A 57,671-nucleotide genomic window follows, 5' to 3' on the forward strand; every position below is an offset into this window, starting at 1 on the left:
ACATGGCACAGCACGTCGCGATGCGCGAGCCGCTCGCCAGGACGAATATCCGAAATCCAGTTATGCGGAAGATTCGAGCCGATCAAGGCCACATGGCCGGCTTCGAACGACATCAGGCCATCGCCCGCCATGAACTGGCCACTGCCTTCGCGAATGAGATGAATCTCGATCTGCGGATGATAATGCCACCTCGCCAGCGAATTGGGGTAGCCGTGGCTGGTCCAGCGGATGGCCTCTCCTCCATCGGGGACGATCACCTCAAGCGAGCCTGAGTCAGGTCGCCCGCCGACATTGCCTGGAAGCGAACTCATTATCGATTCTCCATCATCGCGCTCAACGCCGTAACACCTTGCCGCCACCACTGTATCGCGTATCGACGCGGCACAACAGACTCGCCGCGGCCAGCGAAACAGTCCGTAGCCCCCGTAGCCCAGCTCAGCAAAACGCCGGCTCGGCAAACGCCGCCACAACCCGCAACCACAGACGCCACAACCATAAACAGCGGGGATGCCCGCTCCCTAATATATTGAGAACGAGCATCCCCGCTGTAATGGCTAGGCAATACGCCGACTACCGGCTATCAGCAATCAGCAAAACAGCAATCAGCAAGCCGGCATTCGACCACCTGGCTGCAATCAGTCGCGGTCGACGGTGATCTGCAGCTTGATGTCACCCGGGCGTCCTTCGTCCATGCGGTCGAAGGCGGCCTTGGTGTCCTTCATCGCGAAGGTCTCGGTGATGAAGGGCTTGAGGTTGAGCTTGCCGCTGGCGACCAGATCGATGGCCTTCTGGTACACGTTGGCATAGCGGAAGATGTTTTCGATACGGACCTCGGTGGCCTGCAGCTCGGTGATGTCGATCTTGACCGGATCGACCGGGATGCCGACGAGCACAGCCGTGCCGCCAGGCGCGATGAGCTTCCAGAAGGTCTCGTAGGCCTTCGGAGCGCCGGAGCACTCGAACGCCACATCGGCGCCCCAGCCTGCGGTCTCTTCGCGCACGCGCTCGACCAGGTCCTCCTTCTTGAGATCCACCGGGATGATGCCGGGGATCTGGCCGATGATGCCAAGCTTGATGTCGGAGATGTCGGAGACGAACACCTTGGAGGCGCCGCCGGCGAGCGCGGCGGAGGCGGTGAGCATGCCCACAGTGCCAGAGCCGGTCACGACGCACACATCGCCGGGCTTGATGCCGGCCTTGGTCGCGGCCCACATGCCCACGGCGGTCGGCTCAAGCAGCGCGCCTTCGCCGAAGCTCACGGACTCGGGCAGGTGGTAGGTGAACGCGGCCGGGTGGATGACCTCGTCGCACAGGCAGCCGTCAACCGGCGGGGTGGCGAAGAAGCGCACGGCCGGATCGACGTTGTACATGCCCATGCGGCTGGCGCGCGACATCATATCGGGGATGCCAGGCTCCATCGCGATGCGGTCGCCGGGCTTGAAATCAGTGACGCCGGGGCCGACTTCGAGCACGGTGCCCGAGGCCTCATGGCCGATGATCATCGGCTGCTCGACCACATACTTGCCGACGCGACCGTGCGTGTAGTAATGCAGATCGGATCCGCACACGCCTACGGTATGCGGCGCGATGCGCAGCTCGCCGGGGCCGGGGGCCTTGACGTCCGGGACCTCGCGAATGTTGATGACACCCTGCTTTTCGAGAACAGCAGCCTTCATGATAACTCCTTTGTTTGGGTTGAAATTGATTGGTTTGGTTGGGTGCGGTTGTTACGCCGCAAGTTTTTTGCTTCTGCGCGACTTGCGCTCCGGCATGCCGGGCTGGTTGGGACGAATCCAGAAGGACATGATCGAGCCACCGATGTAGCAGATCGCGTACGCCCAGCACACACCGGCGAAACCGACGGTCTGCAGCAGAAGCGTAGCGATGAACGGACCGCAGAAGGTGGTCAGGCCGGAGGCGAGGTTGTTCGCGGAGACCGCAGCGCCCTTGTGCTCAGGTTCGAGCGCGGGGAACACGGCGCCCATCGGCACGAAGGCGGAGATGCCCATGCCGAGCACCACGGCGCACAGATACATCAGCGGCATGTTATGGCCGAAGTACAGCGGCACATAGTACATGGCGAGCGTGCCGATGGCGCACAGCCAGCAGCCCCACCAGCGCATCTGGCCCATCCAACCGAAGCGGTCGCCCGTGCGGCCCCAGAACACGTTGCCGAAGACGGTGACCAGGAACAGCAGACCCCAGATGGTGGACCACTCGGTGACCTTGAACAAGGCGAGACCGCCGTTGTTGTGCGTGGCGAGGTAGAGCGGCATGATGACCGGGAAGCCGTACAGCGTGAGGTTGCAGATGACGCGCAGGATGGCAGCAAGGGCGATCTGGTGGTTGTCCTTGAGAATCGTGACGCCGCGGGCGAGCTCGCGCATCTTGTCGGAGCTGCTCATCGTGTCGAGCTTGTCGTTATGGGTCTTCGGCACGAAGAACAGGCAGATAGCCGTGCCGATGGCCGAGAACACGAGCGAGAACCACAGCGTATGGTATTCGCCGATCAGAGGCACGATCCATGCCGGCAGGTAGGCGCCAAACACGCCGATGCCGAAGGAATAGGCGGTCCAGAACCAGCCTAGCGCCGAGGACAGCTTGGCTGGGTCAACGGTCTGGACGAGCAGCACCACGAAGGAGTAGATGAACAGCGGGTAGCCCATGCCTCGCAGCATGTACGAGACGAGCATGAGCCAGAAGATGTGGCTCGGAAGCGCGATGCCGACGAACACCAGATGCAGGATGATCCATGACGCGGCGCCGATGAGCATCATGCGCTTGGGGCCGAACAGCTCGGACAGCACGCCCGAAGACCAGCCCGCGAGAGCCGCCACCAGACCGTACATCGTGAACATCAATGACGCCTGCGACGAGCTGAATCCCTGATCCACGACGTATTTGGACAGGAAGGTCAGCTCGAACCCGTCTCCCGTCATGAATACCGCGACTGCTAGGAACCCCGGCAGCAGTTTGCGCACCAATCCTTGTGCCATTACCTTTTCCTTACGTTGTTCAGAACCTCGTTATTCCGTATCGCCCTTCATTGGAGCGGTGATACCAGTTTCCGCCCGGAAATGACGCTGCTTTGGCGTGCATGTCGCCAAGAATTAATACTTTTTTGCAATCGCTGTTTTGCGGTGTGAGCTCTTTCACATTTGATGAAGCACGCGAAACATGCCCTTTACACAACAGGCTAGCAGAAGTCGTCGCGCGCGGCTATATTGGAAGCCATCAGCCGGAAAGCCCGACTGAAGCGCCAAATGGCGCGGCAACGAAAGGAAATTCACTATGATGAACAAGAAGAGCTTCATGGCTGCCGTGATGCGTGGTTTCGAAGTCAGCGGTATGAGCGCCCTGTCTCAGGCCGGCTACAGCGAGTCCACTGTCAACGCCATCGAGACCATCGAAACGCGCTGAAAAGTATATAATCAATAATTGAACAAGAAGTAATGATGTATCAATAAAGTGCCGAAGTTGGGCACGTGATGCAGAAGCCGGACAACGGCGTCCCCTTCCATGTGTTTGTTTTATCTTTTCGTATTTTTCAGTTTCATATTTTCTTATGTATTCTTGCCGCTGTTGTGTCTACAGCGATATATCCAGCACTATCTCAGACCGTCACTATTCCCGCATGATTGCCGGGGCACTGCGGGTTTTGTGATATTTGGGACGCCTGAGACGTCACGACTCCCGCTGCGTATATGGAATAGTGCGGGAGTCGTGACGCCTCAGGCGGCTATCTGAGGATTGCTAGCCGATTACTTGGCTATTGGGCTACTTGACTACTTACTTGACGATCTGGCAAAACTCGATCGTCTCGCCGTTGGGGCCGTAGATGTTGAAGTAGCGGATGCCCTTCTCCCAGAACGTCGGAATCGACTGGATCTCGGTGTCCTTGAAGTTCAGTCCCAGCTCCTGCGCGTTCTTGAACGCCGCCTCGATGTCCGGGGTGTCGAATGCCCAGTGGTTGATGGCGCCGGTGGTCATCGGGGCCGGATCGCCCTCCCACGTCTCGATGGTCAGATGGCCGTAGCGCAAGAACGCGCAACGGTTCTCGCCATTGTGGAACAGCCCGGCCAGCTCGAAACCGAGCGTTTCGGTATAGAACTTGATCGTCTCGTCCAGATCCTTGGCAGGCATGCCGGAATGCTGGAAATCGGTCGTAAAACGAGTCATTGGTGAAGCCATGATGACACTCCTTCGTATCAGTATTGATTATGACCTGATACAGATAGGTTAAATAACTTCGGCTCAAGTCGAAACCTCAAAACGCCTCGCAGATTGTCAAACCGTGATACTTTATCGCGCATTGCGAGCCGAGTCGTCATGCGCAGCCGTACCCGTCGCGCCATAGACTGTAGTGAGGCTCGTGCTGCAATGATCCCTATGCTGTAATGATCCTAAGAATTTGGCGGAAGGAACGCTGATGGGCAAAGACGCACAGTTGAACGGCGGCAGGCGCAATAACAGCAACGACAGTGGCGGCAACAGTGCCAGCGATGACAATGGCAACACCAGTACCAGCGGCGGCAGTGCTTCCAGCAGGCAGGCGCATTTCGATGTTAATGAATTTCTGGCGGGTCTCGATGCCATCTTCGACGCGCACGACGCGGGCACCAAGGCTGAACCGTACTTGCAGCAGGCGCTGTCCGACGCTGAAAACGCCGCAGATGACGCCGGGATGCTCACGGTGCTTAACGAAACAATGGGATTCTACCGTTCCCAAGGTCGGCATGAGGACAATCAGCGAATCATCCAGCGCACGCTCGAGCTGGCTTCGCGCATGGATTTGCAAGGCAGCGAGGCATGGACCACGACGCTGATCAATGCGGCGACCGGAATGCGCGCCGCAGGTCAGTACGACAGGGCTGAGAACCTGTATCGTCAGGCGCTCGACAATGCCACGCGCACGCTCTCCCCCACCGACCGGCGCATGGCCGCATTGCACAACAATCTCTCGATGCTCTACAGCGAAACCGGGCAGCTGCCCCACGCGCAGCAGGAATTGGAAACCGCGCTGCATATCCTTGAAACCGCAAGCGTTGACGCCACGGCGGATATCGATGTGGCCTCCACCCATACAAATCTGGCGCTGGTGCTGCTGCAGGAGGCCGAGGCGGGCGCACAGACGAATAGTGCCGCCGTAGGTGATGCCGCACAGCGCGAGAAACTGCTCGCGAACTCATTGGGCCATGCGTCGCAGGCGCTGCACATCTACCATACGGGGCATCTCGAACACAGTGCGCATTATGCGTCGGCTTTGGCTGGCTATGCGCAGGTCTGCTTCGCGCTGGGCCGTTTCGCCGAGGCTGCTGACGTGTATCAGCACTCGCTTGCGGTGATCGCGGAATGCTATGGCACCGACACGGACTACTACCGCATCACCGAGGAGAATCTGAAGAGCGCGCAGGAGGCGGCTGGTTTGGCGCAGAATCAAGTCGCAGATGGTTCGGTCGCCAACCAGCGCACTGCAGCCCAGCAACCTCACACTGGCCAGCCGCGCGAGCGCATATCTGGATTGCGTTTGGCTCGCGCGTATTGGAACGAGTACGGCAAGGCGCTTATCTCCGAGCGATATCCCGAGTATCGCGGGCGCATCGCGGCCGGCTTGATCGGGCACGGCTCGGAATGCTACGGCTTCGATGACGAATTCTCGCAGGACCATGATTTCGGCCCCGGCTTCTGCCTGTGGCTCGCCGATGACGACTACGCGCGCATCGGCGAGCGTTTGCAGGCCGATTACGACGCGCTGCCGAGCGAGTTCATGGGATATGGACCCCGCGAGTCCACGGCGCGGGCGGGTGGGGCGAGCCGGCGGGTCGGCGTGTTCGCCATCGGCGATTTCTTCGAGCGCCTGACCGGATACCGCCAGGCACCTGCCGCCAGCACGTCGCACGAATGGCTGCTGCTGGACGAGGCCACGCTGGCGGCGGCGACCAACGGCGAAGTGTTCGCCGATCCGCTCGGCATGTTCCTCAAAACCCGCCAAGGCTTCAAGATGATGCCCGAAGACGTGCGGCTCGCCCTGGTTTCCCGCCGTTTGGGCATGATCGCGCAGGCTGGGCAATACAATCTGCCGCGCATGCTGGCCCGTGGCGACGGCGCGGCAGCCTGGCTGTCGATCAACGAATTCGTTAACGCGTGCTGCTCGCTGGTTTTTCTTATCAATCAGCCGGTAACCGTGGGCTACCTGCCGTACTATAAATGGCGGTTCGCGGCGATGCGCAGGCTCAGTAAGCGTATGGCGACGCGACTCGCCGACGTGTGCGAGCAGCTTGAAGCCATACTGCGGCTTTCATCGGCGGCATGCTTCGGCGGCGCGGGATTCGGCGAAGGTGGCAAGGGCTCAGGGCCGGCGCAAGACCAAATCCGCAGCATCGTTGATCATATCTGCGCCGAAATCGTCCACGAGCTTAACGCCGAGAGCTTAAGCAATTCGTCTGAGCCGTTCCTCGAATGGCAGCGGCCCTATGTCGAAGAGCATATCGAGTCGAGCGCGGCGGTATTGCACAGCTTGTGAGCAGCGGTATCGCATATATTTGCGCAGGGATATCTACCCAGAGATATGTACAGGGGCATTGTATACAGGGATAAAGGAGCGATTATGAACATCAGCGAAGGCAGCGTCAACAGCGACGGCAACGAACTTGCTGAAGCCATTGTGCGGCATGAATGGCAGCAGTTCCAGCGCACGGACAACGAGGGCGGACGTGCCGCATGCCAGGGCAACTGGCCGATGTTCCATCAGATGCGGCTGAGCCAGTTCCTCACATGGCCCGCGCCGCTGCTGAGCAGCTACGCCGACGACCTAGATGAGGCCGATTGCCTCGGCCGCAATCTGATAACCGAAAAATACGGCCGCATGATGGCCTCGACCGCGCCAGGCGAATACCGCAGGAGCATCGAGCCGTATATTCCCCAGCTGCCGGACGCACGCATCGCGCTGCAGGAGCAGGTCATCACCACGCAGGTTGGCTGGGCTCTGGAATTCCGTACGCGCTACCCCAAGCTTGGCAATGGCATGCGCGTGCTGCGCACCGCCGAGGACGCGCCGGACGCGACTTCGTTTGAAAGCTACTTGCGCGGCGAGCTCGGCACCTATTCGTCTAGCACCTTCGAGCTCTACCGCCGCTTCATCGACGAGTTGCAGTCGCAGGGCCGCAACCTGACCGAGGAGACCGTGCGCAACACCGTGCTGCTCGGCGGCTTCACAAGCCTTGAGGAGGCCGAGGCGCTACAGTAAGGCGCGTGCATGTTGTGAAAAGCGCTGTGAAGCGAATATCCTCGATTGCGGCCGCATCGGTCGTGTTGTTGGTGCTGTGCGCGCTGCTTGGCGCTGCGATGACGCCGAACTGGCAAGTCAGCCCGCTGACCGGCGACAATGCCGGCAACAGTGCTGGCAACAGCGGGAACAGCCTTGCCAACAATCGCGTTACCGTCGCCGCGCCCGACACCGCGATTGCCGCACGCGGGCAGCGCACGAACCAGGAGGGCACCTACCAAGTCAAGGAAACCACGCTGCGCATCCGGCTCGCCCCGTCAGTCACCGTCGACGCGGTGCTGCGCGAACCTGTAGGCGCGACAGGCAAACGTCCGGGCTGCCTGTTCATTCACGGCGCGGGAACCGGCAAGGCGCATACAGTTTACGGCGATATCGCCTCCGCAATGGCTTCGGCCGGCATCGTCACTTTGGTGCCGGACAAGCGCATGGACAACTATTCGACCTTCCAGCGCGACTACACCGCTATGGCCCGCGACTATGTCACGTCGCTGAACGTGCTCAAAAGCCGCGACAATGTTGACGCCTCGCGCGTCGGACTTTATGCAGAGTCCGAGGGCACCTGGATCGCCAGCGTCATGACGCACGACCACCCCGATCTCGCGTTCATGATTCTCACTTCCCCGCCCGTCGTCCCGGGGCGCAGGCAGATGGCGATGGCGGCGAGCAACTACATGACGTATATCGGCGCTCCGAAGCCGATGGTGCGCAATGTCGCCAAATTCATCAGCATGGACTTCTCAATGCTGGGGCTGCGCTACGCCGACTTCCCCGCCGAGCGCTACCTCGACGCACTCACTATGCCGCTGCTGGTGAACTACGGCACCGAGGACCTGTCGATGCCTATCGAGCAGGGCGCGACGATGCTGCGCGAGCATGCGCATCAGGTCGGCAATGACAATGTCACTATGCGTTATTACCCCGCCAATCATCAGATGCGCGTCGGCGCGCGTACCTCGCAGCCCGGCCTGCCGCTTGACAAGTCGTACACGCATGATCTCGAAAACTGGGTGAACGCGGTGGCTGCCGACGCATCCGCCAACGATTGGAGCACGCCGATGATCGCCGGCACACAGCCTCATCAGCGCCTCGCCGTGCCGAAGACGACTGCTCCCGGGCTGATTCGCTCGCTACCAGTGCTGCTGATACTGCTGGCGCTGGCGCCCTTGTGTCTGCTGGTTGGCGCGCTGGGCTCGCTGGTGCTTGTGCTGACCCATCGACGCCGCAGGCGCGGGACACAGGGCGACAGGCACGGCTCTTTCGGCGCAGGAATTGCCGGCTTGCTCGTGGCGAATGCCCTTGTCGTTGTGGCGAGCATGGCTGGTTTGCTGGCTTATTTAGCCAGAACCGTCTCAGCCGCGCTTGCGCTGCGCAATGATGCCTCGGCATTGTCTGCAGGATGGATGGCATTGCGGGCGCTTGCTTTGCTCAGCGTCGTGGCCTTCGCTTGGCTGCTCGTTCGTTTCGCCGAGAATCGCTTGGCGCGCGAACCCGAGCATCTGCACACGCAGGATTCCACGCCGGTCGTCGCTGCCGGGTTCGGCCACCGGATCGTGCTCGGCGCACTGACGCTCAGCGCAGTGTTCTCCTTGATCTCACTGGCGTTCTGGGGCCTGTTCACGCTCTGAGGCTTACGCTGGAAATCAGAGATATTCGATATGCTGTGGCGTGATAGTCTCGTTATCTCTTGAAGTGGAGTTCTATTCCATCGAGGGCGAGGGTGAGCTTTTGCTTGTACCAGTCGAAGGGCTCGATGAGGATGGCGTCTCGCATTGCCTCGCGCGCGGCCGCTTGGTTCGGCCGGTCGCCTGCTTTGGGGCCCCATTGCTCGGCCAAGCCTTCCGTGATTGGTTCATCGATGGCACCATGAATGTTTTCGACGCTGCGTCGATGGTCAGTAGTGAGATCCATGACGAAATCGACCGCAAGCAGTGCATCTTCGGGAACAAAGCCGCATCCACGAGAGTACCAGCTTTATGACATGCAAGGAATTTGCAAATGATAAATCAGCCTCACCTGATTTCATGTGCAAATTTTGTGCTTGAATTGTATCTTTTTATATGATACATTTCAAGCATGAAATCGAATCAAGCTCTGCGGACGCTCTCGGAAGTCACCGCTTCGCAGTGGGGCATGGTGACCACTGCGCAGGCTGGGGCTCTCGGCGTCACTCGTCTTACGCTCTCCCGCCTGGCCGATGCGGGACACTTGGAGCGGCTGGCCTACGGCGTGTACCGGGACGCCGGCGCACCGAACACCGAGTTCGAGGACCTTCGCGCGGCGTGGCTCAGCACCGAGCCGAAGCTGCGCGCCGAGGAGCGGCTGCACGACTTGGCCGACGGCGTTGTCGTCGCAAGCTCATCGGCCGCGGCCTTGCACGGCGTCGGGGACCTATGGGCAGACCGCCACGAGTTCGTGACGGCGAAGCGCCGCCAGACACAGCGCGCGGAGATCCGCTACCGGCAACGCCGTCTTGACAATCGTGACGTCACCCTGGCCGCTGGACTTCCGGTGATGACTCTGGAACGAACCCTCGCCGATCTTCTCGACGACGTGCGGGAGATGAGCCTCGTCGCCGACGCCTTGGGCATGGCAATAAAAAAGCAGCGGCTCGACTTCGACCGACTGCGCGAGCTGTTCTCCCCGCTGGCCGAACGCAACGGGTTCAGACGACACGACGGCGACGCAGTGCTTGAAAGGCTTTTGGAGATCGCCGGTCTTGGCCCCGACTCCATCGCAAGCAGAATCATGGCAAATCCGGCGATCAGCTCGCGGATCTTTGACAATCACAAAGCAGCCACGAAGATATCCGAGGAGCCCAATCGCAACAAACCTATTTTAGAAGCACAGGACACCACCGCTCTGGCGGACATTTCAGGGGCCCTCGTGGCGTTCTCAACCAATAAGCTCAAAGGCAAGATCGAAAACACGACAGGTCAGGAGGCGAAGCAGTGACCGAGAGCCCGGAACCATATCCAACAGCCCGCGGCGTGGAGGCGGCGATCAAGGCCGCTGCGAAGAAAGCCGCCCAAGCCGACCCGGCGCTGGATACAGGCAAACGCATCCAACTGGAATATTTCAATCGCTTTCTCAGCCGAACATTCTCCGAAGGCAACGAATCGGAATGGGTGCTGAAAGGCGGCACGGGCATGCTGGCCAGAATCCCATCCACTCGCTCCACCCATGATATTGACCTCTACCTTCAAGGCTTCACTCTCAATCAGGCCCTGGCAGATCTCAGGAGACTTGCTGCAATCGATCTCGGCGACCACTTTCGATTTGAGTACGCCGGGCATGAGCCATCCCTCGGCGATGACACGCAGCCTTACGCTGACGGATACCGAGTGTTCTTCAACGTATTCATCGGCGTCGCGAGCAAAGGCACCGTGCATATCGATCTTGTCGTCGGTGCAGGAATGACCGATGAAATTCAGATCATGTTTCCCAAGACGGCGCTCGATCTGCCGCGACTCGCCAGCAATCCATATCGACTCTATCCAGTTGTAGATCAGATTGCCGATAAAGTCTGCGCCACAATGACCAATTACGACGGCCGCCCGTCCAGTCGAGAGAAGGATCTCGTCGACATCGTGATACTCGCCGCCACACAGGACATCAGCGGCACCGCTCTCAGGCTTGCGATTGAAACCGAAAGACGGCGGAGGAATATGGAGTCATTCGAGCGATTCACTGTCCCGTCCACTTGGGGCAACGGCTACGCCAAGCAAAGCAAATCCATTCCGCACTGCGCCGATTTCCCCACAGTCGAGTCGGCATCAGCTCTCGCATCACGCCTCATCGACCCCGCAATCACGGGCGAAGCCCAGGGAAAAACATGGTCGGCACGCAACCGACAATGGCAATAAGCATCGGCAAGAAAACACAGCACTACCTCATCACGCGAGCACCTTGGCCTTGCTAAGAATCTCGATACACCGGGGCCGGCGGCGATTGCGTTCTGCGGTTTGCTGCACGAACTCACGGAACGTGCGCTCGGCATCGTCGCCCGCCTTCTTGGCTATCTTGCCCATCTCCTTGAGGAGTTTTGCCGCGCGACGGTAGTTGCGCACATCCGTTTCCAGCAGCGTGGACGTCACAAGCTGCTCGTAAACAGGAAGAACATCCAAGGGGTGAGTCGCTGCGCGCGCGACGCACAACGAGTGCCAGAGGTCGGCGTCGAGCGTGGATTCGGTGTCAAGATGCTCTAGAGCGAAGTCCCAGGCGGCGTCGGTATGGTCAGTCTGATCAGTCCGATCAACCCGGTCAGCTTGGCCTTTGCCGAGCAGATAGCGGACATACCCTCGCGGATCGTGTCGCTGCAGCAATTGCTCGGCTGCTTCCCGATGCTCATCCCAGACTTCGAGGGTCGCGGCGGTTTCGCGCAGCTTGTCGAATGAGCCGCTGCCTGGGAACCTTCGGAACCACTGCCAGCGGTATTCGATTGCGGCTGCGGCGTCCCCTCGCGAGATGGCATCGTCAACGAGATACATGTCGAGCTCGGTTCCGTAACTGCGGCTCGCCATATTGAAACCAAGCTGTGCATAGTGGCGGGCATCGTCAGTGAGGCCGGCTTCTGCGAGGCTCTTCACAAGATGCCCCGCCATGAGTTCGTTGCGCGGTTCGCCGCCGTGCGTTGCCACGATCTCGTCACGGTCGCGATCGAGCACCGCCAATCGCTCGAGTGGGTACTGGCCGTACTCTCCGAGGTCGATTTTGGAAATCGCCTTCCGATAGGACTCAATGCTCTTCGCTGAGAGCCCCGGAGCGTACGCCACGATGTCCAGATCGAAGGAATCCTGCTTTCCTCCATAGCGGTACTTCACCATCCATTTGATGAGCCGCGTCTGCTCTGGCTGGGACAGCGGTGGCCGCGCACCCGCCACCGCAGCCGAGTGCGCCTCAAGAAGCCGGTACACAAGATCGCCGATCGATCCGGAGGAGTCGTCAGCCTTCATCATCGTCCGCGTCGTCAGCGTGAGAGCACGTTCAAGAATCGGCACGAGATCGGCGGTGGGTTGCTGATGTGCGAAATGGCACAGCGTCACAACCGTGTCGTAGCCGCCGTTAGCGTAATCGATCGACTGATAGTAATCGTAAAAGCGTGCAGAGGGCTTGAGGATTTCGTCCACGAGCGCGGCGAGGCTGCCCATGTCACCGGTTTGCTGCACCGATCGGGCCTGGACCCACTCGTGCATGCCGGGAACATCCGCCACGGCGGCGGCAAGCAGCTCAGCCAAGTCCTCCTGAGGCTGACTGCGAATCCATGCGTCGAGATCGAGTTCATCGTTTGGCGTATGCGTCATGACACCCATCGTAGACGACAGAAAACGACGGGGCGCAGATAGGGAAAACAGCGGAGTGAAATCAAGGAAAAGTACGGAGTAGAATCGCGGAAAATGACGGAATGAATGGCGCTGCGCGATGAATCTGAGGCGGCAGAGGTACCGGATGGCGCGGAAGCCGGCCCCCATGATGCACAGGGAATCCGGCTTCCACTTCCATTCCTATTCCACATTTTCCCGAGGTGTCTCAGGTAAAAGCGAGCGCGAAAGTTATGTTGCATCAAAGATAGCCATACCCTACAATGGAATTGCTTTCTCTTGGGTTTGCCAAGGAAGGCTCCAAGCCGCCGGGGGTATTCCCCCGGCACCTCTTCTGTTCGCAAGGATTTCATATGCCCGAACTGAGCATCATGTGCGACGAGTCCGGCGAATGGGGCAAGCTTTCCGAATACTATCTGATCACCCTCGTGTTCCACGATCAGGTAGTAAGGAATATCTAAGAAGTTCTAGCTTTCAAAAGCGGCTATACCTAGCCAAATAAGCTTCTAAAAGGCCGGAACCGCATGCTTGTGCGGATCCTAAGCCTTTGGCCCAGACCGTCTACCGAACCGCGACGTCAGGCACTGGCGCTTGCTGCGGCCTGCGGCTGCCAACGAGGTAGAGCACGATGCCGACGATGAAGGTCATGATCTCAGTGGCCGTCATGGCCCAGATCACGCCGTTCATGCCGAATACCGCGTTGCCGATAAGCACGACGGGGATGAAGAGCACGCCTTGGAGCACGGACATGACCGTAGCCGCCTTCATCTGCTCGGTGGCTTGGAACACCGCGATGATGAGTCCGGTGAAACCGTTGAACAGGGTTGAGATAAGCATGGCGGTAAGAATCAGGACGCCGTCGCTGACGACAGCGGGATCGTGGCTGAATAAGGCGAAGAGCGGATTGCGGAACAGGAACATGAGTCCGGAGCATACGACGGTGACCCCGGCGATGGCAATGGCGACGTTTCTGACGGCGGTATGCAGTCGTGGCTGATTGCCAGCGCCGAAGCTGAAGGCAAATAGCGGCACGGCTCCCATGAACAACCCCATGCAGATCATCTCCGGGAATTGGGCGACGCGCTGGGCCACGCCGAAGGCAGCGAGCAGGGCATCCCCGTAGGCGATGGCGATCCAGTTGAGCACCAGACCGGTGACGATAAGGAACGAAGCCTGCAGAAACTCCGAGACGCCCACCCCGAAGACGGTGGCCAGCATGGTGCGATCGATGTGGAACCATTTCGGCGCGATGGATACCGCGGCAGCCCTCCTGCTCAGCCACCATCCGTAGTAAGCGACGGCGACGACGTTCGAGAGGCCCAGCGCGATGCCCGCGCCAAGCACGCCCCAGCCAAGGATCAGGATGAACAGCACGTCGAACACCAGATTGGCGATGGTGGAGGCGATCAGGCCAATCATCGAGGCGGTTGCGGCACCTTCCGAGCGCACGACCTGTTCCATCGCGAAGGCGCAGACCAGCGCGGGAGCGAACGCGAACATCGCGCCGATGTACTGTGAGGTCGGGAGCAGGTCGGTGCCGGAGGCACCGAGGGCCATGGATATCGGCGTGGCGAAGATGACGCCGAGGATGCCGACCACGACGCCTCCCAGAGCCGCGCCCCAAACAGTGAACGCGCCGACTTTGCGGATGCGGATTCCCGTGGAATCTTGCTCAGCGGCGTTTGCGCCGGGAGCTGACTGCGGTTCCTCGTGCTGGTCGGAGCCGAGCAGACGGGAGATGTAGGTGCCGCCGCCGACGCCGAAAACGTTGCCCACGGCCATGAGCAGCGAGAAGACGGGCAGTGAGAATGTCAGCGCGGCAAGCAACGGAGTCGATTCAGGCAGCGAACCGATGAAACCGGCGTTGACGATATTGTAGACGACGCCGATAAGCAGACCGGCGATCATGGGGATGCACAGATGGGCAAGTGCCTTCCATATCGGCGCTTTGGCAAGGATGTTCTGATTGTTTTCAGACATGGTAGACCCTCCATTTGGGGTGTTTTCGGGCAGGCTCCAGCGCATGCAGGGGTCTACGAATATACGAAAAAAATAATGGGATAAAGACGTGGCGCTTATTCGGGGCGCGCAGCCTCCGGGAAGGCGCGCGGCCGCTCGGGCATTTGCACCCCAGCCGTGACACGCCTGAGCAGCGTGAGCAGCTGCTCTTGTTCATCATCGCTGAGCACGGAGAGGCGCTGGGCCTGATCGGCCCACATCCGCTCTTCGTAACCGGCGACGAGCCGTGATCCCTCGGGGGTCACGGTCAGCAATTTGACCCGGGAATCTTCCGGGGATGGCCGTCTGACCACCAGTCCGCGCTCCTCCAGCCCTTTGAGCACACTGGCGACGGAGGCCGGCGTGGTCCGAGTGCTTTCAGCTAGATCGCGGGCGATCACTCCGCGATGTTGCCGTCCCTCGATGAAACCGAGGCTGAACGCCTGCTGCCTGGTGAGACCGCTGCCGCGCACCCAAGCGTCTGCGTCTTCTCGTTGGGCGAAGGCGAGCGTGCGGATGGCGGTGGTGATATCTGCGATGCGAGCGTTCATAGTTAGAATCTTAACTATTAGAATTCTAACTGTCAAGTCGAAATGTTTCACAGCTCTATGTACACATCGACGGTTCACCGGCACAGCCGTCAGAGCATGCCGCCATCGTCACACCAGTCAGTTACAGTGACGCCAATCGGGTTCGGCATGTCGGACCAGTGATGGACGAAACATTTCTGCACGAACCCGCTTACAGCGAGCTTGACGACAATCCGTAAAACTCACTTTGGAGAATAGCGGCACCTCGCGAGTGCTACGCACTCGCGACACCCCCGAGCGACTCCGTCAGATGTATCGTCACATCATCACGTTGCGGGTCGTGTCGTCGGGCGAGAATAGGGATATGACTTCTTCGCATTCCGCCCTGATCGTGATCGACATGCAGCGATCCTTCCCTGCTCTGCCCGAATGGGGCCAGGTCTCAAACCCGGATATCGTCACCGATGTGGCCCGTCTCGTAGCCACTGCGCGCGAAAAGGGCCATCAGGTTGTCTGGGTGCTTCACGCATCCCCGAACTCGAGCGATGAATTCGATCCGGCGCACGGGCTCGTCCGGCCACTTGACGGCCTCAATCCCGCCGAGGGCGAGCATATCGTCACGAAGACCTCGCGCAACGCGTTCACGACCACGAATCTCGCCCAGCACTTGACCCGTACTGGCGTGACTAATCTCGTAATCTGCGGCATCCAGACCGAGCAGTGCTGCGAAACCACGGCCCGGGTCGCCGCCGACCTCGGGTACCATGTCACCTTCGTCACCGAAGCCACCGCCACCTTCCCCATCCGCCGGCCTGACACCGGAGCGGTGCTCGGCACCGACGCAATCATCGAACGCACCGAATTCGCCCTCGCCGGACGCTTCGCCCGCATCAGCACCATCGACACCGCCTTCGAGATACCAGCCAAAGCATGACCGCGCGTCCCACCCGTCATAGCGGGCCGAACTAGCTAGTTTTCCAGCACCGGTGGCACGCAGGGGCACAAGGCTGCAATCGCACCGCAAACCGCATGATTCCACGCATTCTGACGATGCCTGGGGCTTCTATTTTGCTGCCTGCTCCGTATCGACGTCCTCTGCATCTAAACGCCGATTGCCTCGGCGCAGCCAGGAGACCAGCGCCCATATCAGCGCTACGACGATGAGGATGCCGCCTAGTATGGCGCATAGCGCGGCGATGGCTACGCGGAAACTCACGACCGGGTCGACGACAGTTGCCATCGGGAAGAACAACCCGAACGCGGCGATAACCGCCCCCAGTACCAGACCGAGTGTACCGAAGACAATTGTTGCGACGCTTGGCCCGGTTTTCACCATCAGCGGGGCGACGGGCTGCGGCTCACGCGGCACCTGCACGTACGACTGCTGGGAGTGCTGAGGATTCCAGGAAGACTGCGGGTTCGCGCCATGCTGCCGATTCGCGCCATGCTGCGGATCGCCATAGCCTCGTGGCGGTTCTGTTGCGTACAGCGGCACCGAGGTCGAGGCCGGCTGGTCGCCCTGCGCTGTGGCCGATGGGGACTCATCGGCGTCAGTTTGCGCGGCAGTATCGCCTTCCGTTTCGTTCGATTCAACAGCTCCATCTGGCTCGGCAGCTCTGTTCGATTCAGCGACCCCACTTGATTCGGCTGTCCCGTTCGATTCGGCGGCTCCGTCGAGTACCACTGTGGAAGCATCCGTAGCATCGGATGCCGATTCCGCGATGTATTCGGTTTCGGCATCAGAACCGGCTGCATTCGCGTCCGCTTCACTGGCATCAGGCTCGCGCTCGGCACCAGTTTCACGCAAGTCAATATTTTCAGAAGAATCGGCGCTTCCAGCCGAGTCAATGCTTTCAGACGAATCAATGACCGCAGTTGCTTCAACCGACACTGCTTGGTCAAGAGCGCTCGGCAACTGGACGGTTTCGGCCGTGTCAGAGCCTTCACTCTTCTCAATGATTTCCGTTGCGTCAAGGCTCTCGACGGCACTGGGACTTTCGAATGCGTCAGGAATTGCAGTCGCGCCAAGAACCTCAGTCACTTCAACGCCTGTGTCGGCATTGGCGTCCGCAGCTGGCGCCACATCGGCGTCATCCTTCGCATGCCCGTCGTAGATCGGCATTTGCGTGGTGTTCGTCGAGCATTCTGCCGGGAGTACGGCTTCGACATCATCACGATTGGTCTCCGGCGTCTCGTTGAACTCACTCATGGCCAAACTCCTTAGTCGATGCGGATTGCTGCGTGCCAATCACTCTCAATTGCGTGGCGGATTCTTTCGAGCCTTTCGTATCTTGCGTGCCATTCCCATCATTCACGCCGTTCTCGGCGATAAGAGTCACCGCAGGCACTTGCGATGATAAGGAGGACAAGGAAGCGGAAGAACCGTTCCAAATCACGCCATTCATGTCATCCCAGGCCATGTCGCTAGTGCTTGCAGCAGGTTCGGAAGCATAGCGCACCGAGACCCTGGCCTCGATCACATGCGTGGCGTTGATCCACAGCTCTGGCCCGTCGGCAGGCCGATCATCGCCATACAGCCATTGATAATTGCTGTCATTCTCATGGCCTGTATACTGCATGAATTCGAAGAGGCCAGCCGACGACGACCGGTTCACGGACGCATACCGTCCGCCGACCGACCGCACGGAACCATAATATTGCCAATTATCGATGCCGTTGCCAAACTCGTACGAGCATCCATCAGGCAGCGTAATCGACACCTGCGTGCGGTAGGCGGTGAGATTGATGACGCCGGTGGGGCATTGCGAGGGCACCGTCTTGCCGCTGTCAAGCTTCAGATCATGCGGCTTGTGTCCCTTTGCGTAGCCGCTCAAATCGATGCTGGCACGATTGCTGTCATAGTCGTTGCCTACGAAGGCGACACCGTTCTTCAGCGTCGTCATGTCTTGCTCGCTCGGCCCGAATGAACGCTCGCTCTGCCCTGAAACCGTCGCATACGAGGCGTTCGTCAGTCTCATATCGTTGAGATTGTACGTATAGAACGCGCCGACGACGGCGAAGCTGACCGCGACGAAACCCGCCAGCCAAGCCAGCGGAATCAGCCCGCCCGAACGCCGGCCCATCAGCCCGAGCACTACGATCACACCGCCGATAAGCAGGCACACGCCGGCGCTCCACAGCACCGCCATCTTCACGATATCGCCGAGATAGAGGCTGGCGTTCAGCTGCGTGCCGAACAGGACCGCCGCCGAGACGAATATCAGCCCGAGCACAGCCATGACCACGCCGAAGCCGGCCGGTTTGCGCCGCGCGTACCTCGGCACAGGCGAAGTCGCCGCAAAACTCTGGTCACGAATGTCGTGCGCAAGATGGCTCGCATAATGCGGGTCATGCGGCGGAACCGGCCTACGGTATGCTGACGCGGCCGACGCAGCAGGATTGGGGCCAGGAGCCCAGCCCGCAGAGCCGCCTGTGGGGCCATTCATGGGACCGGCAGAGCCTGCAGCGCTTGCGTTTGCCGTGGAATGGGCCGTTCCGTAGCCGCTTGCAGGAGGCATGCCATATGTTGGCGGTTCAGTACCTGCTGGCCTGGCTGGCCCGCCGGAATGTGAACCAGCCGGACTTGCTGGACCGGTGGAGCCAGTAGGACCGGTAGAACCAGCCGGCCTAGGCGCAGGTCCGCCCATAGGCCCGCCGAACCGCGGGCTCCACCCTTCAGGATTCGGCTGCGGCCCAGATGGGTTGCCCTGCGGGCCGGTGTACCCGGCTCCCCTGCCAGCGATATGCTCGCGATGCGAGAGATTGTTGACCACGACCAAAAGCGCCGCGAGCGCAAGCGCGTCCACGAACAGCCCACGGCCGGGGAATACGAAAACAGCCACGAACATGGCCAGCGGCCCCAGCATCACCCAGCGCCAGACCCCATTGACGAGATCCTGCGCCATGATGCGGCCGTCATAGTCGTCGGGCAGCAGGAACCAGGCGAGGGCGTAGAACGCCAGGCCGAAGCCGAATACTACGGTGGAGGCGACCATCAGCGCGCGCACGAGCACCGGGCTCCACCCGATGCGCTCGGCCAGCCCGGCGCACACGCCGCCAACCCAGCGATCCTCGCTGCGGCTGATGCGGCCGCTCCGTATCCATGCGAAGAAGCGTCGCGCATGGGTCGAGAACATGGTGTCGTACGGATCCTGCGGATGTGGTTCTTGCGGCGGTGCCGCGTCATATGGATTGCTCATGCCTCTATTACAGCAAACGCACGCGCAGCATCGTATCAGGGAACACCCTGATTATCCCCTGAACTCTGGCGCTCCGCCTACCCTTGGGCGCATCAGGAAGGCACAATAGAGGGTATGACGCAGACCACCACCATGCGACCGCCGCAGCACAACGGTGCTCCCGGTATGGCTCCCGGCCGGATGCACGGCATGACGCCCAGCCCTTTGGCACCGCCAGTCCGTCCTGCCGTGCTGCCGCTGATGCGCCCGGAGCACGGCCGCATGCTGTGCGGGGTGTGTCTGGGGATTGCCAAACACCTGGGCATCAAGGTCTGGCCGGTGCGGCTGGCGTTTCTGGCTTCGACCTTCCTGTTCGGGTCCGGCCTCATCGCCTATCTGTTCCTGTGGATTTTCGTTCCTTCCGGCGACCCGGTTCGCGCCGCCGCGGCGCTCGCGCGTGACGTTCCGGTGGCCGATTCGCCGCTGTCGCATGGCAATAGGCCTTACGCCGCAGCACAGGGCAGGGCCACGCAGAGCAATGCCGCGAAGCCGCCAGCCGATGGTACCGACACGGGCAGCGCCACCGCCCACGAATCCGCCTCCAACGATGCCATGCATGACGCTGCAGACGATATACGTGGTTCTGCGGAAAGTCTGCTGGCAGCGCTGCGTCGCGCTCCAAAGTCGTCGTTGTTCGCACTCGCTGGATTACTGATCCTTGCGATTGGCGTGCTGCTGGCCGCCACAGGCCTCGCCGTAGGCATTCTCGCCGCCACGCTGATCTCGCTCGCGGGTATCGGCATCTCATGGCTGCGCTATAACGCCGAAAACGGGCAACTGCGCTCGATGATCATCGGCATCGCCATGCAGTTCCTTGCCTTTACGACGTATATCGTCTCTTCGGCGCATATGAATTCATCGCCTGCGAACGCCGGCAATCCGGATATCCGCATGGTGCTTCTCGCCGGTCTGGCAATGCTCGTGGGCACTGGCATCGCGATTGTGCCGTGGATGCATTCCTTGATCCGCGATGTCGGCACCGAGCGGGCGCTCAAGGAGCGCGAGGAAGAGCGCGCCGATATGACAGCCCATCTACACGACGGCGTGCTGCAGACGCTGGCGTTGATTCAATTGCACAGCGAGGAGCCGACCACGGTGTTCACGCTGGCCCGCCAGCAGGAGCGCGAGCTGCGCGACTGGCTCTATCAGGAACGCACGCCGCCCGAGCGCTCCGTGAGCCGGGGCCTGAGCGATATTGCCGCGCAGGTCGAGGATGAGCATGGCAAGCCGATCGAGGTGGTGACCGTAGGCGACGCGCTGCCCAGCGCGCAGACCGATGCGCTGCTCGACGCCTCGCGGCAGGCGCTGGTCAACGCGGCCACGCATGGCGGCGAGCCGATTTCGGTGTACTGCGAGGCGGGCAAGGGCACGGTCGAAGTGTATGTGCGCGACCACGGCAGCGGTTTCGACGCGGACACCGTGCCCGCCAATCGGCTCGGCATCCGCGAATCGATCGTCGGGCGCATCACGCGGCGCGGCGGTACAGTGGAGATTGTGTCGAAGCCGAATTGGGGAACCGAAGTGCGCATGCATATGCCGGTCACCTGCGTAGGCGACGGAGACGGCAAGGCCGATGAGACCGCTGAAAATGCTCATGACAGTGCAGATGGCGGCGCAGCTGCCGATAAGCCACACAGCAACGACGCGGGCGGCGGCAAACCGCACAGCACCAGTGACGACGCGAATAACAAGGAGCAACGATGAACGGCACCGATACCTTCGACAATAAACCCGCTACAAACGTCGAATTTTCGGGCGATGATGCTCAACACACCGACCCCTCCCCCAGCCACAGCAACGAAGATCTCAAACATATCCGCATCGCCGTCGTCGATGACCATGAGATGTTCCGTGCGGGCGTCATCGCCACGCTGCAGCCGTATTTCCAGATTGTCGGGCAGGCAGCTGACGTCGAAGGCTCCATCGCGATGATCAGCCAGACCGCGCCCGATGTGGTGCTGCTCGATGTGCATGTGCCCGGCGGCGAGGGCGGAGGCGGCGCGGAAATTCTCGCCAAATCGCAGCCGCTCTCCCCCGATTCGGCATTTCTGGCACTCTCCGTCTCAGATTCGCCCAAGGATGTCGGCTCCGTAATCCGCGCCGGGGCGCGCGGCTACGTGACCAAGACCATCACCGGGCAAGATCTGATGAATTCGATTATCCAGGTGCATGAGGGCTACGCGGTGTTCTCGCCCAAGCTCGCCGGATTCGTGCTCTCCACCTTCCAAGACGTCGCCCCCGCCGCGCATGACGACGAGCTCGACCGTCTTTCGGCGCGCGAGCAGGAGGTCATGCGCCTCATCGCCCGCGGATACACCTACAAGGAGGTGGCCGCCGAGCTGTTCATCTCCATCAAAACCGTCGAAACCCATGTCAGCTCAGTGCTGCGCAAGCTCCAGCTCTCGAACCGCACCGAACTGACCCGCTGGGCCGCCGACCGGCGGATCGTATGAGTCAACGTACGTTTTCCGCTACGCTTCACAGTCTCGTATTGGAAAACGTACACTGAGCATCATTCATCGTACGTTTTCCAATACGGACTTCGACACGGTGAGGGAAAACGTACGCTGAGTCTGCGCTCATTTAGTCGCTCAGTCGCTCGCGTACAGCTGCGTGACGGTACCGATCAGGTCATTCAAGCCGGCGGGCTGCTCGTCGTGCCACCAGACGAGCCGCACGGGTATGCGTGGGCCGTCGGTTATCGGTCGGTAGCTGATGCCGGGCCGGGGATGATGGTGCGCAGTGGCTTCGGCCGTGGTCCCGACCCCTTGCCCCGCCGCTATCGCGTCGAGCCAGCTATCGACGTCATTGGACTCGATGACCTTCGGGGTATGCTCCAAACCGCTCCATAGCTGGATGTTTGTGGTCCCGGTACGCGGGTCGATGATAACCGTGCGCTCGGCGATCTCGCCCATGGTGACCCGTTCGCGCTGGGACCAGAGCGGATCGTCCGAGGCGAACGCGACCAGCCGCCGCTCCAAGCCGACCACCACGGAGTCGAATCGTTTGTCATTCACGGAAATGCGCACGATAGCCGCATCGCACAGCCCTTCCGCAAGCCCCGACGTGGGCGAATTGTATCTGATCAGTTCCAACGCAATATCTTGGTACCTCTTCGCCCATTCCCGCTGCAATGGCACCGTGTGGGAGCCAAGCGCCGACCATGCGTACCCCAGCCGAAGTGTGCTGTGCTGCGAAGCCAGCACTTCACGCAGCCGCTCGGCCTCGGCCAGCACCCGACGGGCATGCGGCAGAATCTGCTGGCCGATGCCGGTGAGTTCGCACCCGCGCGGCAATCGTCGTAATAGTTTGCTCCCAGCAACCTTTTCCAAGTTTGCAATGGTGCGCGAAACCGCGGCTTGCGACACATGAAGCTGCAGTGCTGCATCGGTAAATGATCCCGTTTCAGCGGCGGCGACGAAAAACCGAATCTCCCGAAGACTCAAATCCATAACCTAAACGTATGCCTATGTTATGACTTGCAATAGGATTATTACTGATTATGACTTACTGTGGCAGCATGGAACATCACAGCATCAGTCATTCTTCTGTGTCACCAGCTGCGGCATCGGCCGCGGTACCTGCCACAACGCCGTCTGCAACTTCAGGCGCAGCATCTGACGCAACACCTGGCACAGCACCAGCGAGCGGCAAGCAACGCAAGCAACTGTCTGCGCAAACGGCGACTGCGGCGCAGCGCGCAACCGGCATCGGCATGATGCTGACCAGTTCCGTTTCCAATCAAGTAGGCGCTGCCCTTGGTGCCCAAGCGTTCCCGATAATCGGCCCGGTCGGCGTCGTCGCCATCCGTCAGTTCGTCACTGCCATCGTGCTCGCCCCCATCGCGCACCCCACGCTTCGCGGGCTGCGCAAGGACCAGTGGCGGCCGATCATCGGACTGGTGGTCGTGTACAGTGTGATGAATCTCAGCCTGTACACGGCGGTCAGCCGCATAGGGCTGGCTATGGCCGTCACGCTGGAATTCCTCGGACCGCTGACCGTGTCCATAGCCAGCTCACGGCGCATCACCGACGTCGCGTGCGCCATACTTGCCGCCGTAGGAGTAATCGTGCTGACCGATCCCGGCCCGACGACGGATGTCATCGGCATCGCCTGCGCTTTGCTCGCCGCAACAGCTTGGGGCGTCTACATTCTGCTCAACCGCTCGCTCGGCCAGCGCCTCCCCGGTCTGCAGGGAACCGCCACTGCCAGCCTCCTCACCGCCATGGTATGGATACCCATCGCAATCGCATGGTTCGCCGTTCACACTCCGACCGTGATGTCGATCATTCTCGCCGTGGCCTGCGGCCTGATGGCCTCAGCCATCCCCTATGCCGCCGATATGCTCGCCCTGAGGCGAGTGCCAGCCCAGATGTTCGGCACCTTCACCAGCCTCAACCCCGTGTGGGCCGCGCTGGCCGGCTGGCTCCTGCTGCATCAGGCACTCCGACCCAACGAATGGGCCGGCATCACGCTCATCATTCTCAGCAACGTCCTCGTATCCGCCCGGGAATTCAGGGCTGCCAAGAAGTCGATCGCGAAATAACTAGGTCTGCCATGTATATGGGCGATATGGACATCCCGCCCTTGGCGGCTGCCGACCCTCTTGGCGACGGCAAGCCGTATCTCATTGGCGCGAAAGGGCCGCTGACGAGTGCTGAGCGGTCGTTTCGTGCCAGTAGCCGAGCCTATGGGGCGAAAGGGCCACTGACCAGCAGTCAGCGGTCGTTTCGCCCCAGTTAGCCCCTCGCTAGCGCTACAAAACGGACGCTAATCTAGCGCCAGCTCGCGTTGAAGCAGGTCTGCATCCTGAAATACCACGCCACGCCAGCCGACTTGCCGTGCGACTTCGACGCTGCGCGTATCGCAGTCAACGTACAGGGTACGCTGCGGCTCAAAACCGAGCTGCCTGAACCGCTCCTCGGCGCGGTGCATCAGCGCGAGGTCAGGCATGCGCAGCTCTTCGCGCGCAGAGACGATGCCGCCAGACAAAGCACCAAGTTCAGGGAATCGCTCAAGCGCCATGTCGTAGTCGGCCGCCGCAGCATTCGCCAACGCCCACATCCGAATCCCCCGCGAGCGCAAGTCGCGCATCACCGCGCCCATCCCGGGCATCACGGCATGCAACGCCAGACGCCGACGCTCGAGATACACGCGCAACACCCATGCCACCGCAGGCCCGTGATGACGCTCGTAATCCGCGAGCACCCGCTCCTCGCTCCACCCGCATTCGAGCATCGCGTCGTAATAGTCAAAGCCCCAGATATCGTCCTGGTCAAGCACCATGTCAATGACGCCCGGCGGATACTGCCCTTCCAATGCAAGCCGAGGCAGGCGCTCCACCAGTACCCCATACCAGCCGAACACCACGTCGGTGATGTCGGCGGGCGAATCGCCTACGGAACCCGAACCAGTAGAAGCCCCTTCAAAAACCGTTGCATCTGTCGGCGCACTGTTTGCCATGCTCATATGCTTCACCTTATCCGACATCAAGCCGAAATATAGAAAAAGCTAGCCGTACCCTGTGCCGGTGCCCAGCAGCATCAAGTCAGGAAATCGCAATCAAACCAAGCAGGCCAGTCAGACCGTTTGCAGCAGCTTGCACATTACTCCAAACAATTCGTGCACTCCTTTGAGCTGCGCATCCTGATCGGTAGATTCCCGAGGCGAGTGGGCGTACCCACCGTTGCTCGGGGCGAACAGCATAATCGTTGGGCATATTGCGTTTATCGCCACCGAATCATGTCCGGATATGGTTTTCATCTGCATGCAGGAAAGGCCTTCCTCCCGCGCCACCTGCTGTGCGATGTCGAGGCCCGGCTCCCAGTAGCGCATGCTATCACGGCGCTCGACATGAGTCGCAGCAATGGATACATTGCCGCGATGGGACAGTTCTTCGCATCGATTCATAAAACTGTTTTCCGCTTCTCGCGCGGTTTCATAATATTCAGAACGTATTTCGACATGAAAAGTGCACAAAGATGTCACGATATTCGGTGAGTGCGGGAAAGTTCGCATCTTGGTCACTGAAGTATGCACCGCGTCATCCGGATACGAGTCGGCGAGTTCCCTTGCTTCGCACACGACCAAGGACGCGCCATATAAGGCATCTTTCCTTCTCGACATTTCAGTCGCGCCGGTGTGCGACTGCTCGCCTTCAACTTTCATGTCAATTTTGACGGCCGCCCAATTACCGGTGACGATGCCGATATCGCAGCTGGCTTCCTTGAGATGTAAGCCTTGTTCGACATGAATCTCGACATATGACTGCACTTGCGGGCGCCAATCCCCACTCCCTTTCCATCCGCGAGCCTCTATCTCATCGCCAAAACGCACGCCATGTTCGTCGACTGAATCCGCGATGTCGTCGTAGGAAAGAGCTCCGGTAAATACTCGGCTTCCCATGATGCTCGGCTCGAAACGCGCGCCCTCCTCATTGGTCCAAGCCACAATGGCGAGGTTGAAATGAGGGTGCACCGCACCCGCGCGGACACTGCGTTGTATCTGTGCAGCCGCTGCAAGAGCTGCGATAACTCCATATGCGCCATCAAAAAGACCCCCGTTCTCTTGACTGTCAAGGTGAGACCCGGCGATGACATACACATTGTCGTTATTCCATTCGAATAGCCCGAAAATATTGCCGACCTGATCGACCACAATTCGTGCACCACTCGCTTGCAACCGCCCAATAAACCAACGACGCTGCTCATCATCATCCCCGGTCAGCGCCATCCTGTTAGTTCCCCCGTTAGAGAGTCGCCCTATGTTGCTTTCAGCCGCAAATAGTTGCTGGTATTCCTTATCCATCTCATCACAAGTCATATGAAATCCGATTCTTTTCAGTGGGTTGTAACAATGCATAAATCCTTGCGTCGGGCTGCCACACTCCGTGTAGGAGAATGACGCGCCTGATGCAAGGACTTATGCGTTATGAAACTGACAGTCGAATCGCAGCGTCCACTACTCGGCCTCAGCAACTTGCTGCTGCGCTATAGGCTGCGCCAGCGGTTTCGGAGAGGCAATGGCCTGCTTCGCGGCTGCGACATCGAACAGCTCATCCACATGCGCCTTCTCAGCGTCGCTCACCTTGTTCCTCGTCAGTAAAGACACCGCAATGTACATAATCAAATTGAGAACCAGACCGACTATGCCGCTGGTCAGACTCCACAAAGCAGGAATGTCATCAGGATAGATGATTGTGAGAATCGCAGCCACACTGAATCCGGATATCATGCCGGCCAAGGCGCCATACTTGTTGCCAAACTTGAAGAAGATTCCAAGGAACAGGGGCACCGCAAGCTGAACGATGCCTTGATATGACAATTGCGCCAGCAGCTGCAACCGCGGCATGCCGTTGGTGAAGTAGGCGAGCACTGCGGAAACGATGACGAAAATCACCATGCATATCTTGGATACGATCGTTTTCTGCTTATCATCCAACTTGATCCTATTGCCGATGATGTCGTTTGCGATCTGTGTTCCGGCGGCCTGAACGCTGCCATCAATATGCCCGATAGAGCCTGCGAAAATCATGACCAAACCCAAGCCAAGCAGCCATACACCGCCATAATCGCTCAGCAGCGTTGTCCACCCGCCCTGAGGATTCTTCGCAATATTCGGAATATGCGCGGCTGCGATCATGACAAGCGTGAGCAAAGCATAGAAAACGCCGGATAGCAGAATCGCGTAGTTCGACGACTTCTTCACGGAGCGGATATTGCTCGCGGTATAGATGCGTACGAAGCTCATAGGCCAGCACAAGGCACCCACCACACCAGTGAACACTGATGAGAACATGTACATAGCCCCATAGGATCCGCCATCACCTGGCAAGTGGATGAGCTTGTCGGACAGATGAGCAAGCTGGCCCCAATTCGCTGGAGAATTCGATGCGACAAGCAGATAGACACAGACAATCGCTGCCACCACATATGCGAATATTCCCTGATACATATCCGTGTATATCAGCCCGCGCATGCCCATTTGCACGGTCCATATCTGGCGAATAAGGATGACAAGCAGTCCAATGACCAGGCATACCGTAAGCGCCCATTTCCCGTCGGAGGCGATATGGAATACAGTAGCCAGAGCCTGCATGCCAAGCACTGTCCACGGCAGAATCGCAATTGCACCAATTATCGAGGACACCACGCCGACTGGTTTCGACGAGTAACGCAAGCGCATCAAATCCGGCTGTGTGACCAAATTATAATGCTTGCCCCAGCGCCATGCTCGTGTAGCGATGAAGTACATGAATGAAAGCCCTAGCGTCGAATAAGCTAGGCCATACAGCCCGAACACGCCTGACGCGACGCTCAGGCCCGCGAAAGAAATGAAAACCGTCCCCGGCCACCATGAATTGACATAGCACATCGCGACAAACCATGGGCCAAATGAACGACCTGCCACAGCATAATCATCGAACGAGCGGGTTCTTTTCAGCGTCACGTACAAAATAACGATGACTCCGATGAAGAACACAGCGATCATTGTGAGCATAATTGCCATGATTAGTTCCTTTCCTTGCCTGCGGCAAAGTCTTCTTCAGGATCGACCTCGCCTCGCACGCTCTCCACCCAGTAGAAGAAGAACATGATGGCAACGAGGAAGAGGAAATCAAACAGCCAATACCAAATAGACAAAGGTGCTCCCAAAAACAGAGCTGCCTGCCCACTCCCCCACAGATACAGCGGAGGGAAGATAGCGAATGCAAGCGGAATACAGTAGAGAATTACGAATATCGTGTTTTTTACGGTTGGTGACATCGTTTGAATTGCCTTTTTCACTCTTTGCTTCCTTTCATATATTGCTTTTGACCTGATGCCAATCAAGTCGGTTTTTATAGGTGCAAGCACGCATGAGTTTCCAGATGCCGTACTTCCAGTAGTCGAATTGGGCGTTTCGAACCACCGAGTTGATGACTCCCCATAATCCCCATTTGATGTCGCCTATGACCCTTGACGCCTGTACTCTGCTCAGACTTTGAGCAGTCACAGTGCCAAGATATTCTTCGAGCAAAGGCATTGCGTCTTCATCGTCGTAGAACATCTCGGTAAGGAATAATCCCAGCTCGCAGCTTGATTCGTTATTCCCGCAGAATTCAAAATCAATGACTTTCATGTCTTTGTCTTTGACCATGAAATTTCCGGGCATCGGATCGTTATGGCACGGAACTATCTGCAAGCCGGACGCCATGAATCGCTCTTTGACGTCCTTGTATTCCTCTACTAAATCAATCACCCAAATTGGCAGATCGATGTTATGCTCCTGAACCTGACATAAATGCTGATCAATCTGATCAAATAAGGTGTTGGTGTGCTCAAACAGCTCGCCACCATGCAGAGTCCGATAAATCGACATGACCTGCAGCCCAAGCTCCGAAGTGCGCAATGATGTCGTCGTGCATGTGTCATATCCATCAAGGAACTGCGTTATTTCGACACCAGATTTGGGATTAAACTCATAGACTTTCGCCCCTATTCCCAAATCCGCGGCACGTTGCGCCCCTATATCTCCTGCAGAGCGGTCGATGAAGCCTGTGCCTACTCCAGGAACTTTAAGGAAGTATGGAGTATTTTGTTCATCTCGAACCAGCCAGTTTTCGTTATTCAAGCCGCCAGCGAGAGGTTTTGTGAAGACAGCGCCACCTTGCCAGATCGCTGCCTCTTCTATGGCTGTTTTCACTTCTTTCGGCACAACCACCGAAGCATCATGACTGATTCGACCTTCAGCTATCGTCTGTTTCATCGCACTATCTCCTTTTCGGTGCTCACAACTGCTTCAGCCATGCCAAAGGCCCAGTTGGCGAAGCTAATTGATTGCGGGCCTTAGTGAGTCGCCACAAACCGTATTTCGCATAATCCACTGTCGTGTCCTTGCTCGTTGCACTGCGCAGCAGGCCAATCAAGCACCACAGCAAGTCATCAAAAATCCCGAACACCTGCGCCACGGGTAGAGCCTCAGGCGGCAAGCCCAATCCGCTCATAATCAAGTTCCCTGGCATGCCACAGTATGGTTCGATTTCGGCAAGTATCGATCCCGCCTCCTCAAGCGGATCCATGAGTCCACTCACGATCCAACCTGTAAGCAGTGGCTTGTCAGCTTCAGCGGAATCCGGCTGCGTGCAAAACAGCACATTAGATGCAGCACCATCGCCGTGGCAAGGCACCGCTTGCTCATGGAAAGAATCGACGACCGATGCAAACGGCTCAAGCTGGTGCAGTATGCGATCCACATCTCTCGGCACACAGCCCACTACAGTCAAGTAGTGGTCATGCACTGTGTTTACGGTTTCCAGCAATTCGCGTTTATGTACACTCACCAGCTCACTGGCTGGTATGGTATGCACCCGACGATGTTGTTCCAGCACAGAACCTAACAAGAGCGGGTCCCGCAGCTCATCAAGTTTCACGTTTCGCCACGATTGCGGCATGCTGTCCATGATTATCGAGTTTTCGCCTATTTGCAGTATTGGAGGCGCTATCTGGCGTCTGCTTGCCGCCTGCATCAGGCTTATTACGGCATCAACAGGTGAAGCATATACTGCGCTTTCATCCGTGAAAATTCGTTTCAGTACTGGGCCGCCTTGTGCATCTGTGCCATGCGTGAATATGCCATCTCCACCAATCCAACTTGGTGTGATGTCAGTTTCCTGGGTCGCTCCCCATTCGTATTGTTCGCCGATTTCAGATTTCATATTCAGGTACTCCCTCGTATGCAGGAAATGTATCAACCTGCGATCGTGTGTTTTCCAGCATTTGCGCAAGAGCCAGCACCCCGGCATCGTCAAAGCGCCTTCCGACGATTTGCACGCCAATTGGCAGATGTGACGAAGAGTTAACCGTTTCGCGATACACTGCCGCAGGCTGGCACGTCTGGTTGAACCATGCCGTGTACTGTGTGTGATGCAGCAGTTCGCCCTCATCGTCCGGCCCAGGGCTGTCCGCAGGGAAGCCAATCACTGGAATTACCGGACAGACCAAGTAGTCATATGCTGATGTGCGTTCATAAATCGCATGAACCGTTCCTAGCAAACCGTTCATTGCATCTTCATAATCCGCCATGAAAAGCTTCTCGTCGTCACTCACCCAATCCGCAACCGATTCAAGTACGGCATCGGGATGGCGCGAGGCACGAATCTCTGCGATTGCATGTGCCTTGAATACGCGGTCGGCATTGTCGAAATCAGCATCATTGAGATGCAAACCCACCGTTTCCACATAGCAGCCGGCAGATTCAAGTCGAGAGGCAGCTTGCCTAACCGCCTGTTCAACTGCAGGGTCCAACGCAGTCCCGTATCCCATGTCCAGTACGAGTCCGACCTTCACAACGCCGTCAAGAATCTGCTCCACCGGTCGAGGCTCAAAAGCACCCGGTAAACACCACGGGTCAGACTCGGATTGACAGCCAACCACTTTGAGGCCTTCAATAACATCAGAGACGCTGCGTGCGAGGACTCCTGCCGAGCGCATCACGCTGGCTGGAGAATACGCGATTCTGCCCTGCGTTGGTTTTATACCAGCCAAACCACACTGCCCTGCCGGCAGTCGCACAGAACCCGCAATATCAGTTCCCAACCCGAGGGCGGCCAAACCGCACGATAATGAAGCACCGGTCCCCGAGCTTGAACCTCCAGGGCTGCAATTCGTGTTCCAAGGGTTGCGAACAATGCCGAACTGCGAACTGATACCGCTGCCCAACATGCCCATATCCGGCATAGTGGTTTTGGCGATGATGATTGCGCCGGCTTCTTCAAGTCGCTGAACTGGCTCCGATGAAAACGAAGAAACCGGGTCTCCATCATGTATCGCGCTGCCATGCCATCGAGGAAGTCCTTTTACGTGGTAACTGTCCTTGACAACCACCGGCACTCCGTCGAGCGGTCCTATCCGCTTGCCTTTCTTATAGCGAGTCTCACTCAATTCAGCCTGTTTCATCGCAAATGGATTTACGACACTGATAGCGTTCACTTCCTCGGATACCGCTTTGGCGTATTGCATATGGTCCGCAATCACCTGGGTCGGCTCTAATGCGCCATTGCTGTAGGCGTTGACGTATTGGGATATGTCAAACATAGAGGTCTCCTTAATGTCGGATAAACGATAAAATGTCGAATTATCGATGCATTATTGCGATGAATTTCATCTGATACACGCAATTATCGGTGACAGGAAGGTGACGAATCTCTCAGTACTGTTACAAAACTGTTAGTTATCGACACTGAATATTAATGGTCTATTTCCTGCTGATGCGTGCCCGGTGCGGTGCAAGGATCTGCAGCGTAGCATCCTGCAGACGATTTGAATCTTCGTATGCCACCCACCATGCGAAGCGGTTGCCAGCATTATTCTGATAAAATTTTCTGTCCTGCCGACTATGCGAACTTCTCAAAAACCGCAGCAGCAAAGCTTTATATCAGACTGCCCCGTTGCAATCTGACTTCATCACAAAATATACAATAACTATCCTCATTAGTACTTTTTCAACCGCATTCTTTAGAACAGTGTGAATTTATATCAATGAGTATGCCTATTGCGAATCCGCAACCATCTGAAATTTGGTGACTCTTAGAGGATAAAAGAGGTTAATGGCTGATTACCAGTTTCCCGCGTCACTCCTCATCCCCGAGCATCAGTTCCGCGTCCTTCACGCCGTCGACGCGGGCGAGCGCACTTACCATGTCCGGGGTAACCCTGCCCTGCACGCGAATTTCCACGGCTACCATGCTGTGCGAATTGGCTTCGACGTTGCGTGAGGAGATCACCTGGGTTTCGAAGCCTTCCCGTTCGAGTTCGAGCAGGGAAGAGCGCAGGGAGCCTTTGCCATTAAGATAGGTCAGCCGAATTGTCGCATGGCGGCGGCGCTGGGTCAGGTAGTGCACGAGCGGCGCAAGGCCGAGCACCGCAAGGAAGTACAGCAGCGCCGTCAGCACACTCAGCGAGAACAGGCCGCATGCCAAGGCCATGCCGATGGCTGCGGAAACCCAGATGCCCGCGGCAGTGGTCAGCCCGCGCACATTGTCGCGGTGGACGAAGATCACGCCGGCGCCGATGAACCCGATGCCGGAAACCACTTGAGCCGCCACGCGCAGCGGATCCCAGCTACCAGTAGGACCGCCCATCGCCCGGTACCCGTAGAACGAGATCATGGTGAACAGCCAGCTGCCGATACCGACGAGCACATGCGTGCGGATGCCCGCCGCCTTGCCGTGGTACTCGCGTTCGAAGCCGATAAGGCCGCACAGCAGCATCGTCAGCACGGCGGACACCAACTGGCTCCACGTGGGAAGCGCGAAAAGCTGGGTCATATCCCGCCCTCCTTCATCGACGTTGCTCCCACGCTCCCGCGAGGGAGCGACATGACGGCATCGACACGGCAACACCTAACCCAACCTTCAGGGCAGAAAATCACGGAACAGTTCGTTCAACGCTCGCGCAGGCTGGTTTCAGACTCGTTGGGTTCCCTTGTCTCCTTCGTCTCCTTCGCCGTGGCGGAAAGCCTGACATAGCCGGAATGATGCATGGTGAAACGCACTCGCGAGGCGATGTATACATCGGTGGCCCGCTCGAACGGCTTCCCGTCCACGTCACGCGCGATGCGCCGAATCCTGACGACAGGGGTGCCCTCGGGGACTTGCAAAAGACGGGATTCCTTGGCATTGCACAGCATCGGCTCCACGGTTTCGTCGACGATGCAGGGGCGCACGTCATAATCGCGTTCGAAAATCGTATAAAAGGACTCGGTGAGGTCGCGAGTGAGCAGCATGGGGAAAGTCTGCGCCGGAAGATGGCTGATTTCCAACGACAACGGCGTTTCATCGATGAATCGCAGTCGTACGATGTCGTAGATCGAAGCCGGTGTCTCTTTGAGTTCCAAACGTCGCATATCGGAGCTTGACGCCGTGGCAATCGATGCGGAAAGCACCTGCGAGGAGACGAGGAAGCCTTGGCGGCGGGCGATAATCGGCAGCGATTCGACGGTGTTGATATTGCGTTCCAACCGACTGTCGGAGACCAGAATGCCGCCGCCCCTGCCGATGGTGCGGCGTATCTCATGCGTCGTTTCGAGGCTTGCCAAGGCGAGGCGCAAGTCGGCGCGGCTGATGTCCAATTGTGCGGCCAGCGCACGCTCCGATCCGAGCCGCTCGCCGATCTCGTATTCGCCTGAACCGATTATCGCGCGCAGCCGGCGTATGGTCTCGCTGTGGGCATACCGGCGGCGAACGCTACCGGCACGCCCCTGCCCGTCATGCACGTATACTCTCCTTCCTGACATGCCACTGATGACAAGTGCCTATGCATATCATCCGGCTATGTTGTAGCCCATCGTAACGTTGAACGGTTTCAGGGAAGGTAGGGGCCGTTATACATGCAACTGTGAGTATGTGTAACGGCCCGCCGTTTCACCGGTTGCTCAGCCGCTTGCGCAATAGGGCACGCGGCCTTGACTAGCCTTGCCCGGCCTCAGGCTCAGGAATCTCAGGCCTTAAGCTCGCTCAGGGTCTTCTCGAAGGCGTCAGCGAACCAGTCGATGTCGCTGTCGCTGAAAACCAGCGGCGGGCGCAGCTTGAGGATGTTGCCGTAGCGCCCGCACACCGAAGTCAGCACGCGATGCTCGCGCAGGGACTCGAGAATATTGAGCGCCATGGGCTGATCGGCATCCTTCGTGCCTGGCTTCACGATTTCGCACGCGATATACAGCCCGGCTCCGCGCACATCGCCGATGCACGCATGATGCTGCTGCATTTCGGTGAGCACGGCCTTGAAGCGCGCGCCGACCGTACGCGCATTGCCCATGGTGTCTTCGTCGCGCATGACGTTGAGCACCGCCTGCGCCGCCGCCATGCATACAGGGTTGCCGCCGAAGGTGTTGAAATAAGGAATCGAGCCGGCGAAGGGTTCCAGCACCTCATGCCGCACGGCCATCATGGAGGTCGGCAACCCGTTGGCCATCGGCTTGCCCGAGGTAACAATGTCAGGCACAATGCCTTGACGCGCGAAGCCCCAGAAGGCGTCACCGGTGCGCGTGAAGCCTGGCTGCACTTCGTCCGCAATCCATACGCCGCCCAGCTCGTGCACGGTGTCGATCACCGGCTTCAAGTAGCCGACCGGATCGGGGTACACGCCATCGGAGGAGAAAATCGAATCGGCCAGCAGCCCGGCGAAGGCGATGCCGTGGCGCTGCATATCGGCAACGGCCTTGCGTACCTCTCCGGCCATCCACGCACCAAAGGCCTCGGGCTTGCATTGCGAAGCCGGAACGCCGTCAATCTCAAGCCGATACGTGTCAGGAGTAGGAATCATACGCATGGTCAGCCCCAATGTCTGGGCCGTGCCCAAAGCCGGAGAAAGTCCGGAAGTCAGCGCGCTATTGCCGTGGTAGGCCTCGGCAGTGACAATGATGCCCTGCCCGCCCGTATACGTTCGTGCCACGCGCACCGCAAGATCATTGGCCTCCGAGCCAGTGCACTGGAACATCACGCGGTCGAGTTCATCCGGCATGGTAGAAAGAATGTCATCGGCGTAATTGAGGACATTCTCGTGCAGATAGCGCGTATGCGTGTTGAGCAGCGAGGCCTGGTTCGCGATGGCTTCGACCACGCGCGGATGGCAGTGCCCGACCGACGCGACATTGTTGTACACGTCCAGATACTCGACGCCGTCGGCGTCCCACAAATGCGAGCCGACGCCTTTGACCAGATGCACGGGCTTGCGGTAGAACAGCCGGTACGCCGGCCCCAGCACTTCGCGCTCTTCCGTCAGCTTGCGCGTCTCAGGGTCCAGCTCGTTTGCCATTTCAGGCCGGAAGCTGTTGGTGTCCATGATCGTTGAACGGGTTGCCATTATTTCTTTTCCTTCTAGTGTGTTGTTGAGTTCTTATTGTCTGTTGCATTCCGCACCGTATTCACATATGAGTAACGATGATCGACGATCATTGCGGCGGTGAACGTCGGCCGACAAGCGCGAAAATCGCCTGTGCGGCTACTAGGCACATGCCGATGAAGATCTTCGGATGGCGCAGCAAATCGCGCACGGATGACGGGCCGGATATCATGTATTCCCCGGCCAGCAGCCGCAACGGATGACGCACACGCCGCGAAACCAAGTCGCCATAAGTCAGCAGTCGTGTTTCATATTGCTCGGGTTTGTCCTCGTGAAATACAAAGAGGCGCAGCGCGCGATCAACGGCTTTCGGCCCATACGAGCGAAATCCGCATGTCGGCGCATAGCCCAGATCCACGCCGTCGATATGCCCGATGAAATTGTTTTTATGATCATGCCCGCAGAACAGGGCGAAATAGCCACCTGCTGAACGGATGCGTTCAATCTCGCCGACGGCCCGCTCCGAGCAGCATGGGCCTTCTCCCAACGTGGATCCCGGCCGGCAGATCTCAGGGTTGATGACGTAGCAGGAGTCCGAGAATGCCCGATAGCCTTCGACGGCATGGGGCGTGAACGGCGACACTTTTTTCAGGCACTGGTAAAAATCCTGCGGCGGGATGTGCTGGAAAACGATAGAGGGTACGCGCGGGCCGGTGCCACTGACGGCGTCTTCAGCGCTGGCAAGCCATTCAATCGCGGCATCGCTAGGGGAACCGTAGCCGCCGCCAGGTTCAAAATCGCCGGAATTGACCATCATGATGCTCATGGCGGTGCGCTTGCCGTCATGCGAGGCAATCGGCAAGGCAAAGGTTCCAGGCTCGCAAGCCAGAGGACCTGCATCTGCAGACGATGCAGCGCCATCTTCGACTTTGGGATTGAGACACTTGGGATTCAAGCACCCCGCGAATTCGCGGTACATGTCGTCCTGCTCGTCGGGAAGAATTCCGCATTGAAAATCGTGGTTCCCATAAGTCGCCGCGAAAGGAATCCCCCGCGAGACGATAGGCCCTAGGAATTGCGAGAACGAATGGCGGATTTTGACGCGCGTGCTTTCCAAGCTTTCACCGCCATCGACCGAAGAATCATCGATTGGGCTAGCGGACCCGTTGCGCTCGGCAAGCAGCTGTTCAACGCGCATGGCCAGCGGAAGCTGGATGCCGGGCTCATCGCCGCGTCTCGCCACGAACGTGGATGCATAGGCCGCATCATAGCCGCGCACCTGATCGCCAGTGAGCACCACGAGATCCGGATCGGCCGCGATAACCGCCCGCTCGATGAGCGCCACGGCGTCGGGATCCACATCAGGGCCGTCCTGAACGTCTGCCAGCTGGAGCACGCGCAACGTTCCGTTCTCGCGGAAATGCAAAGCATAATCGCCCTTCTGCCGAGAACTATGCAGACGGATTGATCGATCACGGTCATCCCCAAGTCCTCGTGAGGTCCTGGATGCCGCCTCAATCGGTTGTGCTGATTCAGCCATTTCAGCCATCTCAGTCTCCTCAGATGGTGTCATCATGCCTCCCTTTCCGCCGTGCTGTCTTTGGCCCATCGCAGCTCTATCGGCTCAGCGACCACGGCTTCGGGTCTGATCGTCACGCGGACGCGCTCATGCGAGTGATACTGCTCGCTCGGTGCATGCTGCGAGGTCAGCAGCATGGATCCGGCACCCACCGTCGTGCGTTCGATGGAGCCGAGATAACTCTCGCTCAGAACCTCAAAATCGCCCTGCGGGTCGGCTTGAAGTATGACGTTCTCCGGCCTGACGAATATTTTCACCAAAGCGCTTTCCGGTTGCGGGTGCGACAGCGGGATGGCATAGCCGCACACATCCACCGTGCCATCATGGCCAACCTTGGTTTCAATCTTGTTCGTCTGCCCCACGAAATCAGCCACGAACGGGGTTTCGGGATGCAGATAAAGTTCTTTGGGCGTACCAATCTGCTCGATATTGCCGTCATGCATAACAGCGATGCGGTCGGAAACGACCAGTGCCTCCTCCTGATCATGTGTGACGAAGATGGCGGTGATGCCCAGCCGCAATTGCAACGCACGAATCTCATCGCGAAGTTGCACGCGGATCTTGGCATCAAGCGCAGAAAGCGGCTCGTCGAGCAGTAGCACCTTCGGATTGACGACGATAGCCCTAGCCAACGCCACACGCTGCTGCTGGCCACCCGAAAGACGTGCGGGGTACGCTTCTGCAAAGTCCTTGAGCCCGACCATGTCAAGGATGCTACGAGCCGACGCGATACGTTCGTCCTTGCCGACCTTGCGTACTTTCAAACCGAAGGCCACATTATCGAGCACATTCATATTGGGAAACAGCGAATACTGCTGGAACACCATGCCGATGCCGCGCTTCTGCGGAGGAACGGGGGCCACGGACTTGTCACCGATGAGAATCTCGCCTCGGGTGATGCTTTCGAAACCGGACAGGCACCGCAGCGCTGTGGATTTGCCACATCCCGAGGGCCCGAGCAGACTCACCATTTCACCTGCCTTGATATCGAGATTGAAGGAATGCAACACCTCCTTGCCGCCATATGATTTCGTGACATTACGGAACGTCACCGATTCGCCTACTACCGTCTGGGAATCATCGCTCATGATATTGTTCTCCTCTTGAAATGCTTGGCTGTACGGATTCCTGTGGATTCAGCTCTTGCGCCGCTTGCTTCCCAAACCGCTGACCGCGAAAAGCGCCAGGAAGGTCACCGCAAGCACGATCAACGTGATGATCACCGAGAAATACACGTCGCTTTGCGACACGACAATCAAATCCGTCTGCAAGGTCTCGCGGTTGAGCAGCGACGCGATTGTGAATTCGCCCAAGACGATGGCTGCTGTGATCAGCGTCGATGAAATAATGCTCTTTCGCAAGCAGGGAATTAAGATGGACAGCAGCACCCGCCACCACCCCGCACCCAGCGACTCTGCCGCTTGGGTCAGCGTAGCCGCGTTCATGCCGACCAGATCCGATTCAATGGTCGTGTACACGAATGGCAACGCGATGATGCCGTACGCCAGCGAAAGCGTCCATGTGCCCGCCTCGAACACGGTGGACAGGAAGGAGAAGATCGGCGCGAAGCCAACGACCAGAATGATCGCGGGAATCGCGATAGGCAGCAGCATGATGATCCGCATCGCCCGGTCGAGACGCGGGAAGCGCACGTTGATGAGCACCAGCGCAGGTATGACGATGACGTATTCAATCGCGATAGTGACGATGACTAGCACGATCGAGTTCATCAGCCCGTCCTGCATGGAGGTCAACGATGATGCCTCTCCCGATACCAAATCAGCCCAGTGGCTGAGCGTGAAGCCGCCAGCCGAAGATCGGAAGGTGAAGTAGATCATGCCGACGACGGGGAATGCAAGGAACAGCAGGAACAGGGTCAGCACGACGGTCTTCATCGCCTTCGAGGGGCGATCATATCGTTTCCAAATCACGGCATCGGGGGTAGGCTGGCTGTCCGCCGCCTGCTTATTCGAGTCAGGTTCCGTAGCTAGCTGAGCCATTTTGCAGCCTTCCTTTCCACTGCGGCGTACACCACCATCACAACCAGCATGATCACCAACATGCCGACAGCTAGAGCTCCCGCAACACCCTCACTGCCAAGTCCGGTTTCGCTGATGAGCGCAGCCCGCACTTGCAGCGGTGCAATCTGCGACCCTTGGCTGATCAGCGCGGCCGCGGTTGCATAGGCAGAGAACGCGTTGGCGAACAGCAGCAAGAAGCCGCTCATGAACGAGGGGAAGAGAATCGGCATACCGACGTTCTTCCAAAACATCCACTTACTGCCGCCCAGCCCGGCCACCACTTCGGCCAGATTCTCCGGCAACCGCGCGATCGACTGGTAGAAAGTGATGATCATGAGCGGAACTTGGAAGAACAAGTACGGCAGGATGAGGCCCTGCGTCGAGTACAGCCACATGCTGTTCTTGTAGATGTTGACATGCAGCAGATTGCGGATGAGCAGCGTCACCATGCCTTGGTTGCCCATCACGGCGATGAAGGCGAAAGCCAGCATGACGCCGCCGAATTGCGAAAGGGTGCTCGAAGCGGAATCGACCAGCCGTCGTATGACGCCACCTTCCTTGCATGCAAGCAGTGCGAAGCACACCACAGCTCCAAACGCCGCTCCCACGAAGGCGACCAAGGCCGAGAGCCAGCACGAATTCCAGAATGAAACGGCGATACCCGGCCGCGAGAAGATGCTGAAATTCGCGAGCGTCCAGGACCCACCGTTCTGGAACGCACTGGTGACGACCAGCACGGCCGGCAGCGCGAACATCAGCAGAACGTAGACGGTGAACGGCAGCAGTCTCAACGTGTTCGTAACTTTTGCCACAGCCATGCCCCTTTCGATAGAGAACGATTAATCGCGATAGATTCTCAGGATGCCGCTATTGACGACCACTTATCGGCGAGCAAGGTGTTGGCCTTAGCGACCTGATCGCTGGACGCGGTGTTGATTTCCTTGGGCAGGCCACCTGCAACTGCGAGCGCCTTGGCGTCAATCGTGCCCTTCGATTTCATATTCTTGGCCAGGACTGGCAGTGCGCCAGACTGTAGGAAGAGGTTTTGCGCCTCGTCGCCGAAGAGGAATTCCTCCCAGAGGCGGGCTGCAGCCGGGTGTGGCGCGTCCTTGTTGATTGCCTGGTTGTAATACGAGCCGTATGCATTGTTCGGGAGTACGACCGTCTTGTAATTCGGATTCTGCTTGGCGGCAGCAACATTCAGATAATTCCAGTCGATGACCACCGGAGTCTCCCCGGAAGCGACGGTAGCTGATGTGGCGCTCACCGACAGGAAGTTTCCGGCTTTGGCCAGCTTGCTGAAGAAGTCGATGCCGGTCGAGAAATCATCCAGCGTACCGCCTTGCTGCAACGTTGCCCAGCTGACTGCAGCGAATGCAGCGCTCGCCTGGGTCGGATTGCCATTAATCGCGACCTTGCCTTTATATGCCGGCTTGAGCAGGTCATCGAGCGATTTGGGCTCGGGAACTTTCGAGGAATCGTAGCCGATCGAGATGACGCCGGTGTAGTCGTTGACGTACAGGCCGGTGGATTCCTTGTTTTCGGCCGGAATCGTATCCCAATTCTTGACCTTGTATGGTGCGAAGTAGGATGTACTGGTGGTGGCAACGGCCGGGCCCAAGTCGAAGACATCAGGCGCGTTCTTCTGGCCCTTGAGATCCTTCGCGGCCTTGATTTCCTCGGCACTGGAGGCGTCGGGATTGGTCGAATTGATCTTGATGCCGTACTTCGACTGGAACTGCTTGATGATGCTGCCCCAATTCGCCCAGTCATCCGGGCAAGCGATCAGCGTGAGAGAGCCCTCGGCCTTAGCTTTGGAGACCAGCCCATCCATGCCGCCCAAATCTGCTGCGCTGGTGGCCGTGGATGATTTTGCATCGGCTTTGCCGCCGGACGACGAGCCGCAGGCTGCGGATGTCACGGCTATGGACAGGCCGGCGAGAACCGCCAGCGATTTCTTGACGAATGATGCTTTCATTGCTGCTCCATACATATTGCTTGAATAAATGTGTTTACTGTTTATTGAGGTTGGTTGAGGGTTGGTTGGATACTGCAAAATCAGAATCTATTCGGACCCGTTTCGGCTGTTTGTTTGCTTGAGCAGCCACAGCGAATCTTCGAGATACCGTCGCGCGCATTCGACGCTGCCCGGTGCCTGGGCTGCTGCCAGCCCGTCAGGCAGCGCATCCTCGCGGTGATTGGTGGTCCAGCCGAGCATCTGCAGGCGGCGAATCATCGACAGCGCCGACATGGTTTCGAGCTCGTCGGCACTGAACCGACCAGCTTGGCGCTCGTATCCCCGCACCCACGCCTGGGCGAGTTCGGGAGCGTATGACTCGTGCTCGATGAAGCTCAGCGACGACGCGTAATCGTAGAGGTACCAGCTGTATCCGGCGTCATCGAAGTCGATGATGGTCAGCTCGCCATCCTCGGCTCTGATCACATTCGAAGGGCGCAGATCGGCGTGGATCAAGCCCCAGGTCTCGTTGGTGCGCGGCACTTTCATGACCACGTCCATCGCCTTCCACAACGCCTTTTCGCACGTCTCGCGCCCGGCATCATTCAGATTCGCGCTTTCCCACCGGCCCCAACGCGGGGATGGGCCGACCATGTTCGACAGATCCCAATTGAACCGCTGGAAGCCATACGGCGGTTTCCAATGGCGCGACTGCTCGTGGAACAGCGCCGCCCACGAACCGATGGTCTCGTAGTACGGTGCCGGATTATCGAGATCTTCGAGCACCTCGCCGCTGACGAATTTGGTGGAGACCACCGTCCAGCCGATGCCGCTGGTGTCATGGATCGTGGTCACGAAGGTGCCACGGACCGTGGGCACGGGATTGATGAGCCTGACGCCATCAATGTCGTGCAGTGCGTTGAGCCATAGGATCTCAGAAGCCACCGCCTGCGGCCCGCCTACGTATCCAGGCTGTGAGACGCGCACGACGCCTTCCTCCTTGCCGTCGAGCTTGAGCACGAAGGTCGCGTTCTCCGAGACGGTGATGAGTTTGATTTCGGCTCGGCTTTTCTCGATGCCCCAGGCCGCGCACACTCCTTGGAACAACCAGAACGGGGCCGACGAGCCTTTGGTCAGCCCGCTGAACGCGTCAAGGCTTGCCGGCTGGTCATCGGAGCCGAGAATCGTGGAAATCTGTAACATCGAAACCTCTTTTGTATAGCGGATTCGTGATTGGTGACTTCCATTCTCGCCAACATCGCCCGCGCAATCGCGGTGGAGCTGTTACAGACCAGTTACAAAACCGCGACTTGTATTAATGGCTGGTTACCGATGCCTGAGTGCGTGGGGGTTTGGAACTATCGGTTATGATGGAGACGCTGGACACGGCACTTCCGCACGTTCCCTACACTCTCGGCAGGCGCTAAGAACTTTCAGGGAACGTTGCCAAATCCGGTGGGATGGCTTCTGTGCCCATCCCCAAACAAAGCGAAGGGTCTCCGGCGTAGCGATACGTCGGAGACCCTTCGCTGTTCAACTGTTCGGGGTACCCATCCGGAGTTATGGGCCAAAAGGCCTATAACCCCCAATCCGCGACGCGGCGGAACGAGTTACACGCGCAGCCATGCTGTAGAATCAGGTTCTCGTACATGTAAACGAACGATGAAGAACGTTTATCAAGGAGGATGAGGGATGGCATACGACTGGACCGCGAGCGCCCGGCGCTTGCTCAAGGGCGTGGGCGGTGAGCAGAACGTCATTAATATGACCCACTGCGCCACGCGAATACGTCTGCAGCTCAAGGACGAATCAAAGGTCGACGAGGCAGCGCTCCGCGCCGATCCGAAGGTGATTACCACAGTGAGCGCCGGTGGTCAATACCAGATCGTCGTAGGCAATGATGTGCCGCTGCTGTACGATGCGATCATCGGCATCTCGAACATCGGCTCCGCCGAGGCTACAGGTAGCGCAGACTCAGCCGATGCCTCCGATGGCAACGAGCCGGCAGGCAAGCAGCAGAATCTGGCGATGCGGTTCATCGCCATGATCTCCTCGATCTTCCTGCCCATCATCTGGGTGCTGTCGGGCACCGGCTTGGTCTCGGCTCTGCTCCTGATACTCGTCAAACTGAACGTATTGGGCACCACCAGCCAGACGTACATCATCCTGCATGCCATCGGTGACAGCGTGCTGTACTTCCTTCCCGTGTTCCTCGCCGCTACGAGCGCCAAGCGCTTCAAGTCGAACCAGTTCGTCGCCATGGCGATTGCCTGCGCATTGATATACCCGTCAATAATCACGCTCGCGAGCGCCAAATCCGTGCATTTCATCGGCATTCCCGTGGCGATTGTGAATTACACCTACACGGTGATCCCGATCATCATCACGATCTGGGCCGCCAGCAAGCTCGAGCATGTCCTCAACAAATATCTGCCGAGCAATCTGCGTAACTTCCTCTCCCCCATGCTCGTCGTGCTCATCACGGTTCCGCTGGTGCTGCTGACCATCGGACCGCTGTCGAGCTGGTGCGCAGAGGGGCTTGCCAACGGGCTCGAATGGCTCTGGGGCAAGGCGCCTATCGTCGGCGGCCTGATCTTGGGCGCTGCCTGGCAGCCGCTTGTGGTGTTCGGCATCCACTGGGGCGTATGGCCGGTCATCATCAACGACATCGCGCTCAACGGCTTCAGCCATCTCTCCGCTCCCCTGCTGCCCGCCGTGTTCGGCATGTGCGGTGCCGTGTTCGGAGTGTTCCTGAAAACCAAGAACAAGCATCTCAGGGAGCTTGCCGGACCGGCGACCATAACCGGCGTGTTTGCAGGCATCACTGAACCGGCCATCTACGGCGTGACGCTGCCGCTGCGCCGGCCCTTCATCTACGCGGTTATCGGCGGCGGCGTCGGAGGTGCGATCGCTGCTGCGGGCGGTGGCGGAACGACTGCGTTTGCCCTGCCTGGTGGCCTGACCATACCGGTCTATATCGGCGTGGGCAATTTCTCCTTGGAGATGATCGGCACTGGGGTCGCGGCTGTGATTGCCTTCGTCCTCACGCTCACGGTTGGTTTCAAAGACATACCTGAGGATTCGGCGGCTTCGGTGGCGGCTGAAGCTGGGATTGACGCTGATAGTGTCGGCGACGCTCAGGCGGATGCTTCGCTCGCCGCAACTCCGGCTGTCGCGAGCGCGACCGCCGCCCCCGTGACTGCGATTCAGACTGCAACTCAGACCGCCACGGAAACCAAGGTCATCGCAGTCGGCGCGCCCGCCACTGGCACAGTGGTTGCCCTGCAGAATATCGCGGATCAGATATTCGCGAGCGGAGCGCTGGGCAAAGGAGCCGGAGTGAATCCCTCCGACGGCCGCATAGTCACACCGGTGAGCGGGACTGTCATCACGGCGATGCCGCACGCCTTTGGCATACAGACCGATGACGGCGTGGAAGTGCTGGTGCATATCGGCATCGATACCGTCAAGCTCAACGGAGAAGGCTTCCAATCCGCCGCCACGCAAGGACAGCGCGTGGAAGCTGGCGATCTGCTCAGCACTGTTGACTTGGCTCACATCGCCCAGGCCGGCTTCGACACAACGGTCATCACCGTGGTCACAAATTCGCAGCAGTTCGTCGATGTAGTTCCCACCGATGCCGCCACCGTGAACGCCGGGGAGCCGCTGCTCAGCGTCGTCGCCTGACGATTCACCCGATAGCTCATTCGGCACTCGTTGCCATTAACGCGTTGCCCCGCAATCTCGCTCGGCCGAGATTGCGGGGCAACGTTATATACAGACTCTGAATGTAATCGCGCTCTCTGTGTCCCGCCCGCGCAGCCCTTAACGAAACACCGCGCAGCCGCTACTATGGAGGCAGAGCAGATTTCATTATGTGCAAATCTAGACGGCTTCGCCTCGCAGACTCGGTTTGCCAGCTAATCCAGTTGACTTCGATTGCAGCACGGCCTCGCTGCATCTATGTGAGATATATCCAACATTTCACTTTTGTTGGGTATATCTCACAGCCACTTGTTTCGGCGGGCTATGCTGATGGCCTCCAGGCGGTTTCGGGCGGCGAGCTTGCTGAAAATCGCTGAAAGGTAGTTGCGCACAGTGCCTTCCGACAGGAAGGTATGCGCGGCGATGTCCTTGGTGCTCGAACCGTTCTGCGCGGCCTTGAGCACATCCATTTCTCTCGGCGTCAGCGGATTCTCATCCCCTTCGAACATGTTGCGCACCAGTTCGGGCGAATAAATCGTCTCGCCGCCCTGTATGCGCCGTATGTCTGCCATAAGCGTGTCGCTGGGCATGTCTTTGAGCAGGTAGCCGTTCACCTGCGCCCTCACCGCCCGCTCGAAGTAGGCTTTCTGGGCGAAGGTCGTGAGGATCACCGCCTTCGTCGCCAGCGCTGATTGGCTGATCAGATCGGCGACGTCAAGTCCCGAAGCGTGCGGCATTTCGATATCGAGTATCGCGATATCCGGTTCAAGCCGCGCGATATCCAGCCATGCCTGCTTGCCATCGCGTGCGCTGCCGATCACATGGAAATCATCTTCCAGATCAAGCAGCTGCGAAAGCGCGGAATTGAGCAGACTCTGGTCTTCCGCGATGGTGATGGTAATCGTCGAATCGCTTGTCTTCAAACCGTCTGTCATGCAGTCTCCTCGTGCGGTTCCTCGTGCGGTCTTTCGTATGGGATGCACGCCGTCACCAGCGTGCCTATGTCATTATTCCTGATGGCGAAACGCCCGCCCTGCCCGGCGATTCGCTCGCGCATCCCGGCTATGCCATTCGACCCATCCCTATCGTAGGGCGGCTTGCCGTTTCCATCATCCTGAATGCTGACCGTGTACATGCCGTCGACCTCGGCGAAAGCGAAAGCGATGACCACACTATGCGCATGGGCGTGGCGAATCACGTTCGTGCATGCCTCCTGCACGACGGCGCCGAAGCCCGTCTGCACAGGCGTAGGCCATGCACTGGCAGTCTGCTCCCCCTGCGTCGCAACATCGATTCCGGCCTCATGAAGATTCTTCTCCTCCTCGACCAGCACGTCCGCAATGCCCTTTTGCCGCATATTCCCCACGATATCCCGCACCAATTGAAGATTGCGCCGACTTGCGGCAGCGATGTCTTCCAGCTCACCGGCCACCTGCTCGGGCTGCTTGGTCACAAGCCGCTGCGCAAGCTCGGCCTTGATGGTGATCATGGAAAACGATTGCCCCAGCGTGTCATGCAAATCGCGCGCTATCCGTTCGCGCTCGGCCCGGATGATGGATTCAAGCCGCTGGTTCGACTGTTCAAGCTGCGCGCGCTGGATGCCAGCCAAAGTCAGCGTGCGCGATAACAGCGGTGCCATAGCAGCCAGGAACAGCGACATGTAGTTCCCGGCGTTGCACGCATCTGCTGCGCCAAAATCGGGAATGCTCATGACGAATGCGATGATGCCGCCGACGAGAAACGCATAATATCCGACGCAGAAAATGATGAAACGCTGACGCGGACGCCGAGCAAGCATCGCCGATATCTGCCACCCGGGAAACAGGAGCATATAGGCGTTGGACTGGAAGAGGATGAACGCGCCTGCGGTCGCCAGCTCCACCGGCATCGACCATTTCCACATGCTGCTGCGCTCCGTGGATGCTATATAACTCGCAAGGAATATGGCACTGATGCCAATCCACAGCCAATCCGTCTGGCTCTTGGGCGGGACGTAAGGAACGAGATTGAACGGCAGATAGATCAGCCAGATGTACGAAACCAGCCTCGTCGCGCTCATGCCGCGCTGCGCGATTCCGAACGACTCATCTGGCTTCCTGTGCATGGTGTCCCTCACCTATCATGGTTGCGCCGCGAGCGCCCGGCATGTCGGCCTTTCAGCGCAACAATCGCGAATACCGCAACGGTTGCCGCTACCCATCCCGCAAGATTCACCATAGCATCGCTTTCCAGCGGCCTGTCCTGAATCCAATCGCCCATCAACTCATTCATCGCCCACATCGGACTCGCTGTGCCGATGCGCTGCAGCCATGCCGGAAACATCTGCAGCGGCCACCACAAGCCGCTGATGATGGCGAGCGGAAAGACGGTCAGATTGCTGACGATGCTGAGCAATTGCGGCGAGGAGATACGCGAGTAGAGGATGCTTAAGGCCAGCACTGGGATGCTGCCGATAATCAGCAGCCCCATCATGCCCAGCACGTTCAGCACTGTCAGATCTGTCCTGTTGACGACTATCGACACAAGCGACAAGGCGATGACGGACGCCATATTCAGCAGCGTCATGAGCACCATCAGCGAGCAGTAATAGTTCCGCGTGCCAGTGGGCGTCATGCTCAGCGCCCGCACGAAGCCGACGCTGCGGTCGTTCTGCATCAGCGTGGAGAGGCTCATGATGCCGCCGAGCATGACGCTGAAAACGATCATGCTCGTAAGATACGTCTTGTGGAACGACGCCATGTCTGCCGCGTCGCCGAAGGTGAAGATCTTCGTAAACAGCACATAGAACATGATCGGCATAAGCATCACAAAGAAGGGATATTTCAGATTGCGCGCGAACAAACGTTTGTAGTCGAAGCCCAGCTGCTCGATGAACCTGCTCATGGCGAGCTCACCTTTGGATTTCGGTGCCGGCTGCGTTGTCGTTTGTGCCGTCAGGGCTGGTTGTGCTGTTGGATTTGGTGCTGGTTGTATCGTTCTCGTTGTGGTCATTTGCTTTCGCCTTCCGCGTTGCTGCCATTGATCGCACTCTTCGCATCACCGTCATCGCTGCCATCGCTGCCATCGCTGCCATCATCGTCATCATTCGCGTTGGCGAACATGTCCAAATAGACGTTTTCCAACGATTGGCGCTCGATGCTTAAGTCATGGATGCCTTTGAGATAGGTCATAAGCCCTTCCACAGTGCGATCCGTATCCGTACTCGTCAGAACGACCGTATTGCCCTGCTGCTCCAGATTCGCCACTGCGGGCAGGGACACCAGCGATGCTTGCGGAAGAGAAGCCGAAATCGAGAACGTCACTGTGCCGTTTTTCTTATATGCCTGAAGATCCTTCCACGTGCCGACGTAGGCGAGCCGCCCTGCTTTGAGGATGGCGATGCGGTCGGCCACATGCTGGATCTCCTCCAGGTAATGGCTCGTGATGATGATGGTCATGCCGTTCGCGCGCAATGCCTGAATGGACGTCCAGAAATCCCGTCGGGCTGCCGCATCCATTCCAGCGGTCGGCTCATCCAGAAACAGCAGTTGCGGCTGGTGGACGATGGCGCAGGCGTAGGTCACTTTGCGCAGCTGCCCGCCCGACAGCGAGCTCAAGTCCTGACCCGCTTGTTCGCCCAATCCCACGGACGCGATGACCTCTGCGGCATCACGCGAATGATCGTATTGGTGCGCGATAAGCGAAACCATCTCCATCACCGTGACATGCCTGATCAGCAGATTGCCTTGCAGCATCGAGCCGGTGCGGCTCTTCGCCGTCATATTGCCCGGCTGCCCGCCGAACACCGTTATCCCGCCCGGATTGGGCAGCAGGCCCTGAATGAGGTTCAGCATCGTTGATTTTCCGGCGCCGTTGGGTCCGACAAGTCCCAGTATCTCCCCTTTGCCGATGCTGAGGCTGACGCCCTTGAGCACATGCCGGTTCCCATAGGAGAATCTGACATCGCTGAGCGAGACGACCATTGCGCTTCCTTTCGCCGAAACCGAGGCATGCCGAATGCTGCGTCATTCCAAAACGCAGCGTCATGCCAATAGTTACGACGATAGAAAAAGACAGGCGTCAGCAGCAGTACGAGAAGTCATAAGTTGCGCATGACAAATGTCATTGATTCGGGCATACAGCCCTGCAGAGATCGTGAATGGGCAACACACCCGGAATCTCATACACAAGTCGGGCGATAGCGTTTTCGGCCCGCTATTTTCCGCGGCTGAACAACGCTATCGCCCGACTTGTGCGCATTACCCCGCGCATGTCATGACATGTGCCCGGGGGCTGGGTCTTGTCCTGCCCTACAACGACTCGTTGTACTTGCGGACGTTGAGGGTGCGCTGGGAGGCTTCGACGTTGGCGCTAATCATGTGGCGCAAGGCGCGGTCGGCGTCGGCGTGGGTTTCGAGCCAGCGGGTGCCGCCGGACACCAGCTTGGCCGGATCGGCGTAGAAGGGGTACAGCCCGCCGATGAGATTCTCGGCCATGTGGAAGGTCTTGTGCTTCCATATCCAGTCCACGGTCTGGAAGTAGCGGTCGATATACGGCTCAGCCAGCTCGGCGTTCGCCTGCGCGAAGCCGCGGATGACCTCTTCGAGCTGGCTGTTGGTCAGCGTGTCATTATCCAGCGCCTGATCCCAGGCCCAGTTCTTGGTCTCGGACGTGGAATGCGCGGCGCGGGCACCGTAGGCGAATTCGCGGTTCTCGGTGGTGTCGCGCTTGGCGAGTTCGGCGTCGATTCCGGCCTCGTCGATCAGGTTGGCAACGGCCAGCGCGTGGATGATGGCCCAGCGCAGATTGTTGTCGATTTCCAGCCCGTCGAGCGTGATGGAGCCATCGAGCAGACCTTGCGCGTTCGCGGCGAACTCGGCGTCGCCCTCCGTGCCATAGCCCAAGTAGGCGCTGACCAGCTGGAACTGCTCGTCGGAGCCGGGCTGCGCGTCATGGGCCAGCTGCCAGAGCTGTGCGGCCGCATGCTGGGCGACCTCGTCGGCGCGAGCGGCGGCAACATAGTGCATCACCGTGGTGCGCAGGGTCGCCAGCGCATAGCGGAAGGTGGTCGACTCGTGCTCGGTTGCGAGCATCTTCAGGCTCAGATCGGCGAAGCGTTCGGCCGGGAATTCGGCGTCACGCGTCATATCCCACAGCGACAGCCAGATCGTGGCGCGGGCAAGCGCGTCGTCGAAGCGATACAGGTTCTCGGCGGCGAATTCAAGCGAATCCGCGTCGAAGCGCAGCTTGGTATAGGTCAGGTCGTCATCGTTCACCAGGATGAAGGCCGGACGCTTGCGGCCCACAACCTGCGGCACCTCGGTGCTTTCGCCGTCGACGTCGAGCTCGAAACGGTCGGTGCGCACGATGGTGCCGCTGCCGTCAACACCGCCGTCAGCATTATCAGCATTATCAACGTCGTAGAAACCAATCGCCAGACGATGCGCGCGCAGCACCGGATGCTCCGCCGGCGCGGATTGCTTGAGCGTCATGGCAGTAATCGTGCCGTCCGCGGCCGTCTCCACCTCAGCGGCAATCGTATTGATACCCGCCTGTTCCAGCCATTGCGCGCTCCACGCCTTGAGGTCGCGGCCGGAGGCGGCTTCCAGTTCGGTGAGCAGATCGGCCAGCGTCGCGTTGCCGTACTGGTGCTTGGTCAGATAGCTGTTGATGCCCGTGAAGAACTGCTCGCGGCCGACGTAGGCGACGAGCTGCTTCAACACGGATGCGCCTTTGGCGTAGGTGATGCCGTCGAAGTTCACCTCGGTGTCATGCAGATCGTTGATCGGCGCGACAATCGGATGCGTGGTCGAAAGCTGGTCTTGGTTCAGCGCCCAGCTCTTCTCGCCGGAGGTGAAGGTAGCCCAGGAATCATGCCATTCGGTGGCTTCGGCAGTGGCCAGCGTCGACATGAACTCAGCGAAGGACTCGTTAAGCCACAGGTCATTCCACCACTTCATGGTCACCAGATCGCCGAACCACATGTGGGCCAGCTCGTGCAGCACGGTCACCACGCGGCGTTCGACCAGCGCGTCGGACACCTTGGATTCGAAGAGGTAGGAGTCGCGGATCGTGACCATACCGATGTTCTCCATCGCGCCCGCGTTGTATTCCGGCACGTAGATCTGGTCGAACTTCGCATACGGATACGGCACGCCCCAGGTCTTAGCGTAGAAGGCAAAGCCCTTCTTCGTGATGTCGAAGAGGTAATCCACATCCTTGCCAAGCGCATCCTTAAGCGCCTGACGGCAATACATCGCCATCGGCACGGTGCGGCCGTCCTCGTTGGCGTATTCGGTGTGCCACTGGGCATACGGCCCGGCGCAGATCGCGGTGAGATAGGAGCTCATTACCGGCGTCGGCTCGAACACCCAGCGTTTGATGCCTTCAATCGCATGGTCGCCCAGCGTGCCTTCGGCGGTGCTACCTTCCGTCGCCTCGCACAAGGCAACGGGCATATTCGAGGTGACGATCCAGCTTTCCGGCGCCAGCATGGTGAAATCGAATACGGCCTTGATGTCAGGCTGATCGAAGACCGCGTAGACGCGTCGCGCGTCCGGCACTTCGAACTGGGAGTAGAGATACACGTTGCCGTCGGAGGGATCGACGCTGCGGTGCAGGCCCTCGCCGGTGTTCGAATACCGGCACAGCGCCTCAACGATGACCTCGTTATGCTCGTGCAAATCCTTGAGCGCTATGCGGCTGTCCTCATATGCTGCAGCCGGGCCGAGCGGCTCGCCGTTGAAGGTGATTGCAGTGATACTGTCGGCGATGATGTCAAGGAAGGTCTCGGCTCCCGGCGTCGCGTCGAAGCGCAGCGTGGTGCGCGAGCCGAAGGTCTTCGGGCCTTTCGTCAGGTCGAGTTCGACGGCGTAATGGATCGGGGACGAGACGATGCCCGCCCGTTCCTCGGCTTCGACGCGGGTGAGGTTTGCTCCTGGCATGGTTCTCCTTGTGTGACTATATGACCATATGACTGTGCGGTTGTGTGACCTTGCGGCTATGTGGCTGTGCGACTATATCGGCGTCGGCCGCTGTTATTGCGTAACTTGCGACTCCAAGCGCCAACTATGCGAGTGCGGCGCAATGCAGTTCGTCCGCATTGCGCCGCACTCGTAAGCGGCATCGTGACCGGCACACAGCTAAGCTGCCGCTGCTATTCGTTTATTACAAACACCTCAGCGCCGGCCCGAAGCGTCGACGTCCTGCGCGATGTCGGCGACGACCGGCACCACCATGGGCTTGCGGTGCAGCTGGCGAGCCACCCAGCTGCCGATTGTGCGGCGCATGATCTGCTGCAGCTTGTAGGTGTCCTTGGTGCCCTGCATCATCGCATCCTCGAGCTGCTGGATGATCTGGCGGCGCACCTGCTCGAAATCGCTTTCGTCCTCAGCCATGGCGTTCAAGTAGATCTTCGGCCCGGACACGACGTCCGAACGGTCGGTATCGACCACGGCGAAGCAGGAGACGAAGCCTTCGGAGCCGAGAATACGGCGCTTCTCAAGCTCGTCATCGGTCAGCTCGCCGACCGAATCGCCGTCGACGTATACGTAGCCGCACGGCACGGAGCCGACGACTGCAGCCTGGCCGTGGTACAGGTCAACCACATCGCCATCCTCGGCCAGCACGACGTTATTCGGGCTCACACCGGTCTTGACGGCAATCAGGCCGTTGGCGACCAAGTGGCGGTTCTCGCCGTGAATCGGCATCGCGCACTTGGGCTTGATGATGTTGTACAGATACAGCAGCTCGCCCTCGTCGGCATGTCCGGAGACGTGAATCGCGGCGCTGTCCTTGTTCACGACGCGCGCGCCCTTCTGCACGAGCTTGTTGATGACCTTGTAGACGCCGTGCTCGTTGCCCGGGATGAGCGAGCTGGCCAGCACGACCGTGTCGAACTCGTTGACGGTGATGTCGCGGTGCGTGCCCTCGGCGATGCGGCCGAGCGCGGCCATCGGCTCGCCCTGCGAACCGGTGCACATGTAGACGATCTTGTTGTCCTGCACGTCATGCGCCTTCTTCAGGTCGATGACCGTGCCTTCGGGGATGTGCAGATAGCCCAAGTCGGAGGCGATGGCCATGTTGCGCACCATCGAACGGCCGACGAAGACGACCTTGCGGCCAATTTTGTGCGCGGCGTCCACGACCTGCTGCACGCGATGAACGTGGCTGGAGAAGCTCGCCACGATGATCTTGCGCGTGGCTTCGGAGAAGACCCGCTCAAGCTCCGGCCCGATCGAGGTTTCGGGCTTGACGAAGCCGGGGACCTCGGCGTTGGTCGAGTCCATCATGAGCAGGTCGACGCCCTGTTCGCCAAGCTTGCCGAACTCCACCAGATCGGTGATGCGGTGGTCGAGCGGCAGCTGATCGAGCTTCAGGTCGCCAGTGTCGATAAGCGTGCCGGCAGGCGTGCGCACATGCACGGCCAGCGCGTCGGGAATCGAATGGGTGACGGCGATGAATTCGAGGTTGAAGGGGCCGACCTTGAGCTTGTCGCGGCCATCGACCTCAACCATGGTCGGGTTCTGATGATGCTCCTCGCACTTCGCCTTGACGAAGGCGAGCGTGAGCTTGGATCCTATCAGCGGGATGTCCGGGCGCAGCCTGAGCAGATACGGCACGCCGCCGATATGATCCTCGTGCCCGTGGGTGAGCACCAGGCCATCGACCTGGTCGAGCTTGTCCTTGATGTAGTCGAAATCGGGCAGTATCAGGTCAACGCCGGGCTGTTCCTCTTCCGGGAAGAGCACGCCGCAGTCGACGAGCAGGATGTGGCCGTTGTATTCGATTACATTCATGTTGCGGCCGATTTCGCCGAGGCCGCCGAGCGGCGTGATGCGCATAGAGCCCTTGCGATACTTCGGCGGAGCGATCAGATGCTCGTCCTGCTGGGGCGATAGAGATGAGCCGTTGGAGCGCCCCCCGTTGCGGCGCTGGCCACCACGGCCCGAGTTCGAACGGCTGGAATTGGAACGATTCGAGTTGGAGCGCCCAGAATTCGAGCGCCTGCCTCCGGAGCGTGAATTGTGCGAGCGCTCGGACCGGCCGCGCGTCTCCTCAGGCTCCGAAGCCTGTGCTTCGACGTCGCGCTGATCGGCCGCGTATTCGCGCTCCTGCGTCGGTTCCGACGTGGGCTCTGCAGCAGATTCCGCTGTGAAATCCACGGCGGATTCACTGCCCCGTCTGGCAGCTTTGCTGCCGCGCCGATGTGTGGTTGTTGCTGTTTGTTCTTCTGTGTCCATATCCTAGTGAATTTCTGTTCTTTTAGTGTCCGCGCCTATGCGTGGACGAGGATTGATGCGCCGGTCGGTGCGAACCTTGCAAGCCCGTGTCCGCCAACCGGTTTGAGCGCTTCGGCATTGCCAAGCGCCCTCGATGAGCAGCGTTACAGGAGCCCAGAAGCACGCATGCCGTTTTCGGCGCGCGTGAATTCGTCAGGGCCTGGTCCGACATTCGGCAGGCGCATGGTCGTCTCTTCGAGCACGCCGCGCACCTTAAGCGAAGCCTTGGCCATAACCGCCTGGAAGCCGTTGCCGTTCAGGGCCTCGACAAGCGGGGCGAGGCGCACCGCGAGCTTCTGCGCGGTGTGAATGTCGCCACGGTCGAAGGCCGTTGCCAAGTCACGCATCGGGCCGGCGGCCGCATGCGCGATAACCGAGATGATGCCGACCGCGCCGACCGACAGGAACGGCAGGAACAGCCCGTCATCGCCCGAATACCACGTCAGCCCGGTCTCGATGCGCTTGCGCACCGCGCCAGCGATATCGCCCGTGGCGTCCTTGACGGCCTTGATGTGATCCAGCTCGGCCAAACGCCGGTAGGTTTCCAGCTGGATGTGCACGCCGGTGCGGCCCGGGACGTCGTAGATGATGATGGGCTTGTCAGCCGAAGCGTTCACCGCCTGATAATGGCGGAAAATGCCCTCCTGCGAAGGCCGCGAATAGTACGGCGCGACGACGAGCACCGCATCGGCACCCGCCTCCTGCGTCTGTTCGGCCATGCGCACGGTGTGAATCGTGTCGTTCGAACCAGCCCCGGAGATCACCGGAACATCCACGACGTCCTTGACGGCCTTGACCAGATCGACCTTCTCATCCATATGCGTCACCGGCGATTCGCCCGTGGTCCCGTTGACGACCAGGCCGTCGGCGCCGTCGCTTACCAGTTGTCTGGCAAGGCGTTGCGCCGCATCGAAATCGATGGAGCCGTCGGCTGTCATAGGGGTAACCATTGCGGGAAGAATGCGCCCAAATGGCGCCGGGTCAAGAAGATGCATGGAACCGTCACTCATAATGCCCACGGTACTTCGCGGGCGGGACGCAATGGCCGTTCCAGAACGGCGAAAACCTTTGAAACACCTTCTTCTCGTACTTTTGTCACGCAAACCGAGCACTTTGCGTGACAAAAGTACGAGGAACGGATTGTTCGGACTGTTCAGATTGTGCTGGTAGCTGGGGCGAACAGCTAGGCCTTGTCGACTGCGTGGCCGCCGAACTGGTTGCGCAGAGCCGCCACCACTTTCATGGTCATCGGATCGTCAAGCTGCGAGTTCTGGCGGGCGAACAGCGAGGCGGCGGTCACGGGCAGCGGCACGCCGAGGTTCAGACCGTCCTCGATCATCCACTTGGCCTCGCCGGTCTCCTGCGCACGTCCTGCGATATGCTCCAGATCCTTGTCATCGTCCAGCGCACGCACCAGCAGATCGAGCAGCCAGGAGCGTACGACCGAGCCTTCGCGCCAGGAATCGCATACGTCGCGCGGATTGTCGACCAGTTCGCTGGCCTCCATCATCGCGTAGCCCTCGCCCAGAGCCTGCATCATGCCGTATTCGATGCCGTTGTGAATCATCTTGACGTAGTGCCCCGCGCCGACCGGTCCAGCGTGCACCAGACCGCTGTCACCTTGCGGTTTCAGAGTTTCCAGCACCGGCTTGATGCGTTCGTAGTCTTCGGCAGCGCCGCCTGCCATCAGCGCATAGCCTTCGGTGCGGCCCCAGACGCCGCCCGAAGTGCCGACATCCATGAAATGAATGCCATGCTGCTCCAATTCCTTGGCGTGGCGCTGATCCTCGCGATATCGGGTGTTGCCACCGTCGATTACGAGGTCGCCGGGTTCGAGCAGCTGCGCGAGCTGGTCGACGGTGCTGTCGGTGGGCTTGCCGGCGGGCACCATGATCCAGATGGCGCGCGGCGCGTCGAGCGCGGCGACCAGTGCTTCCAGCGAGTCCACGTCGCGGCCCGACTCCGGGGACATGTCGAAGCCGACGACGTCGTGGCCGCCGTTTTTCAGTCTGGCGACCATATTGCCGCCCATGCGGCCCAGTCCTATCATGCCGATTTTCATGAGATTCCTTTCCTTAAGGTTTCCTATGGAGATATTGGTGTCCGCTGCGCTGTGTTGCGCGCAGCCTAGATTGTGGGTTGATGTAATCAGGCTCCCAGCGCGTCGAGGACGGCCTGGGTTTCCTGCTCGACACTCAGATGCTTGCTGAGGTCAAGGGTCAGATGCACCTCATCAGCGCTCGGCGGTTCAAGGATCGCAAATTGCGAATCGAGCATCGCCGGCTTCATGAAATGACCGCTGCGGTGCGCAAGCAGCTCCATAACCGTGTCATAGTCGCCGCTGAGATACACGAAGATGACGCCGGGCAGGCGCAACTTGTCGCGGTAGACCTTTTTCAGCGCCGAGCAGGTCACCACTCCCGGCTTGCCGTTGTCGACATGCTCGCGAATCCATGCCGCGAGCTTGTCGAGCCAGCCCCAGCGGTCCTCGTCGGTGAGCGGGATGCCCGCCGCCATCTTGTCGATATTGGCCTGCGGGTGGAAGTCGTCGGCCTCCGCGCTGTCCCAGCCCTGCCGTTCGGCGATGGCTGTGGCGACGGAGGTCTTGCCGCAGCCGCACACCCCCATCACGACGAGAATCGGCGCAGCACCGCGCAGATAGCCGTCGGGGATGGTGTTCTCAATGACCTCGTCGATGACGTCGTCGGTGACTGACCCTGTGATCGACTCGGTGTCATCGCGTGTCATGGTCAGTGTCTCATGCTCGCTCATGAGCGTTCTCCGTTTCTTGCATATTGCTGATTATCGTCGTGAATTGTTGCGCACGGTGCGTATCGAGCTGTTACTTATCTCATATTTTCATATCTGCTGCACTAGCTAGCTATATGCCGATCGGCACAAAGATGCTCGCGATGAGCACCAGCGCCAGCACGACTACCGACAGCAGGCATTCCAACACGGACCAGGTCTTGAAGGTCTGGCCGACATCGAGGTTGAAGTATTCCTTGACCAACCAGAAGCCGGCGTCGTTGACATGCGAAAGGAAGATAGAGCCGGCGCCGATGGCGAGCACCAGCAGCGAAACCGCAGCCGGAGATGCGCCCATGGAATCCATGACCGGGCCGAGGATGCCGGCGGTCGTCATGATGGAGACGGTGGCCGAGCCGGTCGCCACGCGCACGAATACGGCGATGAGCCAGCCGAGCAGCAGAATCGAGATATGCGAATGCTCTACGAAGCCGCCAATCATCGTGCCGATGCCAGTGTCGACAAGCACGCCCTTATATCCGCCGCCTCCGCCGACGATCAGCAGAATGCCTGCGACCGGAGGCAATGCAGCCCCGAGCGATTCGTTGATCTTCTTGAACGGGATGTGACCAACCGAACCGAGCGCAATCATGGAGAACAGCACGGCGATGAGCAGCGCCAGCTCCGGCTTGCCCAGGAAACTCACGATTTGCGTCCACATGACTTGGGACGCATATGCCTTGGGTGTCGCAATCTCACAGATCGCGTTAATCAGCATCAGGACGGCGGGCAGCAGGATGCACAGCACGGACAGGCCGAAAGAAGGCAAGGCGCGACCGTCCGCGCCGCGATCCTCCTTGGACTCGGCGAAGTTCGCCGGGGCGCCGACCGGCACCCACTTCGCGGAGATAGCAGCGAAGGCCGGGCCAACGATGACGACGGTCAGAATGGCGATCGGAATGCCGAACAGCATGGTGATGCCGACGCTGGGATTGTCCTTGAAGCAGCTCAGCGCCGCCAGCGGGCCGGGGTGCGGCGGAACGCATGCGTGCATAACCGACAGACCGGCCAGGGTGGGAATGGCCACCTTCATCAGCGGCAGACCGGTGCGGCGCGTGACAAGCACGATAACTGGAACCAGCATGACCAGACCGACTTCAAAGAACATCGGCAGGCCGATAAGCGCGCCGATAACCGCCATCGTCCAGGGA

General features: G+C 59.1%; 48 protein-coding genes and 1 pseudogene (2 of these 49 running past the window's edge). 12 read left to right on the plus strand and 37 right to left on the minus strand.

Annotated features, from left to right (window positions below; genetic code table 11):
* The 3 genes from LKK40_RS01470 to LKK40_RS01480 all read right to left on the minus strand — a co-directional run.
* Positions 1 to 311 carry the 5' end (the start) of an AraC family transcriptional regulator gene (locus LKK40_RS01470; protein ID WP_304308594.1) on the minus strand. Its footprint begins 589 nt before the window's first position, so 311 of the gene's 900 nt are visible here — the first part of the coding sequence; its start codon is at positions 309 to 311; its stop codon lies beyond the left edge, outside the window.
* Positions 312 to 635: 324 nt separating this feature from the next.
* On the minus strand, positions 636 to 1,676 hold the full coding sequence (locus LKK40_RS01475; RefSeq protein ID WP_024464264.1) for an NAD(P)-dependent alcohol dehydrogenase: 1,041 nt from the start codon (positions 1,674 to 1,676) through the stop codon (positions 636 to 638).
* A gap of 51 nt (positions 1,677 to 1,727) precedes the next feature.
* Positions 1,728 to 2,996: an MFS transporter gene (locus LKK40_RS01480; RefSeq protein WP_152581131.1), complete on the minus strand. Its 1,269-nt coding sequence runs from the start codon at positions 2,994 to 2,996 to the stop codon at positions 1,728 to 1,730.
* A gap of 295 nt (positions 2,997 to 3,291) precedes the next feature.
* On the opposite strand from LKK40_RS01480, the gene LKK40_RS01485 reads away from it, so the two are divergent.
* The gene (locus LKK40_RS01485) at positions 3,292 to 3,420 is read left to right on the plus strand and encodes a hypothetical protein (protein ID WP_273192887.1); all 129 of its coding nucleotides are present in this window, start codon (positions 3,292 to 3,294) and stop codon (positions 3,418 to 3,420) included.
* 369 nt (positions 3,421 to 3,789) lie between these two features.
* On the opposite strand, the gene LKK40_RS01490 is transcribed toward LKK40_RS01485, so the two are convergent.
* Entirely contained in the window at positions 3,790 to 4,191 is a 402-nt protein-coding gene (locus LKK40_RS01490) for a VOC family protein (RefSeq protein ID WP_024464262.1), read from the minus strand.
* 238 nt (positions 4,192 to 4,429) lie between these two features.
* Here LKK40_RS01490 and LKK40_RS01495 point away from each other — a divergent pair, with 238 nt between their 5' ends.
* The 3 genes from LKK40_RS01495 to LKK40_RS01505 all read left to right on the plus strand — a co-directional run bounded on the left by LKK40_RS01495 (position 4,430) and on the right by LKK40_RS01505 (position 8,910).
* Complete coding sequence (locus LKK40_RS01495) at positions 4,430 to 6,523, plus strand: DUF4037 domain-containing protein (protein WP_304308599.1); 2,094 nt, start codon at positions 4,430 to 4,432, stop codon at positions 6,521 to 6,523.
* Positions 6,524 to 6,607: 84 nt separating this feature from the next.
* The gene (locus LKK40_RS01500; RefSeq protein WP_304308601.1) at positions 6,608 to 7,246 is read left to right on the plus strand and encodes a DUF4125 family protein; all 639 of its coding nucleotides are present in this window, start codon (positions 6,608 to 6,610) and stop codon (positions 7,244 to 7,246) included.
* A 14-nt stretch (positions 7,247 to 7,260) separates the two neighbouring features.
* Positions 7,261 to 8,910 carry an alpha/beta hydrolase family protein gene (locus tag LKK40_RS01505; RefSeq protein ID WP_304308603.1) on the plus strand — a complete coding sequence of 550 codons (1,650 nt, stop codon included), beginning with the start codon at positions 7,261 to 7,263 and terminating at the stop codon, positions 8,908 to 8,910.
* 52 nt (positions 8,911 to 8,962) lie between these two features.
* Here LKK40_RS01505 and LKK40_RS01510 read toward each other — a convergent pair whose 3' ends face one another.
* Positions 8,963 to 9,193, minus strand: coding sequence for a hypothetical protein (locus LKK40_RS01510; protein ID WP_304308605.1), 231 nt, complete (start codon positions 9,191 to 9,193; stop codon positions 8,963 to 8,965).
* Between the two features lie 165 nt (positions 9,194 to 9,358).
* Between LKK40_RS01510 and LKK40_RS01515 the strand changes: the two genes are divergently transcribed.
* Both LKK40_RS01515 and LKK40_RS01520 read left to right on the plus strand, forming a co-directional pair.
* Complete coding sequence (locus LKK40_RS01515) at positions 9,359 to 10,237, plus strand: type IV toxin-antitoxin system AbiEi family antitoxin domain-containing protein (protein WP_304308607.1); 879 nt, start codon at positions 9,359 to 9,361, stop codon at positions 10,235 to 10,237.
* Positions 10,234 to 11,148, plus strand: coding sequence for a nucleotidyl transferase AbiEii/AbiGii toxin family protein (locus LKK40_RS01520; RefSeq protein WP_304308609.1), 915 nt, complete (start codon positions 10,234 to 10,236; stop codon positions 11,146 to 11,148). Before LKK40_RS01515 ends, LKK40_RS01520 begins: the two co-directional genes overlap by 4 nt.
* Positions 11,149 to 11,178: 30 nt before the next feature.
* Here LKK40_RS01520 and LKK40_RS01525 read toward each other — a convergent pair whose 3' ends face one another.
* Positions 11,179 to 12,585: a hypothetical protein gene (locus LKK40_RS01525; RefSeq protein WP_304308611.1), complete on the minus strand. Its 1,407-nt coding sequence runs from the start codon at positions 12,583 to 12,585 to the stop codon at positions 11,179 to 11,181.
* Positions 12,586 to 12,956: 371 nt separating this feature from the next.
* Between LKK40_RS01525 and LKK40_RS10750 the strand changes: the two are divergent.
* Positions 12,957 to 13,046, plus strand: a pseudogene (locus tag LKK40_RS10750) (DUF3800 domain-containing protein); the annotation flags it as partial.
* 118 nt (positions 13,047 to 13,164) lie between these two features.
* On the opposite strand, the gene LKK40_RS01530 reads toward LKK40_RS10750, so the two are convergent.
* Positions 13,165 to 14,583 (minus strand): MATE family efflux transporter, encoded by a 1,419-nt coding sequence (locus LKK40_RS01530; protein WP_304308613.1) that lies wholly within the window; start codon positions 14,581 to 14,583, stop codon positions 13,165 to 13,167.
* A 95-nt stretch (positions 14,584 to 14,678) separates the two neighbouring features.
* Positions 14,679 to 15,152 (minus strand): MarR family winged helix-turn-helix transcriptional regulator, encoded by a 474-nt coding sequence (locus LKK40_RS01535; protein ID WP_304308615.1) that lies wholly within the window; start codon positions 15,150 to 15,152, stop codon positions 14,679 to 14,681.
* Positions 15,153 to 15,495: 343 nt separating this feature from the next.
* Between LKK40_RS01535 and LKK40_RS01540 the strand changes: the two genes are divergently transcribed.
* Positions 15,496 to 16,065 carry a cysteine hydrolase family protein gene (locus LKK40_RS01540; protein WP_304308617.1) on the plus strand — a complete coding sequence of 190 codons (570 nt, stop codon included), beginning with the start codon at positions 15,496 to 15,498 and terminating at the stop codon, positions 16,063 to 16,065.
* Positions 16,066 to 16,194: 129 nt separating this feature from the next.
* Here LKK40_RS01540 and LKK40_RS01545 read toward each other — a convergent pair whose 3' ends face one another.
* Positions 16,195 to 17,340 (minus strand): hypothetical protein, encoded by a 1,146-nt coding sequence (locus LKK40_RS01545; protein ID WP_304308618.1) that lies wholly within the window; start codon positions 17,338 to 17,340, stop codon positions 16,195 to 16,197.
* Complete coding sequence (locus LKK40_RS01550; protein WP_304308619.1) at positions 17,333 to 19,330, minus strand: PspC domain-containing protein; 1,998 nt, start codon at positions 19,328 to 19,330, stop codon at positions 17,333 to 17,335. The genes LKK40_RS01545 and LKK40_RS01550 overlap by 8 nt, the downstream gene beginning before the upstream one ends.
* A 165-nt stretch (positions 19,331 to 19,495) precedes the next feature.
* Here LKK40_RS01550 and LKK40_RS01555 point away from each other — a divergent pair, with 165 nt between their 5' ends.
* A complete protein-coding gene (locus tag LKK40_RS01555; protein ID WP_434735109.1) occupies positions 19,496 to 21,073 on the plus strand; it encodes a PspC domain-containing protein in 1,578 nt (525 codons plus the stop codon).
* Positions 21,070 to 21,822 carry a LuxR C-terminal-related transcriptional regulator gene (locus LKK40_RS01560; protein WP_152581123.1) on the plus strand — a complete coding sequence of 251 codons (753 nt, stop codon included), beginning with the start codon at positions 21,070 to 21,072 and terminating at the stop codon, positions 21,820 to 21,822. Before LKK40_RS01555 ends, LKK40_RS01560 begins: the two co-directional genes overlap by 4 nt.
* Before the next feature lie 138 nt (positions 21,823 to 21,960).
* Here the strand turns inward: LKK40_RS01560 and LKK40_RS01565 are convergent, their stop codons facing one another.
* A complete protein-coding gene (locus LKK40_RS01565; protein WP_304308620.1) occupies positions 21,961 to 22,821 on the minus strand; it encodes a LysR family transcriptional regulator in 861 nt (286 codons plus the stop codon).
* A 263-nt stretch (positions 22,822 to 23,084) separates the two neighbouring features.
* Here LKK40_RS01565 and LKK40_RS01570 point away from each other — a divergent pair, with 263 nt between their 5' ends.
* The gene (locus LKK40_RS01570; protein ID WP_304308622.1) at positions 23,085 to 23,915 is read left to right on the plus strand and encodes an EamA family transporter; all 831 of its coding nucleotides are present in this window, start codon (positions 23,085 to 23,087) and stop codon (positions 23,913 to 23,915) included.
* A gap of 224 nt (positions 23,916 to 24,139) precedes the next feature.
* Here LKK40_RS01570 and LKK40_RS01575 read toward each other — a convergent pair whose 3' ends face one another.
* From LKK40_RS01575 to LKK40_RS01650, 16 genes are all read right to left on the minus strand, one after another.
* The gene (locus LKK40_RS01575; RefSeq protein ID WP_304308623.1) at positions 24,140 to 24,838 is read right to left on the minus strand and encodes a hypothetical protein; all 699 of its coding nucleotides are present in this window, start codon (positions 24,836 to 24,838) and stop codon (positions 24,140 to 24,142) included.
* A gap of 111 nt (positions 24,839 to 24,949) precedes the next feature.
* Positions 24,950 to 26,191: a hydantoinase/carbamoylase family amidase gene (locus LKK40_RS01580; protein WP_304308624.1), complete on the minus strand. Its 1,242-nt coding sequence runs from the start codon at positions 26,189 to 26,191 to the stop codon at positions 24,950 to 24,952.
* Between the two features lie 138 nt (positions 26,192 to 26,329).
* Complete coding sequence (locus LKK40_RS01585; protein WP_304308625.1) at positions 26,330 to 27,877, minus strand: sodium:solute symporter family protein; 1,548 nt, start codon at positions 27,875 to 27,877, stop codon at positions 26,330 to 26,332.
* 2 nt (positions 27,878 to 27,879) lie between these two features.
* Positions 27,880 to 28,155, minus strand: a complete 276-nt coding sequence (locus LKK40_RS01590) for a hypothetical protein (protein WP_304308627.1) — start codon at positions 28,153 to 28,155, stop codon at positions 27,880 to 27,882.
* A 13-nt stretch (positions 28,156 to 28,168) separates the two neighbouring features.
* Positions 28,169 to 29,116, minus strand: a complete 948-nt coding sequence (locus LKK40_RS01595; RefSeq protein WP_304308628.1) for a choline kinase family protein — start codon at positions 29,114 to 29,116, stop codon at positions 28,169 to 28,171.
* 22 nt (positions 29,117 to 29,138) lie between these two features.
* Entirely contained in the window at positions 29,139 to 30,065 is a 927-nt protein-coding gene (locus tag LKK40_RS01600) for a hypothetical protein (protein WP_304308629.1), read from the minus strand.
* Positions 30,055 to 31,443: an amidase gene (locus LKK40_RS01605; protein WP_304308631.1), complete on the minus strand. Its 1,389-nt coding sequence runs from the start codon at positions 31,441 to 31,443 to the stop codon at positions 30,055 to 30,057. The genes LKK40_RS01600 and LKK40_RS01605 overlap by 11 nt, the downstream gene beginning before the upstream one ends.
* Before the next feature lie 536 nt (positions 31,444 to 31,979).
* A complete protein-coding gene (locus LKK40_RS01610; protein WP_304308632.1) occupies positions 31,980 to 32,675 on the minus strand; it encodes an MgtC/SapB family protein in 696 nt (231 codons plus the stop codon).
* Between the two features lie 116 nt (positions 32,676 to 32,791).
* Complete coding sequence (locus LKK40_RS01615) at positions 32,792 to 33,622, minus strand: GntR family transcriptional regulator (RefSeq protein WP_304308633.1); 831 nt, start codon at positions 33,620 to 33,622, stop codon at positions 32,792 to 32,794.
* A gap of 224 nt (positions 33,623 to 33,846) precedes the next feature.
* Positions 33,847 to 35,211: an aspartate aminotransferase family protein gene (locus LKK40_RS01620; protein WP_304308635.1), complete on the minus strand. Its 1,365-nt coding sequence runs from the start codon at positions 35,209 to 35,211 to the stop codon at positions 33,847 to 33,849.
* Positions 35,212 to 35,299: 88 nt separating this feature from the next.
* Positions 35,300 to 36,586: a metallophosphoesterase gene (locus tag LKK40_RS01625; protein WP_304308637.1), complete on the minus strand. Its 1,287-nt coding sequence runs from the start codon at positions 36,584 to 36,586 to the stop codon at positions 35,300 to 35,302.
* Positions 36,587 to 36,762: 176 nt separating this feature from the next.
* Positions 36,763 to 37,857 carry an ABC transporter ATP-binding protein gene (locus LKK40_RS01630; RefSeq protein ID WP_273296600.1) on the minus strand — a complete coding sequence of 365 codons (1,095 nt, stop codon included), beginning with the start codon at positions 37,855 to 37,857 and terminating at the stop codon, positions 36,763 to 36,765.
* A gap of 48 nt (positions 37,858 to 37,905) precedes the next feature.
* Complete coding sequence (locus LKK40_RS01635; protein ID WP_273296599.1) at positions 37,906 to 38,769, minus strand: ABC transporter permease; 864 nt, start codon at positions 38,767 to 38,769, stop codon at positions 37,906 to 37,908.
* A complete protein-coding gene (locus LKK40_RS01640; protein WP_273296598.1) occupies positions 38,757 to 39,602 on the minus strand; it encodes an ABC transporter permease in 846 nt (281 codons plus the stop codon). The genes LKK40_RS01635 and LKK40_RS01640 overlap by 13 nt, the downstream gene beginning before the upstream one ends.
* A gap of 44 nt (positions 39,603 to 39,646) precedes the next feature.
* The gene (locus tag LKK40_RS01645; RefSeq protein WP_273296597.1) at positions 39,647 to 40,768 is read right to left on the minus strand and encodes an ABC transporter substrate-binding protein; all 1,122 of its coding nucleotides are present in this window, start codon (positions 40,766 to 40,768) and stop codon (positions 39,647 to 39,649) included.
* Between the two features lie 87 nt (positions 40,769 to 40,855).
* Entirely contained in the window at positions 40,856 to 41,950 is a 1,095-nt protein-coding gene (locus LKK40_RS01650) for a phosphotransferase enzyme family protein (RefSeq protein WP_304308642.1), read from the minus strand.
* Between the two features lie 489 nt (positions 41,951 to 42,439).
* On the opposite strand from LKK40_RS01650, the gene LKK40_RS01655 reads away from it, so the two are divergent.
* Positions 42,440 to 44,434 (plus strand): beta-glucoside-specific PTS transporter subunit IIABC, encoded by a 1,995-nt coding sequence (locus tag LKK40_RS01655; protein WP_304308644.1) that lies wholly within the window; start codon positions 42,440 to 42,442, stop codon positions 44,432 to 44,434.
* Between the two features lie 317 nt (positions 44,435 to 44,751).
* On the opposite strand, the gene LKK40_RS01660 is transcribed toward LKK40_RS01655, so the two are convergent.
* The 10 genes from LKK40_RS01660 to LKK40_RS01705 form a co-directional block, all read right to left on the minus strand.
* Positions 44,752 to 45,387 (minus strand): response regulator transcription factor, encoded by a 636-nt coding sequence (locus LKK40_RS01660; RefSeq protein ID WP_304308646.1) that lies wholly within the window; start codon positions 45,385 to 45,387, stop codon positions 44,752 to 44,754.
* Complete coding sequence (locus LKK40_RS01665; protein ID WP_304308648.1) at positions 45,384 to 46,556, minus strand: sensor histidine kinase; 1,173 nt, start codon at positions 46,554 to 46,556, stop codon at positions 45,384 to 45,386. The genes LKK40_RS01660 and LKK40_RS01665 overlap by 4 nt, the downstream gene beginning before the upstream one ends.
* An 8-nt stretch (positions 46,557 to 46,564) precedes the next feature.
* Entirely contained in the window at positions 46,565 to 47,335 is a 771-nt protein-coding gene (locus tag LKK40_RS01670) for an ABC transporter permease (protein ID WP_273296587.1), read from the minus strand.
* 104 nt (positions 47,336 to 47,439) lie between these two features.
* Positions 47,440 to 48,414 carry an ABC transporter ATP-binding protein gene (locus LKK40_RS01675; RefSeq protein ID WP_273296586.1) on the minus strand — a complete coding sequence of 325 codons (975 nt, stop codon included), beginning with the start codon at positions 48,412 to 48,414 and terminating at the stop codon, positions 47,440 to 47,442.
* A 327-nt stretch (positions 48,415 to 48,741) separates the two neighbouring features.
* Positions 48,742 to 51,375, minus strand: a complete 2,634-nt coding sequence (pepN, locus tag LKK40_RS01680) for an aminopeptidase N (RefSeq protein WP_304308651.1) — start codon at positions 51,373 to 51,375, stop codon at positions 48,742 to 48,744.
* 234 nt (positions 51,376 to 51,609) lie between these two features.
* Positions 51,610 to 53,673 carry a ribonuclease J gene (locus tag LKK40_RS01685; RefSeq protein WP_304308653.1) on the minus strand — a complete coding sequence of 688 codons (2,064 nt, stop codon included), beginning with the start codon at positions 53,671 to 53,673 and terminating at the stop codon, positions 51,610 to 51,612.
* 143 nt (positions 53,674 to 53,816) lie between these two features.
* Positions 53,817 to 54,722: a 4-hydroxy-tetrahydrodipicolinate synthase gene (gene dapA / locus LKK40_RS01690; protein ID WP_152581113.1), complete on the minus strand. Its 906-nt coding sequence runs from the start codon at positions 54,720 to 54,722 to the stop codon at positions 53,817 to 53,819.
* A gap of 173 nt (positions 54,723 to 54,895) precedes the next feature.
* The gene (gnd, locus tag LKK40_RS01695) at positions 54,896 to 55,774 is read right to left on the minus strand and encodes a phosphogluconate dehydrogenase (NAD(+)-dependent, decarboxylating) (RefSeq protein ID WP_152581112.1); all 879 of its coding nucleotides are present in this window, start codon (positions 55,772 to 55,774) and stop codon (positions 54,896 to 54,898) included.
* Between the two features lie 86 nt (positions 55,775 to 55,860).
* Positions 55,861 to 56,484: a gluconokinase gene (locus LKK40_RS01700; RefSeq protein ID WP_304308655.1), complete on the minus strand. Its 624-nt coding sequence runs from the start codon at positions 56,482 to 56,484 to the stop codon at positions 55,861 to 55,863.
* Between the two features lie 109 nt (positions 56,485 to 56,593).
* Positions 56,594 to 57,671, minus strand: partial view of a GntP family permease gene (locus LKK40_RS01705; RefSeq protein ID WP_304308657.1) — the 3' portion only. 344 nt of this gene lie beyond the right edge of the window; only the last 1,078 of its 1,422 coding nucleotides appear in the window; its start codon lies off the right edge, out of view; the stop codon is at positions 56,594 to 56,596.

Source organism: Bifidobacterium tibiigranuli (genome assembly GCF_022655035.1).
Lineage (GTDB): Bacteria > Actinomycetota > Actinomycetes > Actinomycetales > Bifidobacteriaceae > Bifidobacterium > Bifidobacterium tibiigranuli_A.

What these genes read in the sequence shown, in the direction of transcription:
- LKK40_RS01540 (WP_304308617.1), top strand. Translation starts at nt 15,496, where the DNA reads ATGACTTCTTCGCATTCCGCCCTGATCGTGATCGACATGCAGCGATCC.
- LKK40_RS01685 (WP_304308653.1), bottom strand. Translation starts at nt 53,673, where the DNA reads ATGGACACAGAAGAACAAACAGCAACAACCACACATCGGCGCGGCAGC.
- LKK40_RS01660 (WP_304308646.1), bottom strand. Translation starts at nt 45,387, where the DNA reads ATGACAGACGGTTTGAAGACAAGCGATTCGACGATTACCATCACCATC.
- LKK40_RS01630 (WP_273296600.1), bottom strand. Translation starts at nt 37,857, where the DNA reads ATGAGCGATGATTCCCAGACGGTAGTAGGCGAATCGGTGACGTTCCGT.
- LKK40_RS01515 (WP_304308607.1), top strand. Translation starts at nt 9,359, where the DNA reads ATGAAATCGAATCAAGCTCTGCGGACGCTCTCGGAAGTCACCGCTTCG.
- LKK40_RS01610 (WP_304308632.1), bottom strand. Translation starts at nt 32,675, where the DNA reads ATGACCCAGCTTTTCGCGCTTCCCACGTGGAGCCAGTTGGTGTCCGCC.
- LKK40_RS01655 (WP_304308644.1), top strand. Translation starts at nt 42,440, where the DNA reads ATGGCATACGACTGGACCGCGAGCGCCCGGCGCTTGCTCAAGGGCGTG.
- LKK40_RS01535 (WP_304308615.1), bottom strand. Translation starts at nt 15,152, where the DNA reads ATGAACGCTCGCATCGCAGATATCACCACCGCCATCCGCACGCTCGCC.
- pepN (WP_304308651.1), bottom strand. Translation starts at nt 51,375, where the DNA reads ATGCCAGGAGCAAACCTCACCCGCGTCGAAGCCGAGGAACGGGCGGGC.
- LKK40_RS01575 (WP_304308623.1), bottom strand. Translation starts at nt 24,838, where the DNA reads ATGAGCATGGCAAACAGTGCGCCGACAGATGCAACGGTTTTTGAAGGG.
- LKK40_RS01485 (WP_273192887.1), top strand. Translation starts at nt 3,292, where the DNA reads ATGATGAACAAGAAGAGCTTCATGGCTGCCGTGATGCGTGGTTTCGAA.
- LKK40_RS01670 (WP_273296587.1), bottom strand. Translation starts at nt 47,335, where the DNA reads ATGAGCAGGTTCATCGAGCAGCTGGGCTTCGACTACAAACGTTTGTTC.
- LKK40_RS01500 (WP_304308601.1), top strand. Translation starts at nt 6,608, where the DNA reads ATGAACATCAGCGAAGGCAGCGTCAACAGCGACGGCAACGAACTTGCT.
- LKK40_RS01645 (WP_273296597.1), bottom strand. Translation starts at nt 40,768, where the DNA reads ATGAAAGCATCATTCGTCAAGAAATCGCTGGCGGTTCTCGCCGGCCTG.
- LKK40_RS01595 (WP_304308628.1), bottom strand. Translation starts at nt 29,116, where the DNA reads ATGAAACAGACGATAGCTGAAGGTCGAATCAGTCATGATGCTTCGGTG.
- LKK40_RS01605 (WP_304308631.1), bottom strand. Translation starts at nt 31,443, where the DNA reads ATGTTTGACATATCCCAATACGTCAACGCCTACAGCAATGGCGCATTA.
- LKK40_RS01565 (WP_304308620.1), bottom strand. Translation starts at nt 22,821, where the DNA reads ATGGATTTGAGTCTTCGGGAGATTCGGTTTTTCGTCGCCGCCGCTGAA.
- LKK40_RS01600 (WP_304308629.1), bottom strand. Translation starts at nt 30,065, where the DNA reads ATGAAATCTGAAATCGGCGAACAATACGAATGGGGAGCGACCCAGGAA.
- LKK40_RS01495 (WP_304308599.1), top strand. Translation starts at nt 4,430, where the DNA reads ATGGGCAAAGACGCACAGTTGAACGGCGGCAGGCGCAATAACAGCAAC.
- LKK40_RS01510 (WP_304308605.1), bottom strand. Translation starts at nt 9,193, where the DNA reads ATGGATCTCACTACTGACCATCGACGCAGCGTCGAAAACATTCATGGT.
- LKK40_RS01480 (WP_152581131.1), bottom strand. Translation starts at nt 2,996, where the DNA reads ATGGCACAAGGATTGGTGCGCAAACTGCTGCCGGGGTTCCTAGCAGTC.
- LKK40_RS01665 (WP_304308648.1), bottom strand. Translation starts at nt 46,556, where the DNA reads ATGCACAGGAAGCCAGATGAGTCGTTCGGAATCGCGCAGCGCGGCATG.
- LKK40_RS01525 (WP_304308611.1), bottom strand. Translation starts at nt 12,585, where the DNA reads ATGACGCATACGCCAAACGATGAACTCGATCTCGACGCATGGATTCGC.
- LKK40_RS01530 (WP_304308613.1), bottom strand. Translation starts at nt 14,583, where the DNA reads ATGTCTGAAAACAATCAGAACATCCTTGCCAAAGCGCCGATATGGAAG.
- LKK40_RS01475 (WP_024464264.1), bottom strand. Translation starts at nt 1,676, where the DNA reads ATGAAGGCTGCTGTTCTCGAAAAGCAGGGTGTCATCAACATTCGCGAG.
- LKK40_RS01650 (WP_304308642.1), bottom strand. Translation starts at nt 41,950, where the DNA reads ATGTTACAGATTTCCACGATTCTCGGCTCCGATGACCAGCCGGCAAGC.
- LKK40_RS01620 (WP_304308635.1), bottom strand. Translation starts at nt 35,211, where the DNA reads ATGGCAACCCGTTCAACGATCATGGACACCAACAGCTTCCGGCCTGAA.
- LKK40_RS01585 (WP_304308625.1), bottom strand. Translation starts at nt 27,877, where the DNA reads ATGGCAATTATGCTCACAATGATCGCTGTGTTCTTCATCGGAGTCATC.
- LKK40_RS01550 (WP_304308619.1), bottom strand. Translation starts at nt 19,330, where the DNA reads ATGAGCAATCCATATGACGCGGCACCGCCGCAAGAACCACATCCGCAG.
- LKK40_RS01490 (WP_024464262.1), bottom strand. Translation starts at nt 4,191, where the DNA reads ATGGCTTCACCAATGACTCGTTTTACGACCGATTTCCAGCATTCCGGC.
- gnd (WP_152581112.1), bottom strand. Translation starts at nt 55,774, where the DNA reads ATGAAAATCGGCATGATAGGACTGGGCCGCATGGGCGGCAATATGGTC.
- LKK40_RS01555 (WP_434735109.1), top strand. Translation starts at nt 19,496, where the DNA reads ATGGCTCCCGGCCGGATGCACGGCATGACGCCCAGCCCTTTGGCACCG.
- LKK40_RS01545 (WP_304308618.1), bottom strand. Translation starts at nt 17,340, where the DNA reads ATGAGTGAGTTCAACGAGACGCCGGAGACCAATCGTGATGATGTCGAA.
- LKK40_RS01700 (WP_304308655.1), bottom strand. Translation starts at nt 56,484, where the DNA reads ATGAGCGAGCATGAGACACTGACCATGACACGCGATGACACCGAGTCG.
- LKK40_RS01570 (WP_304308622.1), top strand. Translation starts at nt 23,085, where the DNA reads ATGATGCTGACCAGTTCCGTTTCCAATCAAGTAGGCGCTGCCCTTGGT.
- LKK40_RS01580 (WP_304308624.1), bottom strand. Translation starts at nt 26,191, where the DNA reads ATGACTTGTGATGAGATGGATAAGGAATACCAGCAACTATTTGCGGCT.
- LKK40_RS01635 (WP_273296599.1), bottom strand. Translation starts at nt 38,769, where the DNA reads ATGGCTCAGCTAGCTACGGAACCTGACTCGAATAAGCAGGCGGCGGAC.
- LKK40_RS01675 (WP_273296586.1), bottom strand. Translation starts at nt 48,414, where the DNA reads ATGGTCGTCTCGCTCAGCGATGTCAGATTCTCCTATGGGAACCGGCAT.
- LKK40_RS01560 (WP_152581123.1), top strand. Translation starts at nt 21,070, where the DNA reads ATGAACGGCACCGATACCTTCGACAATAAACCCGCTACAAACGTCGAA.
- dapA (WP_152581113.1), bottom strand. Translation starts at nt 54,722, where the DNA reads ATGAGTGACGGTTCCATGCATCTTCTTGACCCGGCGCCATTTGGGCGC.